The organism is Pseudomonadota bacterium, from assembly GCA_016719885.1.
Taxonomy (GTDB): Bacteria; Pseudomonadota; Gammaproteobacteria.
This window is the reverse complement of record JADJYF010000026.1, coordinates 113,086-170,756: the sequence shown is the minus strand read 5'-3', so window position 1 is coordinate 170,756 and position 57,671 is coordinate 113,086. Positions and strand designations below refer to the sequence as shown.

Genomic DNA, 57,671 nt, shown 5'->3' with positions numbered 1-57,671 from the left:
GCACCAGGTCGCCGACCTTGCGCGCGAAATCGGCAATCACCGCCGGGTCGTAGATATCCTTGCGCTGGGCGGTCGCCGACATCAGCAGGTGGTTGCGTACCAGCCACGCCACCAGGTGGGTGTCGTAATTGCTGAAGCCATGATCGCGGCAGAATCGCACCGCGTCCTCGGCGCCGAGATCCGAGTGATCGCCGTGGCGACCCTTGGCGATGTCGTGGAACAGGCCGCCGATGTAGAGAATCTCGAGTTTGGGCACGCGCGCCACCGCCTCGGCGCAATGGGGTGGCAGGTTATCGTGGTCACTTGGGTGGGAAAAGCGCCGCAGGTTGCGCACCAGTCGCAGCGTGTGTTCATCGACCGTGTAGACGTGGAACAGGTCGAATTGCATGAGGCCGGTGACGCGCGCGAACACCGGCAGGTAGGCGGCCAGCACGCCGTAGCGATGCATGCGCTCCAGCTCGTGGCCGATGCGACGCGGCTGGCGGATGATCTCTAGAAACAGGCTGCGCGCGCGGATGTCGGCACGAAACTTGTCGTTGATGTGATGCAGGTGCTGACGGATGAGTCGAATGGTGCTGGCGCGCACGCCCTCGATGTGCGGATGCTGCTGCATGAGCAGGAACACTTCAAGCAAGGCGCGCGGATTGCGGCTGAACACGTGTTCGTCGCGCGCTTCGATGTAGCCGTTGCGGATCTGGAAGCGGCGGCCCAGCGGCTGCGCCGCCTGCTCGGACGCAGGGTCGAGGGTGGCATCGCGAAACAGCGCCAGCAGCATGTCGTTCAGACTCGCCAGTTCGCGCACCGTGCGATAGAAGTGGCGCATGAACTGCTCGATGCCATGGTGGCCCTCAGCGCGGTAGCCGAGCATGTCGGCGACGCTGCGCTGATGATCGAACAGCAGGCGATCTTCGCGCCGGCGCGCCACGAAATGCAGCGCGCAACGCACCTGCCATAGAAAACGTCGCCCCTGCCGCAGGGTCGTGTATTCGTCCGCGCTCAGGAAGCCGTGGGTCACGAGCCCGGCCAGGCCGGCGGCGCGGAAGTGGCGGTTGGCCACCCACGAGATGTTCTGGATATCGCGCAAGCCGCCCGGGCCGTCCTTGACGTTGGGTTCGAGCTGGCCGAAAGCGTCGTCGTATTTGCGGTGGCGGGCGCGCTGCTCGGCGAGCTTGGCGCCGAAGAAGCGTTCGGCGGGCCATAGGCGATCGGGACCGGTGACGGCGCGCATCGCCGCGAATGGCGCGGCGGCGCCGGTCAGCAGGCGCGCCTCCATGAGGTTGGTGACGACGGTCACATCGCGTTCCGCTTCTTCGGCGCACTCGTCGACACTGCGCACGCTGGTGCCGATTTCGAGGCCGATGTCCCACAGGAAGGTCAGCCAGCGCTCGAGTCGCTCACGGTCGTCGTCGCGCAGTGGGCCGCCCAGGATCACGGCGATGTCGACGTCGGAGCAGGGGTGCAGTTCGCCGCGGCCGAAGCCGCCGACCGCCGCCAGCGCATGGGCGCTGTCGCCGAGCCCGAACAGGCGCCAGGTCAGGACCAGTTGGCGGGAAATCGCCCAGGACCGCAGCCGCACGCTGAGCTCGGCATCGCGGTCGGCACGAAACCGCGCCTCGAGGCGCGCGTTGAGGGTTGCGTTGAACGCGCGGCAGCAGTCCCGCGCGCGCTGATCGGGCGCCGCGCCGAGCAGGGCTTCCAGCGGGGCGAAGTCGGCATCGTCCATGACCCCGTCGAGGTCGAGCGCGGCCGGGGAGGCGGTCATGCCGCGATGCCAAAAGCCTCTTCGGCACGCGCGGTGAGAACTTCGTGACCGCTGTCGGTGACCAGTACGGTGTGCTCCCACTGGGCCGACAGGCCGCGGTCCTTGGTGACCACCGTCCAGTTGTCACCGAGCAGTTTCACGTGGCGCTTGCCGGCGTTGATCATCGGTTCGATGGTGAAGGTCATGCCGGGCTGCAGTTCGACGCCGGTGCCGGCATTGCCGTAATGCAGCACCTGCGGTTCTTCGTGGAAGGTGCGGCCGATGCCGTGACCGCAGTACTCGCGCACCACCGAGAAATTGCGCGATTCGGCCAGCGTCTGGATGGCGGCACCGATGTCGCCGAGGCGGGCGCCGGGCTTGACCAGTTCTATGCCCACCAGCAGGCACTCGTAGGCGGTCTCGACCAGCCGGCGCGCCTTCAACGAGGCCTCGCCGACCACGAACATCTGCGAGGTGTCGCCATGGAAGCCGTCCTTGATGACGGTGATGTCGACGTTGACGATGTCACCGTTCTTGAGGCGGCGATCGCCGGGAATGCCGTGACACACCACGTGGTTGACCGAGGTGCAGATGGACTTGGGGAAGCCGTGGTAGTTGAGCGGGGCCGGGATGGCCTGTTGGACGTCGACGATGTAGCGGTGACAGAGCTGGTCGAGTTCGTCGGTCGTGACCCCCGGACGCACGTGCGGCGCGATCATTTCGAGGACTTCGGCGGCGAGGCGGCCGGCGACTCGCATCTTGGCGATTTCGTCGGCCGTCTTGATCGAGATGGGCATAAAGGCCAGGGTTCCAAGTCATTGTTGATGCTGATGTTCTATGGTATAAAGCGCGCGCCTTATAGGCAATCTAACCCTTAAATCCACACACGGATCGACACAGGTGCCGAGGGTGTCCACCACGCGAGTGGCGGATCGGTACATGGGATCCGTGGAGGCAAAACCCAATCAGGAGTTTCGCATGAGTAGTGAAGTAAGCATGCGCCAGATGCTCGAAGCTGGCGTTCATTTCGGTCACCAGACCCGTTTCTGGCATCCCAAGATGGCACCGTACATCTTCGGCGAGCGCAACAAGATCCACATCATCAATCTCGAGAAGACCCAGCCTCTGTTCGTCGAGGCCACCAATTTCATCAGCCGCCTGACCGCCAAGCGCGGCAAGATCCTGTTCGTCGGCACCAAGCGCTCGGCGCAGGAAGCAGTGATGCGCGAAGCGCAGCGCTGCGGCATGCCCTTCGTCAGCCGTCGTTGGCTGGGCGGCATGCTGACCAACTTCAAGACCGTCAAGCAGTCCATCCGCCGCCTCAAGGAGCTCGAGCAGCTGCAGGAGTCGGGTGGCATGGACCGCATGTCCAAGAAGGAAGCCTTGGGCCTGCGCCGCGAGCTCGACAAGCTCAACCTGAGCCTCGGCGGCATCAAGGACATGGACGGCCTGCCCGATGCGCTGTTCATCATCGACGTCGGCCATGAGCGCATCGCTGTCGCCGAAGCCCAGAAGCTCGGCATTCCGATCGTGGCGGTGGTCGACACCAACAACACCCCCGACGGCGTGGACTACATCATTCCCGGCAACGACGACGCCATCCGCGCCGTCAACCTGTATGCCGAAGGCGTGGCCAACGCGGTGCTTGACGCCCGTTCGGCAGGCAGCGATGCGGCCGGCGGCCGTGACGATTTCGTCGAAATGGACGATGCCGGCGCCGCGGGCGCAGAAGCGCAGGCCTCCTGATCCGCGCCGTCGCGGGTCATCGGTGCTTAATCAAATTTGAGGAAAGAGATCATGGAAATCACGGCCGCGATGGTCAAAGAACTGCGCGAGCGGTCCGGCGCCGGCATGATGGAATGCAAGAAGGCGTTGGTTGAAGCCAATGGCGACATCGAGCTCGCCATCGAGAACATGCGCAAGTCGGGCGCCGCGAAAGCCGCCAAGAAGGCCGGTCGTATCGCCGCCGAAGGCGCCATCGTCACGGCCTCGAACGCCACCCACGCGGTGCTGGTCGAGGTCAACAGCGAGACCGACTTCGTTGCCAACGACGATAACTTCAAGCGTTTCGCCGCGACGGTGGCTGATACCGCGCTGACATCCGGCGCCGCCGACGTGGCCGCGCTGCGCGAAGCCGCCGGCGCCGAAGGCGAGAGCCTGGAGCAGATGCGTACCGCGCTGGTCGCCAAGATTGGCGAGAACATCGAGATCCGCCGTTTCACGGTGCTGGCCGCCGACGGCGGCGTGGTGCAGTCCTACCTGCACGGCAAGCGCATCGGCGTGCTGGTGGCCTTGAAGGGCGGCTCCGCCGAACTCGCGCGTGACGTCGCCATGCACATTGCCGCCAGCAACCCGGTGTGCGTGAGCGAAGCCGACATGCCGGCCGACGTCCTCGCCAAGGAGCGCGAAATTTACGCCGCGCAGGCCGCCGAGAGCGGCAAGCCGGCCGACATCGTCGAGAAGATGGTGGTGGGTCGAATCAAGAAGTTCATCGCCGAGACCACCCTGCTCGGTCAGAATTTCGTCAAGGATCCGGATCAGACCGTCGAGAAACTGCTCAAGAGCAATGGCGCCACGGTCAGCCGTTTCGTGCGCTACGAAGTCGGCGAAGGCATCGACAAGAAGGAAGACAACTTTGTCGAAGAGGTGATGGCCCAGGCCCGTAGCGCGACCCAGCGCTGAGTGTCGACCACGGACGTCGGCATGGCTTCGAGCACGAACAGCGGGGCGCATGCCCCGCATTTCAAACGGGTTCTCATCAAGCTGAGCGGCGAAGCCCTGATGGGCGAGGGCGATTACGGCATAGACCCGAACGTCCTGGCCCGCATCGGCGACGAGATTCATGATCTTCGCCAGGCCGGCGTCGAGGTGGCTATCGTCATCGGCGGAGGCAACATTTTCCGCGGCGCGGGCCTGGCGGCGTCCGGCGTCGACCGTGTGACCGCCGACCAGATGGGCATGCTGGCGACCGTCATCAATGCCCTCGCCATCCAGGATGCGCTGGAGCGCAAGGGCATGTACGCGCGCGTCATGTCGGCGATCAAGATCAACCAGGTCTGCGAAGACTACATTCGACGCCGTGCCGTCCGTCACCTCGAGAAGGGGCGCGTGGTGGTGCTGGCGGCGGGCACCGGCAACCCGTTTTTCACCACCGATTCGGCGGCCAGCCTGCGTGCCATCGAAATCAACGCTGAACTCCTCATCAAGGCGACCAAGGTCGACGGTGTCTACACCGCCGACCCGAACAAGGATCCGACCGCCAAGCGCTATGACGTGCTCGATTACGACGATGTCCTCGAGCGCAAACTGGGTGTCATGGACGCCACCGCCATCGTCCTGTGCCGCGAGAACAGGATGCCACTGCGGGTCGTGGACATGACCGCGCCCGGCGCCTTCGTCAACGCGGCGCTGGGACACGAAGTTGGAACCCTGGTAACGGTAATCAGATGACATGATCAAGGACATCATCGAAGACGCGCGCAAGCGCATGGGCAAGAGCGTCGATTCATTCCGCTCCGATCTGGCGCGACTGCGCACCGGGCGCGCGCAGCCGAGCCTGATTGAACACATCATGGTCAACTACTACGGCACGCCCACGCCGCTGCCGCAGTGCGCCAGCGTGTCGGTGGAAGACGCGCGCACGCTGGTGGTGACGGCCTGGGATCGCGGCGCCATCGACGCGGTCGAGAAGGCCATCCGCGACTCGGGACTGGGCCTGAACCCCAACACCGCCGGGACCGTCATCCGTGTGCCGCTGCCGCCCTTGACCGAGGAGCGCCGCAAGGATCTCATCAAGATCCTGAACAAGGAGGCCGAGCAGGCCAAGGTCGCGGTGCGCAACATTCGGCGTGACGCCAATGCCCATATCAAGGAACTCTTGAAGGCCAAGGACATCACCTCCGACGACGAGCGCAAGGGCGAGGACCAGGCCCAGAAAATCACCGACGAGCACGTCAAGAAAATCGACGAAATCGTCGCCGCCAAAGAGCGCGAAATGATGGCGGTGTGAGCGTGGCGCAAGACTCTGCCATGCCCTGTCCCCTGCCGCGGCACGTTGCCATCATCATGGATGGCAACGGCCGTTGGGCCAAACGTCGCAGCCTGCCGCGCATCGCGGGCCACCGTGCCGGCGTCGAGAACGTGCGCGTCATCGTCAAGTACTGCGCAGAGTCCGGCATCGAGACCCTGACGCTGTTCGCGTTCAGCAGCGAGAACTGGCGGCGGCCGCCGACCGAGGTCAAGCTCCTGTTCGAACTGTTCGTGATGGTGCTCGACCAGGAAATCGAGAAATTGCACGAGGCCGGGGTGCGCCTGCGCGTGATCGGCGATCGCGAGCCGTTTCCGAAGAAGCTCCAGCAATGCATCGAGCGCGCCGAGGCCCATACCGCCGGCAATCAGCGCCTGAACCTGGTGATTGCCGCCAACTACGGTGGCCAGTGGGACATCACCCAGGCCACCCGCCAGCTCGCCGCCCAGGTCGAGCGCGGCGAACTCAAGGCTGCCGACATCACGCCCGCGCACATCGAAGCGCGGCTGGCTCTGGCCGACCTGCCCAATCCCGATCTCTTCATCCGCTCCGGTGGTGAACAGCGCATCAGCAACTACCTGCTGTGGCAGCTCGCCTACACCGAACTCCATTTCACCGAATGCCTGTGGCCGGATTTCGATACCGCGGAATTCGAGTGCGCACTCAAGAGCTATACCACGCGCCAGCGCCGCTTCGGCATGACCGGCGAACAGGTCAGTGGTGAGCTCGACGCCGTGGCTTCCGACGCCGAATGACGGCCGTCGCCACAGACGGGCGCCGCGCTGCCGTGGTTGCTCGCCGGTGTCGAACCTAGTCGCACGCATACTGACCGCCCTGGTGCTGGGCGGTGCGATGGTTTACGGCACGCTGTCCCTGCCGCTGGCGGTGATGGGGGGCGTGTTTGCCCTGGTCCTGTTTGGCGCGGCGCTGGAATGGGCGGCGCTGGCTGGCCTGGACGCGCGCACGGCGCGCGTGCTCTACGCGGCACTGACCGTGGCGCTCGCGCTTAGCGGCGCGTTTCTGGCGCACGGCCACCCGCTGGCCCAGCGCGCGGTGCTGGTGGCCGGCTGCCTGTGGTGGGGCGTCGCCGCCGCCTGGGTGATTCATTATCAATGGCGCGAAGGACCCAAGCTGCGCCAACCGACGGCGCTGGCCCTATGCGGCTGGCTGGCCCTGGCGCCGGCCGTGCTTGCCTTGCTGGTATTGCTCGAGCGCGGGCCGGCACAGCTGCTGGCGCTATTCGCGCTGGTGTGGGGCGCCGACGTGTTCGCCTATTTCGGCGGCAAGACCTTCGGCCGGCGGCGCCTCGCCAGCCATGTCAGCCCGGGCAAGACCTGGGAGGGATTGCTGGCCGCCGTTGTCGGCACGCAATTGCTGGCCTTGACCGGCGCCGGCCTGTTGGCGGGTGCGCCGTTGGCCGCGGTGCTGGCCTTGGCGGCACTGACCTTGCTGGCCTCGGTGGTCGGCGATCTCACCGAGAGCCTCCTCAAGCGGCTGCGCGGAGTCAAGGACAGCGGCGCGCTGCTGCCCGGCCACGGCGGTCTGCTCGATCGCATCGACAGCCTGCTGGCCGCCGCGCCAGTATTCACTCTCGGACTCATCTTATTGGAGCAACCATGACCACTGCCGTGACCATCCTGGGTTCGACCGGCACCATCGGCGTCAACACGCTCGACGTGATCGCCCGCCATCCTGAACGTTTTTCCGTTTTCGCACTCTCTGCCAATACCAATGTCGACGGCTTGTTCGCGCAGTGCCAGGCCTGGAATCCGCCCTACGCGGTGATGGTCGACGAGCCGTCGGCGAGCCGGCTGGCGGACCGCTGCCGGGCCGCCGGCCTCGCCACCGAGGTGCTGGCCGGCCACGCCGCCCTGGCGACCGTGTCGGCCCACGAGCAGGTCGATTATGTGATGGCGGGTATCGTCGGCGCGGCCGGCCTGCTGCCCAACCTCGCCGCCGCACGCGCGGGCAAACGCGTGATGCTGGCCAATAAAGAGTCGCTGGTGATGTCCGGTCAGCTGTTCATGGACGCGGTGCGCGAAAGTAAAGCCGAGTTGCTGCCGATTGATAGCGAACACAATGCGGTGTTCCAGTGCCTGCCGGCGCAGTTCGGCGACGGTCTGCCGGGCGTGGGCGTGGAGCGTATCCTGCTGACCGCCTCGGGCGGGCCGTTCCGGTCCTGGCCCATCGAGCAGTTGCGGGGCGTGACGCCGGCACAGGCCTGCGCCCATCCCAACTGGGTGATGGGACGCAAAATCTCGGTGGACTCGGCGACCATGATGAACAAGGGCCTGGAAGTGATTGAAGCCTGCTGGCTGTTCGGCACCACGCCGGCCCAAATCGAAGTGGTCATCCATCCGCAGAGCGTGATTCACTCGATGGTGCAATACGTGGATGGTTCTGTGCTGGCCCAACTCGGCAATCCCGACATGCGGACACCCATCGCCTATGCCTTGGCATGGCCGGAACGCTGCGCGGCCGGTGTCGAGCGACTCAACCTTTTCGACGTGCGCCATCTCGATTTCGAAGAACCCGACCACGACCGTTTTCCCTGCCTGCGCCTCGCGCGCGACGCCATGAGCGTGGGCGGCACCGCGCCGGCCATACTCAATGCCGCCAACGAAGTCGCCGTGGCGGCCTTCCTCGACGAGAAGCTCGCGTTCACCGACATCCCGCGCCTGGTCGGCCATGCGCTGGAGCGGGTCACGGCACGCGCGGCAGCCGATCTCGACACCATACTGGCCGATGACCGCAGCGCGCGCGAGTGCGTCGAGCGCGCCCTCGTCGAAGGAGTGCATTGATGGAGTTATTGAAGACCCTGCTGTCCTTCGCCGTGGCGCTGGGCATCCTGGTCACCGCCCACGAGTTCGGCCATTACTGGGTGGCCAAGCGCCTGGGCGTGAAGATCTTGAGGTTCTGCATCGGTTTCGGGCGGCCGTGGCTGTCCTGGCGCTCGGGCGAAACCGATTTCGCCCTGGCCCTGATCCCGCTCGGCGGCTACGTGAAGATGCTGGACGAGCGCGAAGGGGAGGTGGCCGAGCACGAACTGCACCGTGCCTTCAATCGCAAGCCGCTGTCCACCCGCATCGCGGTGGTGGCGGCCGGCCCGCTCGCCAATTTCCTGTTCGCCATCCTTGCCTACTGGGCCATGCTCATGATCGGCGTGACCGGCCCACGGCCGATCATCGGCACGGTCGACAACGATTCCATCGCGTCGCGCGCCGGCCTCGCCCGTGGCCAGGAAATCATCGAAGTGGACGGCGATGCCGCCCACACCTGGGACGGCGTGTTCCGCCGCGCCCTGGACGGCATCCTCGATCAGCGCGCGCTGCGCCTGGCGGTGCGCGACGCCAATGGCACGGTCCGGCACGTGATGCTCGACGTCAGCAAGCTGTCGGTCGACGACCTTGGCGCCGGCGACTTCTTCAAGACCTTGGGGCTGGCGCCCGACATGCCGGTGATCGCGCCCGTCATCGCCCGTGTCACGCTCGACGGCGCGGCGGCGGCGGCCGGTATCAAGGACGGCGATCGCGTGGTGTCGGTCGACGGCGCGCCGGTGTCGAGCTGGGGCAACTGGGTGGACATCATCCGCCAGCATCCCGAGCAGGCCCTGTCGGTGGTGGTGGAGCGCGGTGGACAGCAGCTCACCTTGACGGTCACCCCCGCCCGCATCAAGGAAGACGGCAAGGTCCTGGGCCGCATCGGCGCCGAGCCGCTGGTGCCCAAGCAGGTCGATGACATCCCCATGGGTGTCGAGCGCTATGGGCCGCTGGCGGCCTTCGACGGCGCGGTCGATCGCACCGTCGGCATGAGTCTCACCACGCTCAAGTTCCTCGGCAAGATGGTGGTCGGCGAAGCTTCGGTACGCAACCTGTCCGGCCCGATCAGCATCGCACAGTACGCCGGCGCGTCGGCCAAGCTCGGTATCGCGCGCTTCCTCGAATTCCTAGCCCTAGTGAGTGTCAGCCTCGGAGTACTCAACCTATTGCCCATTCCGATTCTGGATGGCGGACACTTGCTGTATTACCTGATAGAATTCGTGACGCGTCGACCGGTGTCTGAACATCTGCAGTCGTGGGGACAGCAGCTCGGTCTGGTGGTGTTGTTGAGTCTCATGGGGCTGGCCGTCTACAACGACATCCTGCGCATTTTGTGAACGCTGGTGACGGAACCACCCAATAATAAATAAACATATTTATGTCGAAAGCCTTTAAAGCAGGCTGGATGTGCGGTCTGACGATGTTGTGCGCGGTAGGTACAGCCACCGCGGAATCCTTCGTCGTCGACGACATCCGGGTCGAAGGTCTTGACCGGATATCCCCCGGCGCCATCTTCAACTACCTCCCCATCAGCGTCGGCGATTCAGTCGACGACAAGCGCTCGCGGGACGCGGTGCGCGCCCTGTTCAAGACCGGCCTGTTCAAGGACGTGCGCCTGGAGCGGGACGGCGACGTGCTGGTGGTCATCGTGCAAGAGCGCGAGACCATCTCCGACATCACCTTCGAAGGCAACAAGGCCATCAAGACCGAAGACCTCACCAAGGGTCTGAAGGAAGTCGGATTCGCCAAGGGCGAAGTGTTCAACGAGTCCAAGCTCGACAAGGTGCTGCAGGAGCTCAAGCGTCAGTACTTCGCCAACGGCAAGTATGGCGTGCGCATCGAGCACGAAGTCATCCCGGTCGATGACAAGACCGTCGAAGTGGCCTTCACCATCTCGGAAGGCGAAGCGGCGCGCATCAAGCAGATCAACATCATCGGCAACGAAGCGTTCACCGATGAACAGATCCGCGACAACTTCAAGCTCAACACCCCGACCTGGATAAGCTGGTTCACCAAGGACGACCAGTATTCCAAGCAGAAGCTGTCGGGCGACCTGGAAATCCTGCGTTCGCTCTACCAGGACAACGGCTACCTGAATTTCAGCGTCGATTCGACCCAGGTCTCGATCACGCCCGACAAGAAGGACGTCTACCTCACCATCAACGTCACCGAAGGCGACAAGTTCGTGGTCGGCGACGTCAAGCTGGCCGGCACCCTTATCGTCAAGCCCGACGACCTGTTCAAGTTCGTCATCACGCGCAAGGGCATGACCTTCTCGCGCAAGGATTTGACCGCCACCAGCAAACTCATCACCGACCGCTTGGGCGACGAGGGCTATGCGTTCGCCAACGTCAACGCCATTCCCGAAATCGACGCCAAGAGCCGCATTGCCGGCATCACCTACTTTGTCGATCCGGGCCAGCGCGTCTACGTACGTCGCGTGAATTTCTTTGGCAATGCCAAGACCCGTGACGAGGTGCTGCGCCGCGAAATGCGTCAGCTGGAGGGCGGCTGGATTTCAACCGCCAAGGTGGAGCGCTCCAAGACCCGCCTGCGGCGCCTCGGATTCTTCGAGGACGTGAACGTCGAAACGCCGGCGGTGGCCGGTTCGACCGACCAGGTCGACGTCAATTTCACCGTCAAGGAGCGCCCGTCCGGCAACCTCATGCTCGGTCTCGGCTTCTCGCAGTCGGCCGGTATCATTTTCAATACCAATGTCCAGCAGGACAACTTCCTGGGCAGCGGCAAGAGCGTCAGCTTCGCGTTCGCCAACAGCGAGATCAACCAGGTCTTCCGCGTCGGCTACATGAACCCGTACTGGACGGTCGATGGCGTGGCGCGCGGTTTCGACTTCACTTACCAGAAGACCGACGCCGGCAACACCAACATCATCCGCTACAACACCAAGACCTTGTCGGGCGGCATGAATTTCGGCGTGCCGATCACGGAATACCATTTCGTCAACGCCGGCTTGTCCTACGAATCGACCGAGATCAATACCAACCCGTTGTTCCTCGACCCGATCATTGCCAACTTCCTGGCGCGGGAAGGCAATTCGTACAACCTGATCCGCTTCTCGACCGGCTTCAGCTACGACACGCGCAACTCGGCGATCTTCCCGGATCGCGGCACCCTGCAGCGTATCCGCGGCGAAATCACGGTGCCCGGCGCGGACTTGACGTACTACAAGCTCAATCTCGAATCGCGCTGGTACATGCCCTTGGCGCGCAACTACATCCTCATGGTGCGCGGCGAGGTGGGCTACGGCGGCGCTTATGGTGGCACCGACGAACTGCCGTTCTTCGAGAACTTCTACGCCGGCGGTCCGCGCACGGTACGCGGCTACGAGGAAAACTCCCTGGGTCCGCAGGATATCTTCGAGCGCGCGCTCGGCGGTAACGTCGAAGTGGTGGGCGGCGCCGAAGTCATCATCCCGGTGCCGTTCCTCGCCGAGTTCAAATCGGTGCGCCTGTCGACCTTCTTCGACGCCGGTAACGTGTGGTCGGCCGACCAGCACGTACGGTTTGCCGACGTGCGCATGTCGGCCGGTATCTCCGGCATCTGGATGTCGCCTTTCGGCTTGTTGTCGATCAGCGTCGCGCAGCCGTTCCGCGATCAGCCCGAGGATCAGGTGCAGCGCTTCCAGTTCAACTTCGGCACCCAGTTCTGAAGCGGCGGTATCTGGAAACATTCGGGAGTGGGTTACATAATGACGGCATGGGCGCCCGCGGGGCGCAGGGGAGACGCCGATTTCATCACGACTCCGCGGCTGGCTACCGGTCAGCGCGGTCACCGGTTATCGCTCGCACCATGCCTTCCTTCCCCTGGGCATGCGGCGGGCGCCGCAACACGCTTGGTCCACGGCACCGAGCGGATCTGAATATCAATCCTAAACGCACTGGAGTACTGCTTTGAGAATTCTTGATCGCTTTTCCGTTGTCGTCCTGTTGTCCTCCGCTCTCGCGTTCTCCGCGGCGCAAGCGGCTGATTACAAGATTGGTGTGGTCAATGCTCCGCGCGTGCTCGAGGCGGCGCCTCAGGCCGAAGTGGCGCGCGTCAAGCTCGAGAAGGAGTTTGCTGCCCGCGACCAGAAGCTGGTTGCCGCGCAGAAGGAATTGAAGGGCCTGGAAGATCGCATGCAGAAAGACGGCGCGATCATGAGCGAGACCGAACGTGGTCGCGTGGAGCGTGATGTCATGGCCAAGCGCCGCGACCTCAAGCGCGACACCCAGGAGTTCCAGGAAGACGTCAATTTCCGCCGTAACGAGGAAATGGCCATCATCCAGCAGCAGATCGGCGAAGCCATCGTCGCGCTGTCCAAGGAGCAGGGTTTCGACATGGTGCTCGGCACCGGCGTGGTGTTCGCGAGCGAAAAGGTCGACATCACCGACCAGGTGATTGCACGTCTGAAGAAGGGCGCGGCCAAGTAAGCGCGCGGGCCCTGCTGACGGGGCCACAGTGCCGCGCATGGCGGCACGGTGCTTGAACTTGCCGGCGGGCGACGGCCGTGACGGTCCGCCGTCCGAGGCACGCATGACATGAGTCTTCGCCTGAGTGAACTGGCGGCGCGCCTCGGCGCGCCGCTTGAGAACGCACGCGACGATGTGCTGCTGACGAGCGTGGCGATGCCCGATGATGCCGGGCCGCAAGAACTGACGTTCATTTCCACCACTCACCTCCCACGCGCGCTGGCGGCGGGCGCCGCGCTCGTCTCGCAGCGGCTCGCGGTCGACAACGCGTTGATGGTGGATGACGTAATGCTTGCCTGCGCGCGGGCTTGTGCCTGGTTGCCGGCACGACGCCGCACCGCCGCGCGGCGCGCACGGCCCACCTCGCTGGCGGCTTCAGCGCGGATTGCGGCGACTGCCCATGTCGGCGCCGGAGTCGAAGTGGGCGAGGCGAGTGTCGTCGAAGCAGGCGTGGTTCTCGATGATGGCGTGACCATCGGCGCGCATTGTCACATCGAGGCCGGTGCGGTCATTCGCGGCGAGGCCAGCATCGGCAATCGTGTGCGCATTGGCGCCGGCACGTGTATAGGCAGCGTGGGATTCGCCTACCTGCGTGATGGAACGAGCTGGCAGGCCATGCCGAGCTTTGGCAGCGTGTGCATCGATGACGATGTCGACGTGCTGGCGCGCGCCGTGGTGCATGCCGGCGTGCTGGGCGACACGGTGATCGCGTCCGGCTGCATACTCGACAGCCAAGTGCTGATCGGACATGATTCGGTGATAGGTGCGCATAGCGCCATCGCCGGCCAAACGGCCGTGGCGGGCGCGTCGCGCATCGGTCGCGGCTGCCGCATCGGTGGCATGGTCGGCATCGGTGAAGGCGTGCAGATTGCCGACGGTGTGACGGTGACCGCCATGAGCATGGTCAGCCGCTCGATACACACCGTTGGCGCACGCTACTCGTCCGGTTGGCCAGCGGAAGCCAGCGCCACCTGGTGGCGGCGCGTAGCGAATTTCCGTCGCACGCGCGGATGACGCGCGGTTCGAATGGCAATGACAACTAGACAAGAATCCGGTCCTGGCGGACCGCGGGGTGGTGCGTAGTGGGAGGCGGTATGGAAGATCTGGGCATTGCAAAAATCTTGCAGACGATGCCGCATCGCTACCCCTTTCTCCTGATCGACCGGATCATCGAATACACGCCGTTCGAATCCATCAAGGCGCTCAAGAACGTCACCATCAACGAGCCGTTCTTCCTCGGACACTTCCCCGGCCACCCGATCATGCCGGGCGTACTGATCCTCGAGTCCATGGCGCAGGCGACCGGCATGCTGGCCTTCTATTCCAACCAGGCACGCAGCGAAGAAGGCAACGTCTATTACCTGGTCGGCGTCGACAAGGCGCGCTTCAAGCGGCCGGTGACCGCCGGCGATCAACTCATCCTGCGCGCGCAGCTCAAGCGCCAGTTGAAGGGCATCTATCGATTCGAGTCCACCGCCGAAGTGGATGGCGTGGTGGTGGCCAGTGCCGAATTCATGACCACCGAGCGGGCCGCCGACAGTTGATTGATCCGAGCGCCAAGGTCGACGCGTCCGCGATACTGGCCGCCGACGTTGAAGTCGGCCCCTGGACCTCGATCGGACCCGGGGTCGAGATAGGCGCGGGCACGCGCATCGGCAGCCATTGCATCATCAAGGGCCCGACGCGCATCGGCCGCAACAACCGCGTGTTCTCGTTCTGTTCCATCGGTGAAGACCCGCAGGACAAGAAGTTCACGGGTGTGGGCGAATCGCGCCTCGAGATCGGCGATGGCAACACCATGCGCGAGTACTGCAGTATCAACCGCGGTACGCCACAGGGCGGTGGCCTGACCAGGATAGGCGATGACAACTGGCTGATGGCCTATTGCCACGTCGCCCATGACTGCCGGGTCGGCAACCACACGGTGTTCGCCAACAACGCGACGCTGGCCGGGCATGTCGAGATCCACGATTACGTGATCCTCGGCGGCTTCACCGGCGTCCACCAGTTCTGTCGCATGGGTGAAAGCAGCTTTTCCGCGATAGCCGCGGCGGTGGTGCGCGATGTGCCGCCCTATGTGATCGTGGACGGCAACCAGGCCGCGCCGCGCAGCATCAATCGCGAAGGTCTGAAGCGACGCGGTTTCTCTGTCGAGGCCATTGCTGCCTTGAAGCGCGCCTACCGTACCCTGTATCGGCAGGGCAATTCGCTCGAAGACGCCCTCAAGTTGCTGGACGCCGAAAGCGCGGCCTTCCCCGAAGTCGCGCGCATGCTCGATTTCGTCCGCTCCTCGGTGCGCGGCATCGTGCGTTAAGCGCGCGGCGCCGCTGAAGCGGGTGGCGCGCGTGGCCTCTCCCCTGGTTGCCATCGTCGCCGGCGAAGCGTCGGGCGACGCGCTGGGCGGCGCCTTGATTCACGCCCTGCGCGCGCGGGCGCCCGAGGCGCGCTTCATCGGCATGGCCGGGCCGGCGATGCTCGAGGCCGGCTGCGAGGCGCTGGCGCATATCGATGAGCTGTCGGTGATGGGACTCGCGGAAGTGCTGCGCGCTTATCCGCGTCTGCGCCGCCTGCGCGATGCGCTGGGCCGTCGCCTGCTGGATGCGCGTCCCGATGTGTTCGTCGGCATCGATGTCCCGGATTTCAATCTCGGCCTCGCGCGACGCATGAAGCGCGCCGGTATCGCCACTGTGCACTACGTGTGCCCGCAGGCCTGGGCCTGGCGCCCCGGGCGCGCGCGCCATCTCGGCGCATCGGTCGATCGACTGCTGGCCTTGTTGCCTTTCGAGCCGGCCTTCTTCGCCGGCCACGGCGTGGACTGTCGTTTCGTCGGCCATCCGCTGGCCGATGCCTTGCCGCTCGCACCCGATCGCGACGCCGCGCGCGCGGCCTTGGGCATTGCCGCCGGCACGCCGCTGTTGGCGCTGCTGCCCGGCAGTCGTGGCCAGGAGATCCAGCGCCTGGCGCCGGTGTTCGCCGCGGGCGCGGCAGCGCTGCTCGAGCGTCGTGGCCCGTGTGCGGTGGTCGCCTGCGCGGCCCATGCCGGCCAGGTGCACGCCATGCGCGGCGCCATCGCCGCCGCCGCGCCGGGCCTCGCGGTCGAAATCCTGCACGGTCGTGCACGACAGCTGCTGAGCGCCGCCGACGTGGCACTGGTGGCGTCCGGCACCGCCACCCTCGAAGCCCTGCTGTGCCATGCGCCGATGGTGGTGGGATACCGTCTCGCACCGCTCTCCTACCATATAATCCGCCGCATGATTTCCATTCAGCGCATCGCTCTGCCCAACATCCTCGCCGACGAGGAACTGGTGCCGGAACTCATCCAGGATGACTTGACGCCCGCCGCGATTGCCATGGCGCTGGCGTGCTGGCTGGACGACGCGCCGCGCCGCGAACGCTATGCCGCGCGCGCGCGTCAACTGCACGAGACGCTGCGCGTCGGCGCCGCACAACGTGCCGCCGACGCGGTGCTGGAATTGTGCGCGCCACGATGACCGACACGGGCGCAGTCTCGCCGCGCCTGGTGGCCGGCGTCGATGAAGCCGGGCGCGGGCCCTTGGCCGGTCCGGTGGTGGCGGCGGCGGTGATTCTCGGGCCGCGGGCCATCCAGGGGCTCGGCGATTCCAAGCAGAAGACCGAGCGCCAGCGCGACCGGTTGTTCGATGTCATCAGCGCAGAAGCGCTGGCCATCGGGGTCGGGCGCGCCGAGGTCGACGAGATCGATACCTTGAATATCTTTCGCGCCAGCCTGCTGGCCATGCAGCGCGCCGTCGAGTCGCTGGCCATCGCGCCGCACGAGGCGATGATCGATGGCCTCCACTGTCCGCCCCTGGCCTGCCCCAGCACCGCGGTGGTAGGCGGCGATGCCACGGTCGCCGCCATCAGCGCTGCGTCGATCATCGCCAAGGTCACCCGCGATCGCATCATGCTGGCGCTGCATCTCGATTACCCCGAGTACGGTTTCGCGCAGCACAAGGGCTATCCGACCGCCGCGCATGTCGCCGCGCTCGAGCGTTGTGGCGCGACGCCGGTGCACCGCGCGAGCTTCGCGCCGGTGCGCCGCGTACTGGAAATGCCGCGATGAGCCAGCCGCGCTTCGTGCACCTGCATGTGCACAGCGAGTATTCGATCGTCGACGGCCTGGTGCGCGTCGACGACCTGGCTGAGCGCTGCAAGGAACTCGGCATGCCGGCAGTGGCGCTGACCGATCAGAGCAACGTCTTCGCGCTGCCGAAGTTCTACCGCGCGGCGCAGGAAGCCGGCGTCAAGCCGATCATCGGCGTGGAAGCGTGGGTCACGCCGGCGAGCGGCGTCGCCGATCGTTTTCGCATGGTGTTCCTGTGTCAGAACCGCGCCGGTTATCGCAACCTGAGCCAGCTGCTGACCATGGCCTACCGCTTCGGCCAGCACGGCGGCATCGCCGGCATCGAGGAGAGCTGGTTGCACGCCGATGCGCTGCGCGGCGTGATTGCGCTGTCCGGCGGCCCGGCGGGGGATCTCGGCAAGCTTGCCAACGAGGGCAAGCTCGATCAGATCAAGCATCGCATCGCCTACTGGCGCGGGCTGCTCGGTGATCGTTACTACATCGAGATCATGCGCACCGGCCGCGAGCGCGAAGAGCGCTATACCGACGCCGTGCTCGAATGCGCCGCCGCCACCGACACGCCGGTGGTGGCGAGCAACGACGTGCGCTTCCTGAACAGCGAGGAATTCGCCGCGCACGAGGCCCGGGTGTGCATCCACCAGGGCCGCGCGCTCGCCGATCCACGCCGCCCGCACGACTACTCGCCGCAGCAGTATCTCAAGAGCGAAGAGGAGATGTGCGAGCTGTTCGCCGATCTGCCCGACGCGCTCGCCAATTCGGTCAACATCGCGGTGCGCTGCAACCTCGAGCTCGAGTTCGGCACCTATCACCTGCCCGAATACCCGGTAGGCGAGGGCATGAGCGTCGATGACCTGATGCGCGAGAAAAGCGCGCTGGGCCTGGAGCGACGCTTCGCCACGGGCGCGATTCGCGGCTCGCGTGACGATGCGGCGCGGCTCGAGACCTACCAGAAGCGTCTCGACACCGAAATCGAAGTCATCATCAAGATGGGCTTTTCGGGCTACTTTCTGATCGTGGCCGACTTCATCGAGTGGGCCAAGCAGCACGAGATCCCGGTCGGGCCGGGGCGCGGCTCGGGCGCCGGCTCGCTGGCCGCCTTCGCGCTCGGCATCACCGAACTCGACCCGCTCGAATACGACCTGCTGTTCGAGCGCTTCCTCAACCCCGAGCGCGTGTCGATGCCCGACTTCGACATCGATTTCTGCATGGACAGGCGCGACGAGGTCATCGACTACGTCGCGGCGCGCTACGGGCGCGACCAGGTGGCGCAGATCATCACCCATGGCACCATGGCGGCGAAGGCCGTGGTGCGTGACGTCGGGCGCGTGCTGGGCTTTCCCTACGGCTTCGTCGACCAGCTCGCCAAGCTCATTCCCTTCGACCCGCAGATGACGCTGGAGCGCGCGCTGAACGAAGAGCCGGCCTTGAAGCGTCGCCAGGAAGAAGAGGAGGACGTGCGCGCCATCATGACCCTGGCGCTGCAGCTCGAGGGCCTGACGCGCAACGCCGGCAAACACGCCGGCGGCCTGGTCATCGCTCCGACCCAGCTCACCGACTTCATGCCGCTCTACTGTGAACAGGGCAGTGAACAGCTCGTCACGCAATTCGACATGACCGACGTCGAGGCCATCGGCCTCGTCAAGTTCGACTTCCTCGGCTTGCGCACCCTCACCATCATCGATTGGGCGGTGCGCGACATCAATCGCCGCCGTGCCGAACTCGGCGAGGCGCCGGTCGACATCGACAAGATTCCGCTCGACGACGCGGTGACCTTCAAGCTCGTGCAGAACGCGCGCACCACGGCGGTGTTCCAGCTCGAATCGCGCGGCATGAAGGAACTCATCAAGCGTCTCAAGCCCGACCTGTTCGAAGACATGATCGCGCTGGTCGCGCTGTTCCGGCCGGGGCCGCTGCAGTCGGGCATGGTCGACGACTTCATCGAGCGCAAGCACGGTCGCCAGGCGCTGAAGTACGCGGTGCCCGAGCTCGAACCGATCCTGAAGCCGACCTATGGCGTGATCCTGTACCAGGAGCAGGTCATGCAGATCGCGCGGGTGCTGGCCAGCTACACGCTGGGCGGCGCGGATCTCCTGCGTCGTGCGATGGGCAAGAAGAAGCCCGAGGAGATGGCCAAGCAGCGCGAATTGTTCACTTCCGGCGCGCTCGCCAACGGCATCAAGGAAGAAGATGCGACCTACATCTTCGACCTCATGGAGAAATTCGCCGGCTACGGCTTCAACAAGTCGCATTCGGCGGCCTATGCCCTGGTGGCCTACCAGACCGCGTGGTTGAAAGCCCATTACCCCTCGGCCTTCATGGCGGCGGTGATGTCGGCCGACATGAACTCCACCGACAAGGTCGTCGGCCTCATCGACGAATGCCGTTCGCTGGGCCTGACCGTCGTACCGCCGGATATCAACGCCTGTGGATTCCGCTTCGGCGTGGCCGATGCCAAGACCATTCGCTACGGCCTCGGCGCGGTGAAGGGGGTCGGTGAAGCGGTAATCGCGGCGCTGGTCGAAGAGCGTGACGCGCACGGGCCCTACCGCGACCTGGTCGATCTGTGCCGGCGCAATTCCGACAAGCGCATCAACCGTCGCGCGCTGGAAGCGATGATCAAGGCCGGCGCCTTCGACTGCTTCGGCCATTCGCGCGCGGTGTTGATGGCGGCGCTCGACCAGGTGCTGCAGATCACCGACCAGCATCAGAAGGCGGCGGTGTCGGGACAATCGGATTTCTTCGGCCTCGCCACCGAGGCGGTCGATGAGGTGGCGCCGCTCAATGTCGACTACGCCACCGGCGTGCGCGAGTGGACCAAGGACGAGCTTTTGGCCTGCGAAAAGGAAACCCTGGGTCTCTACCTCAGCGGCCATCCCATCGATCGCTATCGCGAGGAACTGGCGGCGTTCGCGAGTTCATCGCTGTCGGAGCTCAAACCCGGCAAGCGCCGCGTCGCCGGGCTCATCATGGCGGTGCGCATCATCAAGACCCGCCGCGGTCGCATGGCCGTGATCTCGTTGGACGACCAGACCGCGCGCGTCGAAGTGACCGTCTACCGCGACGCCTTCGAGCGCAATCTCGACAAGCTGGTGACCGATTCCATCGTCATCATCGAAGGCGAATGCTCGGTCGACGAGTTCTCGGGCGACCATGCCGTGCAGGCCAGTGAGATCATGACCATCGACGAGGCGCGCAACCGCCTGGCGCGCGCGCTGGTACTGAACATGTGCGAGTCCGAACTCGGCCGCGATTTCGTGCACGAGTTGGAAAGCATGATCGCCGGCCATGCCAACGGCCGTTGCCCGATAGCCATAGAATACGCGCGCGCCGACAGCCGCGCCCGCCTCAAGCTTGGCGAGCAGTGGCGGGTCAATGTTTCCGAGGGCCTGCTGGACGGGCTCAAGCGCCACTTTGGAGCACAACATGTTCATCTCGAATACTGAGGGCCGCGGTCATGACTGAACGTCCCGCCGACGGCGGCCAGGTCAATTTCAATTTCCTCGACTTTGAACAGCCGATCGCGGAGCTCGAGGCCAAGATCGAGGAGCTCAGGCGCGTCGGCGACGACTCGGCGATCAATATCTCCGAGGAGATAGACCGACTGCGCAAGCGCTCGGAGGAACTGACCCGCCAGATCTTCTCGTCGCTCAATGCCTGGCAGATCTCCAAGCTCGCGCGCCATCCCAAGCGGCCCTACACGCTCGATTACGTGGCACGCATGTTCGAGGACGTGCAGGAACTGCATGGCGATCGCGCGTTCGCCGACGACCCGGCCATCGTCAGCGGCATCGCGCGCCTGAACGGTCGCGGCGTGGCCTTCATCGGTCACCAGAAGGGCCGCAACACCAAGGACAACCTGTTGCGCAACTTCGGCATGCCGCGCCCGGAAGGCTATCGCAAGGCCTTGCGCATCATGGACATGGCCGAGCGCTTCCGGCTGCCCATCGTCACCTTCATCGACACGCCGGGCGCCTATCCGGGCATCGATGCCGAGGAGCGCGGCCAGAGCGAAGCGATCGCGCGCAACCTCATGGTGATGTCGGGACTGCGTACGCCGATCGTGGTGGCGGTGATCGGCGAAGGCGGTTCGGGCGGCGCCCTCGCCATCGGCGTCGGCGATCGCATCCTCATGATGCAATACGCGACCTACGCGGTGATCTCGCCCGAGGGTTGCGCGTCCATCCTGTGGAAGAGCGCCGAACGCGCGGCTGATGCCGCCGAGGCCATGGGCATCACTTCCGCCAGCCTGCAAAAGCTCGGCCTCATCAACACCGTCATCGAAGAGCCACTGGGCGGCGCGCATCGCGACCCGGATCTCGCGGCGGCGCGTCTGAAGAGCGCCGTCCTGACGGCGCTCGAAGAGCCTTCGCTGCTGCGTCCCGAGGAACTGGTCACGCGCCGACGTGCGCGGTTCGCGGCGATGGGTGAATACACCGATCGCTGAGCAGCCGCCGAATCCCACGCGCGCGGCGGCGTTCGCCGCGCGTTGTCATGCGCGCCTCGCCGCGCTGCTGGCGGGCAATGCTGTCGAGCGCCTGCTGGTGGCCTACAGTGGCGGCCTCGATTCCACGGTGCTGCTGCACCTGCTGTGCGCTTGGCGCCAAGGTCGCGCGCTGGAACTGCTCGCCCACCATGTCGACCATGGCTTGCAGGACGGCAGCGCCGCGTGGGCAAGCCATTGCGCGCGCGTGGCGGCGCAGTGGGGCGTGGCCTATTCCCACGAGCGACTGGCGTCGACGCCGCCGGCCGGTGCGAGCGTCGAGGACTGGGCACGGCAGCGGCGTTACGCGAGCCTCGTGGCGCGTTGCGGTGAGCGCACCGCGCTGCTCACCGCCCATCACCAGGATGACCAGGTCGAGACCGTCATGCTGCACGCCCTGCGCGCATCCGGTCCCCACGGACTGGCCGGCATACGCGCGCAAGGGCGGCGGGGCGACACGCGGGTGTGGCGGCCCTTGCTCGGCGAGTCGCGCGCCGAATTACTCAATCACGCGCGCGTGCATGGTCTCGAATGGCTGGAAGATCCCAGCAACGAGGCGCCATGTTTCGCGCGCAATCGCCTGCGCCACGCGGTGATGCCGGTGCTGACGCGGGAATTTCCGCACGCGGCCGCGGCACTGGCCGAAGTGGCGCGCTTGCAGGGCGAAGTGGCGGAGGTGCTGGAGAGCGTCGCGGATCAATTGCTCGGCACGTCGGCAACGCTGCCGCTCGCCGTGTTGCGCTCCGGCGCCGAAGCCTTGCGTCCTTACCTCGTCAAGCGCTGGTTGCAGCGCCTCGGCGCGCCGCCGCCGGGGCGCGCGCAATTGCGGCACATGCTCAATGACATGCTGAGCGCGCGTGGCGACGGCATGCCGTGCACCGCGTGGTGCGGCGTCGCGGTGCGCCGCTACGACGATCGCTACTTTCTGACGGCGGACGTGCTGCCTGACCCCACGCAGGAAGAACAACGCTGGCTTCATCCCTTCCCGGACCTGGCGCTTGCCCACGGCGAACTCAGCGCCGCATCGTGCGTGGGCGCGGGCGCATCCGTCGCCCTGCTCGCTGCCGCGCCGCTGACGCTACGTTACCGCGCGGGCGGCGAACGCCTGCGCCCGCATGCGCGCGGCGCGCGGCGCGAACTCAAGCACCTGTTCCAGGAATGGCGCGTGCCGCCCTGGCAACGCGCACGCTGGCCCTTGCTCTACGTCGGTGAATACCTGGCGGTGGTGCCGGGCCACGCGGTGGCCGCGGAGTTTCGCGCCGGCCCTGACGAGCCGGGCGTGGCATTCCGGTGGCGGCCCCTGTAGGTGCGAATTCATTCGCACATTTGAGGGGATGCGGGCCGGCGAATGTCAGACTGAAGGAAGCTCTGAATAAGCGTAGCGAGCATGCTCGCGCGCTAGGAGCCGCGCAGCGAGCGACGAGACATATCAGATAGATAGGCGAGGAGCGAGCGAGCACGCGACACCGCGCCCGAGCAGCGCAGTAGCTTAATCAGAGTTTCCTGGAGTCTGACCCACGGGGAAGCTTCGTCATACACCTCTTGTTGTGGGTCAGACTTCAGTCTGACATCGCCATGTGCGAATGAATTCGCACCCACCGGGGAGGCTTCAGGTCGGCGTGCGTGTACGCACCATCACGGTCGCTTCCTGCGCCGCATGGCTTTCGTCGTGCAACGTGAAGCGCAGGCGCACGTCGCCGATGTCGACCACGTCGTTCTCGCGCAGCTGGATGGACTCGATGCGGGTGTCGTTGACGAACACGCCGTTCAGAGACTCGAGATCGTGCAGAGTGAGCACGCCCTGATCGTTGCAGCGCACTTCGGCATGCAGGCGCGACACCGAGTGATCGTCCAGCACCACGTCGCAGTTGCGGCCGCGCCCGATACGCCACGGCGTGGCGGTGATTGCGTGGCGCGTGTACGGCAGCTCCGCCAGCTGCAGCCACGCCAGCGGTCGTGCGCTGCCGTCCGCGCTGGCCGCCGGCGGGCGGCGCACGCGCCAGTACAGCACCAGCACCGCCAGCAGGATCATGGTCGACAGCGCCAGCAGGATGCCGAACCACGGCCACACGCGGCCGGCATTCAGATCGATGGGGTGCGGATTGGCGGGTATGGGCGCGGCGGGCAAGGGCGCCGGCGCGGCGGGTGAGAGGGGCGGCGCGACATCGCTCACGGGAGCAGGCGCGGCGCCCGCCGCGGCCTTCGGCAGAGTGGCCGGCGCCAGCACCAGGAAACTCTGGTCGCGCGTTTGAAACGCCAGCGACAAATCCAGCGCGCCGGCCGCGCCCGCCGCCACCAGCGGCGCGAGATCGAAATCCAGCGTACCGCCGGCGTCGAGCAAGCCCAGCACATGGGGCAACGCTTCGACCGGCAGTTTGAAATCGGGATGGTTGGCCTGCAGGTAATGGCCGCCGGTGTCGTCGCTCAGGCGTCGCAGGGTTTGCAAGGCCACCGATTGCGGCACCGAACGCGGATAGCCGATGGTATCGATGACGATGTCGTTGGCGCGCGCCATGCTCACCACGTCGTCGTGGTGATAGGCGAAATCCTCGGCCAGGCCGTCCGACAGCACCAGCAGCGCCTTGCGCGTGGCCTTGGATTTTTCCAGCACACGCAGGGCATCGCGCACATTGCGATAAAGCTCGGTGGTACGACCGTTGGCGATGAGACCGGCCGCCGCCTTGCGAATGTCGGCGGCGTCGGCGCCCAGCGGCGCGAGCAGGCGCAGGTCGGTATCGAAGGCGGCCAGACCCAGGCGGAAATGGGCCGGTGCGGCGGCGAGCAGGGCGTCGATATGGCCTATGGCGGCACGCAGCGCCGGTGCGCGCGCCGGGTCACTGGTATCGACCAGCACCAGCAGCGCGGTGGTGTCGCCATCGGCAGGATAGGCGGCGCCGAGACGCGCACTGACGGTGTGGTCCTGCCACTCGGCCACCACCGCCTGCAGTTGTCCGCCTTCCAGCAGGCGATACTGGCACCGCAGCTGGGTCGGTGTGTCCTGCGCGCAGCCTATGCTCATGTGCTCGGTCAGCGTCGACGCGGTCGCCGCCAGCGCCGGCCATAGCAGCCCCAGGCACACGAGCGCCAGCATGGGCGGTCGAAATGACCGGCGACCTTCCATGGCGCGCGGCGTCGGCATTATTTTTCCGGATACATCGGGTCCGGCAGGTCGTAGAACTCGATGATGGCGCTGGCCTGGCTGCCGGACACCGCATGCGCAGCCTTGCCGGCGGTGTCGACCTTCTTCTGCTCGCCATTGGCCGAACTCGAGGCGCGCGCGTTGGCGGCGTCCTTCTCGTCCTTCACTTCGCCGATCTGCGGCATGTTCTTGCGGATCTTGTTGGCGGCGTCTTCCACCTGCTGGTGCAGGGCCTGGGTGAAGGGCACGCGGTAGGCGCGTGGCTCACCACCGCGCGGGCCTTCCGCCATGTCGGTTGCCCACAGCACGATCTCGCCGGTGCGGCCGCTGGCCTTGTCGGGCTCCTGCACGTACACGGCGATGAGATTGAAGCGCTTGGGCAGACTCTGATCGGTGGGCCAGCCCAGCAGCGGCGGAATGGAATAGTAGGTGACGAGGTACAGCGCCGAGACCACCACGATGGCGAGCGCCTTGACCGTCCACGACCAGCGGGCATTGAGATTCAGTACCAGCAGCAACAGCGCGACCACCACGTAGGCCGCGACCAGGCCCGATGTTCCGAGTAATACCAAGCCGGCTCCCCTCAATGCGTTGTAATCATGACCCGCGTGGCCGTCGGCGCACTCGCTGCACCAGGCGGCGGCCGCGGCCGCCGGCCATCATAAACGATTCCGCCGCGCCGGCTGCCTTTACATGCCGACCGCGAACTCGACGATTTCGGTGAGCGTGGCGTTCATGCGCCGCGCGAAATCGTTGACGCGCGGATCGGGGCTGTTCAGCGGCAGCTTGATCAGACTGACAATGGTCCGCCCCTTGTCTTCGTGCACCGTCACCCGGCATGGCATGTGCGCGACGAAGCCGGGATCGAGCAGCAACACCTCCCGCGCCAGTTCCAGGCTGCAGAAGTGGATGACCTCGACGTTGGGGAAGTCCGTGTAGCCGCGCTCGCGCAGCCCCGCGCCTATGCTGTTGCGCCCGGTGATGCGGAAATTGTGGTCGGTGATCGCGAAGTTGAGTTCGAACACCACGTCGTCGAAGGGTTTGTCGACGGTGTAGCGCACCACGAGATCTTGCTCGGGGCTGACCTCGACCGGCGCGGCGTGCAGCGGCAGGGCGCAGCACAGCATCCACAGCAGCAGCCATGCCGCGCTCCGTCTCACACGAGAATCACTCGGAGATCACCACGCGGGTGCCGACCTCGATGAACTCGCGCAGTTCGTGCAAATCGTGGTTGCGCAGCGCGATGCAGCCCTGGGTCCAGTCGAGCTTGTTCTGGATGTGGACCTTCTCCGGCGTCTCCTCGCCGAGACCATGAATGCCGATCGCGCCGCCCAGTCGAGTGTTCTGCGGCGGCACCTGGTTGTGGCGCAGGGCGGTGACGATGCGATCGAACTCGCGGCGCGAAATGAGGCGGCTCTTCAAGCCGTAGAAGGCGTCCTTGACGTTCGGATAATTGAGGCGCAGGAAGGTGTCGAAAGCGGTGCTGTCGTTGACGCCGACGATGCGGTAGGTGCCGACCGGGGTCTTGTTGTCGCCGAGCTTGTGCTTGTCGCCGGGGCCGCCGCGGCCGAGTGCGATGGGAAAGGTCGCGCGCACGTGCTCGCCGTCCTTGACCAGCAACACGCGCTGCTTCTTCTTGACCTCGATGTCGTAGCTGGCGGCGAACAGGGGCGCACTGGCGACCAGCAGCGCCAGCATCGTCACGAGTCGAGACCATCGCTTGCGGCGTCGCGCCGCCGCGCGGCCGTCACGACAGGCGCGTTCGTCATCAACGCACGCGCCCGGGAAATTTTTCTTGTTCAAACTCACGTCACCGTACCCCAGAAACGGTTGCACGGCGGCGCAGGCCGCCGGGCCGCGTTGATTCTAATCCATGCGTGCAGGCCCATGCTACGCTAGCGCCACCTTCATCCACGCATTCCATCTGGCGCTTCCCGCAATGACGGACGCAGGTTCGGCACAGAAATACACCCGCGTCGCCATGCTCCTGCACTGGACGACGGTGCTGCTGGTGGGCTGCCTGTTCATGCTCGGCTGGTTCATGGTCGAACTGCCCAAGGGCCCGGCGCGCGGTTACTATTTTGCATTGCACAAGTCACTGGGGCTGTGTGCGTTCGTGCTGCTGTGGCTGCGTGTGGCCTGGCGTCTCGGTCATCGTCCGCCGCCGTTGCCGGACAGCATTCCTCGTTGGCAGGCCCATCTCGCGCGTGGCGTGCATGCGACGTTCTACGTGCTGCTGGTGATGCAGCCGCTGAGCGGGTACCTGTCATCGAGCTTCAGTGGTTACGCCACCAACTGGTTCGGTGTGCCGTTGCCGAGCTGGGGCTGGCGAGATGCGCCCCTCAATGAATTGTTCACCGAGTTGCACGTGCTGTGCTCGATCGCGCTGCTGGTGTTGATCGGCGTGCACGTGGTCGGCTTCCTGTCCCACCTGTTGACCGGCCAGTGGGACTTGAGTCGCCGCATGTGGCCGTGGTGAGCGCTGGCCCGAGAAAAAAAGGGGCTGCGCGCCCCTCGAAGGGTGATTGTCGGTGAAGGATTTCTGATGCGCGATGGCGGTCGTCGTCGGGCAGCCGACATGGCAGCCATCCCGGGCAGCATGTCGCGGGCCGGGTTTGCAAACCGTTAGCGGCGTGGCGACGCGCAGCCGTTTGTCGCTGCCCGGGCCCGCCCTATAATCCGGCCATGCCCGAGGCTCGCCCGCAGTCTTTGCGCCGCGTCCTGCTCGTACACGAGCTAGCCTTCCTTACCCTGGTCATCATCACCGGCGCGCTGGCGGCGGTGTGGGGTTACCTGTGGCAGCAGTCTTCGCTGGAGACCATACGGCTGCACGGCATGAGCCATACCGCCGAGGAGATCCGCTCGCTGGTATTCAAGCAGATGCACGAGGTGACGGCCGCCGCGCTGGATGAAAATCCCGCCACGCGCGAACTCGATACGCGCTATCTCAAGACCATCCAGGAGCTGTTCAACGAGCTCAGGCGGGCGTCGGCTCATCGCGCCGAGGACTATGCCGTGCAGGGCATGCAGACCGCCTTCAGCCTGTTGCAATCGAACCTGCGTGAAACGCTCGCCGATCCCTATGCCTTGAATCGCCTGGTGCGGGCCAGGCTGCTCGACCCGCAATTCGAGCGGCGTTTCGTCGCCGATTTCGAAACCGCGTTCGAAGGTTTCACCGGGCTGCTCGCGCAACAGATCGGCCGCCAGGACGCCAAGGTCCGCCAGCGGCTGGCCGTCGCGCCGTGGCTGCTGAGCGTGCCCGTGCTGTTGGGTGTGGGCCTTCTGGTGCTGACGCGTCGGCGTCTGACGCTGGGCTTCGTGCGGCCCATGCAGGCCGTGCTCGGCGGACTGCGCGAGGTGAGCCAGGGTGGCGCGCGCGAAGCGTTGCGTGACGAGGGCGTGCGTGAAGTGCAGGAACTCGCGCGCGGCATCAACCGCATGGCCGCGGAACTCGAGCAGAGCCAGCGCGCGCTCATCGACCAGGAACGTCAGGCCGCGCAGGGTGGCTTGATTCCCGTCATCGCCCACAACATCCGCAATCCGCTGGCCGCCATACGCGCCAACGCGCAGCTTCTGGACGGCTCGGAAAATCCGGCCGAACTCGCCGAGATCCGCGCCGCCATCATCGACACCGTCGATCGCCTGGGACGCTGGGTGACGGCCCTGGTGTCCTACCTGCACCCCTTGAAGCCGCGTCCGCAGGTACTCAAGGCCACCGAATTGTTGGTCGCCGTCGAGCGCCTGCTGAGCGCACGCATCACCGAGCAGGGGCTCTATTGCGAGCATGACGCCTGGGATGAAGAGGCGCGCATCGAAGCCGATCGCGATCTGATGGAACAAGCGCTGTACGGCCTCATGAACAACGCGCTCGAAGCCTCGCCCGCCGGTACGACGCTGCACCTGTCGGTGACCACGCACGACGGTGAAGTGCGCATCGCCATGCGCGACGCGGGCGGCGGCATTCCGTTTCAGCCCGTGCCCAGCGAATTGACGCCCGGCCCCAGCACCAAGCGCTTCGGCACCGGTCTCGGCATTCCCATCGCCTTCAAGATCTGCCACACCCATGGCTTCCGCCTCGACTTCAACGTCGAGCCGGGGCAGGGCACGGAGGTGGTCATACGCGCACCGGCAAGCGGCTAGAATGCAGCCATGGCGCGGAACCATGACATCGAAACCCTGCACGCCGAAGTGCCGCTCGGCGTGACCTCGGTGCTGGTGGTTGACGACGAGGCCTTGTTCGCCAAGGCCGTGGTGCGCCACCTCGAGAAATCCGGCTACCGCTGTGCCCACGCCGGCAGCCTGGCGGCGGCGGACCGCCAGTTGGCGGCGCAGGGCGCCGATCTCGTGCTGCTCGACATGCGCCTGCCCGACGGTTCGGGGCTCGACTTCCTGCAGCGGCTGCGCGCGCGCAGCGCGGTGCCGGTGATCGTGATGACCGCCTACGGCGAAGTGGAAGACGCCGTGCAGGCGATGAAGTGCGCCGCGTCGGATTACCTCAAGAAGCCCGTCGACCTCGAGGAACTGCGCGTCAATATCGAGAAGGTGCTGGCCCAGGCGGCGCTCGGTCGCCAGCTCGAATATTCGCGCACGCGCGAAATTTCGCTGACGCCGGGCGCGCAATTGATAGGGGCATCGGCGGCCATCGACGAAGTTCGACAACAGGTGGCGCGCATCGCGAGCCTGGTCGGCGGTGGTGCCGCGCCGGCGCCCACCGTACTCATCACCGGCGAGACCGGCACCGGCAAGGACGTCACCGCGCGTCTCCTGCACCAAGGCTCGGCGCGCGCCGCGCTGCCCTTCGTGCACGTCGACTGCGCGGCGCTGCCCAAGGATCTCATCGAGTCGGAGCTGTTCGGTCACGTCAAGGGCGCCTTCACCCATGCGCTCGCCGAGCGTACCGGACTCATCGAGGCCGCCGAGGATGGCGTGGTATTCCTCGATGAAATCGGCGAATTGCCGCTGGAGCTGCAGGCCAAGCTGCTGGCCGTGCTGGAACGGCGCACCCTGCGTCGCATCGGCAGCAGCCACGAACTGCGCAGTCGCGCGTGGTTCATCGCCGCCACCAATCGGCCGGTCGCGGAGATGGTTGCAAGCGGCGCGTTGCGCGCCGATCTCTACTACCGCCTCAAGGTGCTGACCCTGGAATTGCCGCCGCTGCGCGCGCGCGGCGATGACATCCGCCTGTTGGCCGAGCATTTTCTTGGCGACAGTGCGCGACGCTACGGCGCGCGCGACGCGCGCCTCTCGGCGGCCGCGCTCGAGCGCCTGTGCGCCTATGGCTGGCCCGGCAACGTGCGCGAACTCAGCCATGTCATCGAACGCGCCGTGCTGTTGTCGGGCGGCGGTCTGATCGATGCAAGCGCGCTCGCGCTTGGCGATGGCGCCAGCCCGGTCGCGGCGCCGCCGCCGACCCCGATATTGGAAGACATGACGCTCGAGGAATTGGAGAAGACCATGTTGGCGCGCGCGCTGAAGGGCAGCGCCGGCAACATCTCGGAAGCGGCGCGTCGCCTCGGCATCACGCGCATGGCCATGCGTTATCGCATGGACAAGCATGGCCTGCGTGGTGACGAGGTCTGACGGCAAACGCGGCGCGCGCCCTTATAATCGAACGCGGCGCCCGGCGCGGAAGCGGGCGCAGCATGCAATCTCCCGAACCAGGTGAACCCCATGGAAGCACAGACCGAAATCGAAATCGAAGCGGCAGCCTTCCGGCGTTTGCGCGACTACCTGCGCGAACATACGGAAGTGCAGAACATCGACCTCATGAACCTTGCCGGCTTCTGCCGCAACTGCCTGGCCAAGTGGTATCGCGCCGAGGCCGAGACGCGCGGCGTCGCGATGGATTACGAGCAGGCGCGCGAACGGGTCTACGGCATGCCCTACAGCGAGTGGAAGGACAAGTACCAGCTCGAGGCCAGCAGCGAGCAGCAGGCCGCCTACGCCAAGCGCCAGGCCCAGCCCGACCACTGACGCCGCCTTGACGCGCAGCGAGCTGGCCGGGCATGGACTTACGCGTACGCCTGACGCTGCTGTTGTCATTGATTTTCGGCGCGACCTTGGCGGTCGGCGTTGCCTACCTGCTGGCCGATGTCCGCCAGGCGGTGCTCGACGAACTGAACGCGTCGAGCGATCTCGCGACCACCTTGCTGCAAGGCCTGGTCGCGGCGCCCGGCGCCACCGTCAGCGACGCCGAGCTCGGCGAACTCACCGCGCGCCTCACGCGCGACGCTGCCATTCGGCATCTGCGTTTCGAGGTCGTGCATGACGGTGAGGCGAAGCCGTCGCGCGCCACGCGCCGCGTCGCCCATTCCAGCACCGCGCCGGCCTGGTTCGCGGCGCTGGTGCGGCCCGCTCCCGCCGAACTCGAGCACGCCGTGCCCTATGCCCATGGCCGCATCGTGATCGCGGCCGAGCCCGACGATGAGATCAGCGAGGCGTGGCGCGAGACCCGCACCACCATGGTGGTGTTGTTCGTGATCTGCGTGGGCGCCATCGCGCTGGTTTTCGTGTTCCTGGGGCGCGCCCTGCAACCGCTGGCCAAGCTGGCCGAGGCCCTCGAAGGCATCGAACGCGGCCAGTACACCGCGCGCGTGCCGGTGGTGGGCCTGGCCGACATCGATGCCATCACCACCCGCTACAACCACATGGCGGCGGCGCTGGCCGCGAGTCATGCCGAGAACCTGCGCCTGGCGCAGCGCTCGCTGGACATCCAGGAACAGGAGCGTCGCCATCTCGCCCATGAACTGCATGACGAGATGGGACAATCAATCACCGCCATCAAGGCCCTCGCGGTGTCGATACGCGAGCGCCTGGAGGTGACACAGCCGGCGCTGGCCGAGCGCGCCGCCACCATCACCGACGTGTCCAGCGATATCTATGCGCGGGCGCGGCGCATGATGGCGCGCTTACATCCGGTGATGCTCGACGAACTCGGTCTGGTGGCGGCGATCGCTTCGATGATCGATGAGTGGAACGACCATCATGCCGAATGCTTTTGTCGTTTCGAGGCGTCGCGCAGCCTGCCCAAGCTCAACGCCGCCGCGCGCATCGGCCTGTATCGCATCGTGCAGGAAGCCCTGACCAATATCGCGCGGCACGCCGCCGCGAGCGAGGCCGCGGTCGAATTGCACGTCGGCGACGACCATCAGGATTGCGCGACGCTCGAGCTATGTATCGAGGACAACGGTCGTGGTTTCACGCCCGCACAGCAGCCGCGTGGTCTCGGGCTGGCGGGCATCAAGGAGCGTGCGCAAACCCTGGGTGGACACTTGGCGCTCGAATCGGCGGCCGGCGCCGGTTCACGCTTGCGCGTTCGCCTGCCGCTCGCCATGCTGCTCGAAACGGAGAACGAACTTGGCTAATCCGATGCGCATCCTGTTGGTCGACGATCATGCGGTCGTGCGGGCCGGCTTCAAGACCTTGCTGGAAAACCAGGGCGACCTGTGCGTGGTGGCCGAGGCCGAGAGTGGTGAAGCCGCGTGCCGGCAGTTCGTCGAGCATGCGCCCGACCTCGTCATCATGGATCTGAGCATGCCTGGTGTCGGCGGTATCGAGGCCATTCGCCGCATCGTGTCGCGCCAGAGCGATGCGCGCGTGCTGGTGTTCAGCATGCACGAGGACACCCTGTTCGTGGAGCAGGCGCTGCAGGCCGGCGCGCGCGGCTATATCGGCAAGAGCAGCGCGCCGGTGGTGCTGGTCGAGGCCGTGCGCCAGATTGCCAACGGCAATATCTATATCGACCCCGACATCGCACAACGCCTCGCCTTCCAGAAGACCAAGGGCAGCGATTCGCCGTTCCAAGCCTTGTCGACCCGCGAATTCGAAATCGTGTGCCTGCTGGCCGAGGGCTTGAGCGTCAATGCCATCGCCAATCGCCTCGCGCTGAGCTACAAGACCGTCGCCAACTACGCAACCCAGATCAAGAGCAAGCTGGAAGTAGAGACCAGCGCGGAACTGACGCGTCTCGCGATCCGTCACGGCTTGGTTCGCGCCTGAGGCGGGTGTTCATCGCGCGGGAGATTTTCCCGCGATACGCGGGGGAATTTCCCGCCGCCCGCGCCCGTTTCTGCCACTACAATGCCGGCCGATTCGATCACATGGACCGAGCCGAAAGTGAACAATTGCAGAGCGCGCGATGTGATCGCGCAAACCTGTTTGATGGCGATGTGGGTTGCCGCGGTACCGACCATCACCCTGGCCGCCGAAGGCGCGGGCTTCGATGACGAAGTGGTGGTGGTAGCGCCGGCGCCGGGTGGCGACGGCATCGCCGCCGAGCGCTTGCCGTTCACGGTGCAAGCCGCCGATGCCGATGCCTTCAAGCGCGCGCAAGCCAGCGATCTCACCGATTATCTCGGCGCGCATCTCGGCAGCGTCAGCATCAATTCGGCGCAGAACAACCCGCTGCAACCCGACGTGCAGTACCGCGGCTATACGGCCTCGCCGCTGCTGGGGCTCGCGCAGGGCATCGCGGTGTTCCAGAACGGCGCGCGCATCAACGAGCCACTCGGTGATGCGGTCAACTGGGATCTCATTCCCGAATCGGCCATTCACAGCATGACCATGCTGGGCGGCAGCAACCCGCTGTTCGGTCTCAATACCCTGGGCGGTGCGCTGTCGATTGAAATGAAGAACGGCTTCAATTTCAGTGGCCACGAAGTGGAGGCGTCAGGCGGTTCGTGGGGTAGGGCGGAAACCAGTGCTGAAAGCGGTGGCAACAATGGCACCTTGGGTTACTACGTCAACGTCGACTATTTCACCGAGGATGGCTGGCGCGATCTGTCGGACTCCGACGCGGTGAACGTTTACGGCGCGGCTAGCTTTCGCGGCGAGAATTCAAAGCTCGATCTCGGCTTTCAATATGGCGACACCGACCTCACGGGTAACGGCCCGGCGCCGGTGGGGCTCGCGGCGCTGGACCGCGAGGCTATCTTCACTGCGCCCGACATCACGAAGAACGAGGCCTACAGCTTCACGCTGAATGGTGATCATGAAGTCGGTGAGGGCATCAAGCTCGCCACCACTGGCTACTACCGGGATATCAAGACCTCGTCGTTCAACGGCGACGCCGCCGATCTTTTGGCCTGCCAGCTCGGTGGTGGCAATTTCCTGCTGGAAGGTCTCGAGGACGACGACCTCGCGCGCATCGGCATCGACGACGACGACCTGTGTGAGGCCAACGTGCTGGGCGCCGCGAACCCGGCAGCGCTCGAGGCCGCGATGAACGCGCTGCTGGCGCCGGGCGACGAAGCGTTCAACCTCGACGACCTGACACCGACGCTCACCGGCAGCGGCGTCATTGGTGATGCAGCCATCAACAACCTGAGTTCGCGCAGCCAACAGAGCTACGGCCTCGACCTGCAGGGCAGTGTGCAGCGCCCGTTGTTCGGTCACGACAACTACCTGGTGGCGGGCGCCGGCTATGCGCGCGGCGAAGCGCGCTTCAAGTCGACGGTGGAACTGGCGGACCTGGACCCTGTCACGCGCAGCACCGCGGGCCTCGGCCTCAGTTCGTTCCTGGGTCGCGAAGCAACCGAGGTCGATACCGTCAACGGCACCTGGAGCGTGTATGTGCTCGACGCCTTCGATGTCACGTCGCGCCTGACGGTCACTGCCGGCGGGCGCTACAACCGCACCGCCGTCAAGGTCAGCGACCTGTCGGCGGCGCGTCCCGAATTGAACGGCAGCCACGACTATTCGCGGTTCAATCCGACCGTTGGAGCGACATTCAAGCTTGCCGAGAACAACAGCGCCTACGCCAACTACAGCGAATCGTCGCGCGCACCGACGCCCATCGAACTGTCGTGCAACGAAGACACTTTCGAGCGCGCGCGCGCCGCGGCTGCCGCGCGCGGTGAGGATCCGGACGACGTCGACTTCGAATGCCGTCTGCCGAATGCCTTCCTCGCCGATCCGCCGTTGCGCCAGGTGGTGGCCAAGAGCGTCGAATTCGGCGTGCGCGGCAAGCTCGGCGTGGTCCAGCACCGGCTCGGCTATTTCCGCACCGCTAATCACAACGACATAATTTTCCAGACCACGGGGCGTGGCACGGGCCTGTTCGCCAACGTCGATGAGACGCTGCGTGAAGGCTTCGAATCGGCATTCGCCGTCAGCTTCGAGCGCTTCGACTACGCGATCGCCTACAGCTACGTGCGCGCGACCTTCGAAGACCAGTTCCAGGTACAGAGTCCCAACCATCCGTTCGCCGATAGCAATGGCGAGCTGACCGTGAACAAGGGCGATCGTCTGCCGGGCATCCCCGATCACCAGTTCAAATTCAGCGCCGACTGGCGCACGCCGTGGAGCCTGGTGCTGGGGCTCGACCTGCTCTACAACTCGGGCCAGTTCCTGCGCGGCGATGAATCGAATCAACTCGATGCACTGGACGGCTATGCGCTGGTCAACCTGCGCGCGTCCTATGCCGTGAACAAACACTTTGAAGTGTTCGCGCGTGGCACCAACCTGTTCGATACCGACTACGAGAGCTTTGGCCTGCTCGGCGAGGACCCGTCCGAGGTGATCCCGGGCCTCGCGGATCAGCGGCCAATATTCGTTGGCGCCGGCGCGCCGCGCGCGGGATGGGTCGGGGTGCGGATGACGTTCTGAGGCGGCTCGGGCGCGCAGACCCGCCATGGGTGTCAATATACTGCTGGTCGACGACCACGCCATCGTTCGCGTTGGTTTTCGAGCCCTGCTGGAGCAGCAGCGCTGGTGCGGCGACATCACGGAAGCGGCTAACGGCGAACTCGGCTATCTCATGTTCCGCGACGCCAAGCCCCATGTCGTCGTCATGGATCTCTCGATGCCGAAGATGTCGGGCGTCACCGCCATCCAGCGCATCAGGAGCCTCGACGCGGCCGCTCGCATCCTCGCGGTCAGCGTGCACGACGAAGGCGTATTCGTCATGCAGGCCATGAAAGCGGGCCGGTATGTGTCAAGCTTGGCGCCGGAGAACTCGTCGGCGCGGTGCGTGCGTGGCGGCGGGGAAGACTACATCAGCAACAGTATTGCCCGAATCGCCATCGCGTCCGCGGGGCGGAAAATCCTTCGAACAACTCTCGGCGCGTGAATTCGAAATCGTGTCGATGGCGACCAGTGGTGTCGATCCGCGTGAAATCGCACTGCGGCTCTCCATCCACTATAAGACCGTGGTCAATTATCTGACCCAGGCCAAGCGCAAGTTGAACGTGACCAATGCCACCGAGATGACCAAACTCGCCATCCGTCATGGCATCGCGGACGTGTTGCCCGGCGATGCGGCCGAAGAGCGGGCACGCTCTCAGGTGACCGCCCTGTCGTAACGCTACCGCGCTAGGGCGTTGAAGCCTGCGCGGCCTTCGTCTCTCGTGCTCGCAGACGGATGAAGTGCATCAACCCGCCGACATCATCGGCTGTCAATTCGGCGAAGCGCGGCATGCCGTTGGCAATCTTGGCGCCTTTCAGCACCACGGCTTCAAACGCGTCCCGATCGGCCGCGAGCGGCGATTCGCGCAGATCCGGCGCTTCGCCGCCCGCCACCATGCCGGCGCCGTGGCAGTACAGGCAGGAACGTGCGAAGAGATCGCGGCCGTGCTCAGCGAGCTTGGCATCGATTTTGAAATCCGGCGGGTCCAGTGGCTGCGCGAAGGCCGGCGGCGGCGAAGGTGGTACCGGCTGCTTGCCGTCGAGCGCGAAGGTATAGAGGCGGCGCGGATGGACCTTGTACTTCCACCCGTGTTGCGCGGCCAGCGAACCCAAGATCGTGCCGCCGCCGCCCCAGCCGACCAGCAAGGACACGTACTGTTTGCCGTCCACGGTGTAGGTGATGGGCGCCGAGGAAATACCGGAACCGAGCTGCACCGACCATAGCTTGTCGCCCTTGGCGGCATCGTAGGCGACGAACTCGCCGTCGGCGCGGCCCTGGAACACGAGGTTGCCCTTGGTGGTCATGGTGCCGGCGTTCCACACCGGCGGCAGATCGTGGGACCAGACTTTCTTCTGCTTGATCGGATCCCAGGCGAGGAGGCGCGCCTGGCCGATGTCTTTCGGCACGTCTTCACCGCCGAACGCGACGCCCGGGTCGACCTTGAAATGCGGCGACTGCCACTTGGCCGCATCGAAGCCCTTGTCGTTGTAGAGGCCAGGCATGTCCCAGGCCGGGATGTACACCAGGCCGGTGCCCGGGTTGTAGGACATCGCATGCCAGTTGTGCGCGCCCCACGGGCCCGGCCACACCAGTTCCTCGCCGTCCTCGTAGCGCGCGCCTTGCACTTCGACCGGGCGTCCGGTTTTGAGATCGATGCGTTCGGCCCACGTCACCTTGCCGAACTTCTCGGCCGACAGCAGTTCACCGTTGGCACGGTTGATGACGTAGAAGAAGCCGTTCTTGGGCGCCTGCAACAGCGCCTTGATCGGTTGGCCGCCGTACTGCACGTCGGCCAGCACGATGTCCATGTTGGCATTGAAGTCCCAGGTTTCGCCGGGATTGGTCTGGTAATGCCACTTGTATTCGCCGGTGTCGGCATCGACCGCGACGATCGAACACAGGAACAGGTTGTCCCCGCCGCCCGGGCTGCGCAGTTTCTGGTTCCAGGGTGAGCCGTTGCCGGTGCCGATCAAGAGCTGGTTGAACTCGGCGTCGTAGGTCATGCCGTTCCACACGTTGCCGCCGCCGCCGTGTTTCCACCATTCGCCGCTCCAGGTCTTGGCCGCCATTTCCATGGCCTTGTTCTCGAAGCCGTCGGCCGGATTGCCGGGCACGATGTAGAAGCGCCAGGCCTGCTTGCCGGTCTCGATGTCGTAGGCGGTCACGTAACCACGCGCCGCTTCGTGCTCGGTGCCGCCGTTGCCGATGATGACCTTGTCGCGGAATACCTTGGGCGCGCCGTTGACGTAGTAGGACTTGCGCGGGTCGACGGTCATCGTTTCCCACAACTGCTTGCCGGTCTTGGCGTCGAGTGCGACCAGGCGACCGTCGACGGTGGAGATGATGACCTTGCCCTTGTAATAGGCAGGTCCGCGGTTGATGTCCCACATGACGCGCAGGCGATCGCCGGCGTGCTCGATGGTCTTGGGATCGAATTGCCACAGGATCTTGCCGTTGCGCGCATCGACGGCATAGGTGCGGCTGTAGCTGCCGGTGAAATAGAGCACGCCGTCGACCGCCAGCGGCGTTGCTATCAGGGAGCGTTCGTTGGGCAGGTCTGTGACCCATTGGATGCCGAGCTTGCCGACATTGGCGGCGTTGATTTCGGCTAGCGGGCTGTAGCGCTGTTCGGTGGAGGTGCGGCCGTAGGCGGGCCAGTTCGAGCCGTCGCCAAGCTTGGCTAGGTATTCGTCATCGACCAGCGTGTCCGCCGCCTGCGCCGTGGCCGTCGCGAATGCCAGGCTGCCATTTTAAATGAAACTATCAGAAAGAAAAAGATAGGGCCTGGCGGTGGATCCGGCCGCGCGCCGCGTGCCGTCGCGCGGCTCGCCGTCTCCGGCTTCTTGGGCCGCCGTCGGGCTCCTCCCTATAGGTCGCCCCGGCGCCCTCCCGCCCGGCCCGGTGGGGGGGGGCCCCCCCCCCCCCCCCCCCCCCCCCCTCCTGGTGGCCCCGGGCGGCCACCCCCCGGAAACACCCCCCCCCCCCCCCCGGGGGGGCCCCCCCCCCCCCCCCCCCCCCCCCCCCCCCCCCCCCCCCCCCCCCCCCCCCCCCCCCCCCCCCCCCCCCCCCCCCCCCCCCCCCCCCCCGGGGCTTCCCCGGGGGGATCGAACAGCGCAACTGCGAGCGGTCGTCTGCGGGCTCTTCTTCGCCTCGCGGTGTGGGCGGCCCCCCCCGGCCCGCCCGGGGCCCCGGGGGGAGTTCCCCGTGGCGGTGGGAATTCCCTGTTTTGGCTGCCTGGGCGGGCGTGGCTTGAAGGTGTCAGGGAGCGGCGCAGGTGCGCGAGCGTGCGCGCGAAGCGCGCCGTCTTGACAGGCATGCGTCGCACGACACGCGGCCGCGAATAATTTTGAGACCAGCTCTAGCGAGTATTGCGCTTGCGCGCGAATCTCGGCGGGACCACGAGTGGTATCGGCTGCCGTGCGCCGCGGGAGCAGCGCGTCAGCCGACGGAAGCTGACGCACGGCTACATTTAGACGCGCTCAGTCGTCGATGACGATGCCCCACGGCGCTTCGCCGACCGGGATGCGGGTCGTGACGCTGTTGTTCTTGGTGTCGATTACCGAGACCTGGTTGTCGGCGCCGTCGGTGCTGTAGAGGCGGGCACCGTCGCGCGATTGGGCGAGGCCCCACACGCGTTTGCCGACCGGCACGCTGGTGATGACTTCCAGGGAGTTGGCGTCCAGCACGAATACACGGTTGGCGCGTCCGCCGGCCACGTACAGGCGCTTGCCGTCGCGGCTGACCAGGATGTCCTTGGGTTTGGCCTGGTCGTCGGAGAGCGCCATCTTGCCGAGGATGGTGCCGCTCGCGACGTCGACCTTCTTCACTTCGCCGCCAATTTCGGAAGTGGCGTAGGCGAGCTTGCCGTCGGCGCTGAACGTCGCCGCACGCGGCCGCGCGCCGACCAGGATGCTGTTGACCACCGTGTGCTCGGGGATGGCGATGATATGCAGCATGTTGGTCGATTCGCTGGTGACAATGGCGCGCGTGCCGTCGGGCGAAATGGCGACGCCTTCCGGCTCGATGCCGACTTCGATCTCGGTCACCAGCTTGCCGGTGTGCGGGTCGATGACCGAGGCCTTGGCATCGTTCTCGTTGGAGATGTAGATGTTGCCGTTCTTGTGCACGGCAAACGCTTCGGGATCGTCGCCGCTCGGGAAGTGGCCCTTGACCTCGAGCGTGTTCGGATCGATGACCGCTATCTGGTTGTCGACGCTGACCGCGACGTAGATGGCGCTGCCGTCCGGCGCAAGCCCGATGCCGCGCGGGCGCTTGCCGATGGCGACGGTCTTGACGACTTGATTGGTCTTGGCATCGATGACGCTGACGCTGTCGCCTTTCTCATTGGTGACGAAGACCCGGCCGCTGGCCGCGACGCAGTCGAGCGCAAGGGCGAGCAGCAGGGCGAAAACGGGAATGCGCATGATGTAACTCCGTTGGGGGATGTCTGGGATTGAGGCGTCGCGCGGCCGGCCTACCTGGCACAGCTCGTATTACCGAGGGAATCGAGATCGCCGTTGGCGGCGACGCCGCGCACCGGTGCTTCACCGACAATCTTGCCGTCTTCGACCAGCAGCAGCGGCTGTCGCAGTTGGCCGTTGTCGCGAAAACTCATGTCCACGCCTTTCTGGCCATCGAAGGCGAGATCCTTGCGCAGCGCGCCGAGCAGGGCGGTGGGCTCGGCGGAACGAAGTCGCGCGACGGTATCGGACAAGAGCTTGACCGCCGCCCACGCCGCCCAAGCATGGTCGTTCATGGCGCGGCCCGCGCCGTCGCTGTAGCGCTTGTTCAACTGGCTGCCGGCGTACATTTCCGCGCCGGCGTCCCAGGCGCGCGCCGCGGCGTGGCTGTCGGGCTGCTTCTTGCGCCATTGCGCGAGGGCGTCGACGCGCATGGCCTGGCTGGGGATGGTGTGGAAAAGATTGGCGATGCACTGCGTGCGCAGGGCGTCGTCCTCGGCGTGCACGTTCAAGACCGGTAGTCCGCGCACCGCCGTCGCCAGCGCCGGCAGGGCATCGGCTCCGGCATCCGCGACCACCGCGCTGGCCTGGGCGGCGAGGGCGGCATCGGCGTCGGCGCTGCTTACCAGTTCGTAATCGAGGCCGAGGAACTTGCCCTGGGCATTGGCTTCCTTGATGCCCTGCGCGGCGCCCGGCGTGGGCGTCGCCGTCGACGGGCCCGATGAAGGCGATGCGCACCGTCAACGGCGTTGCGGCCCACGACGGTGCGCTGCTGAGCAGGGCGAAAACCACGACCATGAGGGCGGCGGGTGGGCCGATACGTAGGCGATGGCGACTGGGATGACGGTTCATATTTACAGCGCGGCTCGGTCTGGTGTTTTCGATGGAATCTCGCTAGTCTGAGCCGGCCCCGTAGCCGCTCTTGAGCGCTCGGCATTCTATATCCGAGGATGCAGCAATACCTGCGCTGTTAGGCGCCTGGCAACGGGAAAAATTCACGAGGGGAGCGCACTCGGTGCGTGGCGTCGGAGAGCGAGGGCCGGCTCTGGGTCGGTGGCAACGACGGCGAGCGTGTCACGCTCCTCGATCATTCGGAATGCGGTCCGTCGCGGACGGGCGCAATCGAGGAGAACCCTGATGCTCAAGGCGCTGCAACTCGAACCTGAAAAGTGCACCGGCTGTCTGCAGTGCGAGATGGCGTGTTCGTTTGAGAACGAGGGGGTGTTCAATCCCTCCAAGTCGCGTATCAAGGTCTTCAATTTCCACGACGAGGGCCGCTTCGCCCCTTACACCTGCTCGCAGTGCGCGGAAGCCTGGTGCATGCACGCCTGCCCGGTGGAAGCGATCGTCATCAATCCCGCCACCGGCGCCAAGGACGTGCTCGAAAGCGTGTGCGTCGGCTGCAAGGTGTGCACCATCGCCTGCCCGTTCGGCACCGTGAATTACAACGCCGATACCGGCAAGGTGGCAAAGTGTGACCTGTGTGGCGGCGACCCGGCCTGCGCCAGCGCCTGCCCGACGGGCGCCATCACCTATGTCGACGCCGAACACACCGGCCTCGAGCGCATGCGCGCCCACGCCGCGCAATCGATTCCCAAGGCTTGATCCAGGCGGGAGACTCGCACCATGGCATGGCAAAGAAAATTACTGCGCGTTGACCTGACCGCCGGCACCTGTGTGTCCGAGCCGCTGAACATGGAGTGGGCGCTGAAGTACATCGGTCAGCGCGGTCTGGCGACCAAGTACCTGTGCGCCGAAATCGACCCCAAGGTCGATGCGCTGGCGCCCGGCAACAAGCTGATCATGGCCACCGGCCCCCTGACCGGCACCATGGCCGCCACCGCCGGCCGCTATTCGGTTATCACCAAGAGCCCGCTGACCGGCGCCATCGCCTGCTCCAATTCCGGTGGTTTCATCGGCGCGGAATTAAAGGCCGCCGGTTGGGACATGATCATCTTCGAGGGCAAGTCGCCGAAACCCGTCTACCTGCTGCTGGAGAATGACCAGGCCCAACTGCTGTCGGCCGAGGCGTTGTGGGGCAAGTCGGTGTGGGAGACCGACGACATCATCCACACCACTCACCAGGACCCGCTGCTGCGCGTGGCCTGCGTCGGGCGTGCCGCCGAGGAAGGCTGTTTGTACGCGGGCGTCGTCAACGACAAGCACCGCGCCGCCGGCCGCTCCGGCGTCGGCACGGTGATGGCATCGAAGAATCTCAAGGCGGTCGCCATCCGCGGCACGCTGGGTGTCGGTGGCGTGCGCGATTTCAAGTCGTTCATGAACGCCGCCGCGGTCGGCAAGAAGGTGCTGAAGGACAACGCGGTGACCGGCATCGGCCTGCCGACCATGGGCACGCAGGTCCTGATGAACGTCATCAACGAAGTGGGCGCCATGCCGACGCGCAACATGCGCGAAGTGCAGTTCGAGGGCGCATCGAAGATCTCGGCGGAGGCCATGCACGAGCCGCGCGAAAGCGACGGCAAGCCGAACCTCGTCACCAATGCCGCCTGCTTCGGCTGCACCATCGCCTGCGGGCGCATTTCGACCATCGATCCCCAGCACTACACGATCAGCAACAAGCCCGAATACAAGGGCGCCTCGGGCGGGCTCGAATACGAAGCGGCCTGGGCACTGGGCTGTGATACGGGCGTGGATGATCTTGACGCGCTGACCTATGCAAATTTCATCTGCAACGAAGACGGCTTCGACCCGATCTCGTTCGGCTCGACCGTGGCCGCTGCCATGGAGTTGTTCGACATCGGTGCCATCACCACCAAGGACACCGGCGGTATCGAGATGCGTTTCGGCTCGGCCGAGGCTTTGACCAAGGCCGCCGAACTGGTCGCGACCGGCACCGGCTTCGGCAAGGATCTCGGCCTCGGCTCCAAGCGCCTGACCGCCAAGTACGGCCATCCGGACCTCTCGATGACGGTCAAGGGCCAGGAATTCCCGGCCTACGATCCGCGCGGCATCCAGGGCATGGGCCTGACCTATGCCACCTCCAACCGCGGCGCCTGCCATCTGCGCAGCTACACCGTGTCGTCGGAAATCATGGGCGTACCGGTCAAGACCGATCCGCTCTCGACCGAGGGCAAGCCGGAGTTGGTGAAAGCCTTCCAGGACGCCACCGCCGCCGTCGACTCCACCGGCCTGTGCGTGTTCACGACCTTCGCCTGGACCTTGGCCGACATCGCGCCGCAGGTCGACGCCGCCTGCGAGGGCGGCTGGACGCCCGAGACCATGCTGGAGGCGGGCGAGCGGATCTGGAACCTCGAGCGCCAGTTCAATCTCGACGCTGGCCTGACGGCCGCCGACGATACGCTGCCCAAGCGCCTGTTGAAGGATGCGGCCAAGACCGGCCCGGCCAAGGGCCATGTCAACCGGCTCCACGAAATGCTGCCGCAGTATTACGAAATTCGTGGCTGGACCGCCGATGGGCGCCCGACCGCCGACACCTTGAAGCGGCTGGGCGTCTGAGCACGTCCGCGAGCCACCGGAGCATAGCAGCCATGCAACATGTCGTGATTGGAGCCGGGCCGTCGGGCGTCATCGCCGCCGAGACCCTGCGCAAACTGCAACCCAGCGCCAGCGTCACGCTGGTCGGCGATGAGCCGGAAGCGCCGTACTCGCGCATGGCGATCCCGTATTTCCTGATCAAGCAGATCGCCGAGCAGGGCACCCACCTGCGCAAGACCGCCGATCATTTCGCGCGGCGCAATATCAGCGTCATGCAAAAACGCGTGACGGGACTGGACCGCGCTGCCCGCCAGCTCACGCTCGCCGGCGGCGAGACTCTCGCCTACGACAGGCTGCTCATCGCCACCGGCTCGCGCCCGGTGTCGCCGCCCATTCCCGGCATCGATCTGCCCGGTGTGACCTCGTGCTGGACCTTGGCCGATGCGCGCCGCATCGCCGCCACCGCCAAGCCGGGCGCGCGCGTGGTGCTGATGGGCGCGGGCTTCATCGGCTGCATCATTCTCGAAGCGCTGGCCAAGAGCGGCGCGACCTTGACGGTGGTCGAGATGGAAGGCCGCATGGTGCCGCGCATGATGAACGACACCGCCGGCAACATGATCAAGGACTGGTGCCAGGAACATGGCGTCACCGTGCATACCTCGACCAAGGTCGACGCAATCGAGAAGCACGGCAATGCGCTGCGCGTGGTGCTGAACTCGGGCGCCACGGTCGACGTCGACCTGGTGGTGTCGGCGACCGGTGTGAAGCCGAACATCGAACTCGTGAAAGACAGCGGCATCGCGACCGACCAGGGCATCCTCGTCAATCGCCAGATGCAGACCAACGATGCGAACATCTTCGCCGCCGGCGACGTCGCCCAGGGGATTGATTTCTCCACCGGCGAGTACTCGGTGCAGGCCATTCAACCGACCGCCGCCGATCATGGTCAGCTGGCGGCGCGCAACATGGCGGGCCAGAAGGGCGCGGTGCATCGCGGCTGCGTCAACATGAACGTGCTCGATACGCTGGGCTTGATCTCGAGCTCCTTCGGCCTGTGGATGGGCAAGTCCGGCGGCGACTCGGCGGAACTGCTCAATCGCGAACGGTATCGCTATCTCAATCTGCAGTTCGAGGATGACGTGCTGGTGGGCGCGACCAGCCTCGGGCTGACCCAGCATGTCGGCGTGCTGCGTGGGCTCATCCAGACCAAAACCCGGCTCGGCGCCTGGAAAGAAAAGCTGGTCGCCGATCCGACGCGCATCATGGAAGCCTACCTGGCCAGCACCCAGGCGGTCGGTTTCAACGCCGGCGTCTTGAAGTAGCATCGCGCGGCGCGATGCGGTTAGCATGCCGGCACCGCGCGCCAGCGCGGCTGGCCGGTGTGGCGAGAGCAGCGCGTGAAGATCACATTCAAATTGTTCGCGTCGCTGGCGCAGTATCTGCCCAGTGACGCAGTCCGCAATATCGTCGAGATCGATGTCGACCCCGACACCACGGTGCACGAGGTCATCGACCGCTTCCATGTGCCGCGCCCGTCGGCCCACCTCATCCTGATCAATGGCCTGTACGTCGAGCCCGAAGATCGCGACCGTCCCATGCTGAAAGCCGGCGACGCACTTGCCATCTGGCCGCCGGTGGCGGGCGGCTGACGCGCCACCGCGAGACCCATGACCCTGCCCCCGCACGAGGCCGCGCTCGGCACGCAGCCCTTGTTCGACAACGCGCAGCGCCTGCACGCGGCGGGTGATCTGCGCCAGGCCGAGTACCTCTACCGCGAGATCCTGCGCCGCGATCCTTCCCATGCCGCCGCCGTCGGCGCGCTGGGCGTCATCGCCTGCCAGAGCGGCAACCTCACGGCCGGCATTCAACTGCTGCGCGAAGCCGTGAACCACACGCCCGGCGACGCCGATCTCAACAACAATCTCGGCATGGCCCTGATGTCGACCGGCGACGCGGCGGCGGCGCGACCGCTGTTCGAACGGGCGCTGGCGGCGCGCGCGCGTTTTCCCGAAGCGCATTTCAACTGTGGCAACGCCTGCCTCGCCGAGGGACAGAACGCGGTCGCCGAGAAGCATTACCGCGCGGCCCTGCGCCAGCGCGCCGACTACGTCGATGCCGCCAACAATCTTGGCAACCTGCTGTTCGAAGCGGGGCGCATGGATGAAGCGGCGCAGTTCCTGCACAAGGTCACGCAGCTCGCGCCGCGTTTCGCGCCCGGTCAGCTCGGCCTGGCGCGGGCCTTGGCCGGCGCCGGGCGCGTCGAACAAGCCATCGCCGCCTGCCGGCGCGCGCTGGCGCTGGACGATACACCGTGGTCGGCCTGGGAATTGCTGGCGCTGTGCCAGCGGCGCGCCGGCGACCTGGAGGGCGCGGCCGAGGCGCTGGCGCGTGCCGCCAGCCTTGCGCCCGACGGCGCGGGTCTGCGCGATCAGTTGGGCCTGGTGCAGTTCAGCCTCGGCCAGGTGGAGGAGGCGGCCGCGAGCTTCCAGGCGGCCGAGAACCTGGCGCCGGACAATCCCCAGCATGCCAACCACGTTGGCATGGCGCTGGGCGCGCGGGGCGAGGCGGACGCTGCGCGTCGGGCCTTCGGGCGCGCCCTGGCGCTCGCGCCCGGACACGCGGAAGCGCTGCGCAACCTGGCGGAAATGGTCGGCGACGATGACGAAGCCGAGGATCTCGAGCGACGCATCGACGCCGCGCTCGTGTCCCAGGCCGCGCCCGGCGCACGCAGCCAATTGCTGTTCGCGCAAGGCCGATTGCGCGACCGCCGCGGCGACTACGGCGCCGCGTTCGCCAGTTTCAGTGCGGCGAACGCTCTGCGTCGACAGGAAGTGCCTTTCGATCGCGCCGGCCAGCGCGATTTCATCAACGCCGTCATCGAGACCTTTTCCGAGGATTTCATGCGCCGGGCCGCGAACCTCGCCGATCCCAGCGAACGGCCGGTGTTCATCCTCGGCATGCCGCGCGCGGGCACGACCCTGGTCGAACAGATCGTCGCCAGCCACTCCGATGTCCATGGCGCCGGCGAACTGGTGTTCTTTCCCGCCCAGGTGCCGGCCTTGGTGCGTCGTGACGGGCACGGCAGCGGCTATCCGCGCGGCCTCGCGCGACGTCTTGCCGAGATGGGTCAGCTCGCGCCGCGCTACCTGGCCCTGCTCGCGGCGCGCGACCCGCGCGCGCTACGCGTGACCGACAAGATGCCGTACAACTTCCTGTATCTAGGCGTCATCGCGGCGCTGTTCCCGCACGCCCGGGTGATTCACTGCCGCCGCGAACCGCTCGCCACCTGCCACTCAATATTCACTCGCGACCTGGCCGGCAGCCATCCCTATTCCTATGACCTCGACAGCCTGGCCGAGGCCTATGTCGGCTACCGGCGGCTGATGGACCATTGGCGCGAGCGCCTGGCCGTCTCCATGCTGGACCTCGACTACGAGGCTTTGCTCGACGACCAGGAAGGGCAGAGCCGGCGCCTCATCGAGTTCCTCGGGCTGCCCTGGCAGGATGCCTGCCTGCGCTTCCACCAATCGCGGCGCGCCGTGACCACCGCCAGCCAATGGCAGGTGCGCAGGCCCTTGTACGGCGAGGCGCGCGAGCACTGGCGTCACTACGCCGAGGCGCTGGCGCCGCTGACCTTGGCGCTCACGACGGCCGGTGTCTTGGGCGGAGTCGATGAACGGGCCTGAATCGAGCGCGGTGCGCGTCGAGCGCCCCGCGATGGGCATGTCCCACGATGATTTTTTCAGGGTGCTGCCGAGGGTGCTCGAAGGCCTTGCCTGGCGGCGCGAAGGTCTCGCCATCCACGCCGAGTGGCCGCAGGGCGCGCGGCTGGTGGCCAGCGTGTCGCCGCAGCGTCAGCGGCGCATTGCTTCACTGTGCCTGCCGATGGTCGACATCGAACTCGTTTTCAGCAACCTCGATGCCGTCGAGCTTGCCGCCTTCCTGCAGCGCTTCGACATGGCCTTTCACAAGGGCGGCGGCTGATAGGTGCTGCCCCGTTGGCGCCGTACTGCTCCGAATTGTGGCGTCGCATCGTTGCAAACACGCTACACAACCGGCAATTGCCCGCAACTCGCGGAGTTTTTTGTTGCAAAAGTGTTGGCAGGGTGGATTTAATGAACTAGAATCGACCACGAATTGAAACTTCGCCGATTACCCAAAGCGGTTTCGTCCGAGACGAAACAGGCCTGGCAAGAACAACAAAACAGCCGTCAGGCACGCGAAGTAAAAACAAAGTGCTCGAGATTGGGTCCTGCAGATTGAGCCTTAGTCCTTAGAGTTAGGAGGAAGTGATGGCGATACAAAATTCCAAGACCAGGATTGCCGCGGCAGTCGGTGCCGCTGCGTTTGGCGCAGGTTTGACCGCGCCCGCCGGTGCAGTCGTGGTCGTCGGTGGCGACAACGGTTGGGAAGTGAGCTTCGACGGCAACGTCAACGCTTTCTACACGGTTGGCGACTATGACCAAGGCTACGTGAGCGAAGCCGCCGACAAGACCAGCAGCCGAGTGCATTCGGGCTTCCTGCCGGCTTTCTTCAGCTTCAACGTCAAGTCCCCGACCATCGACGGCATGACCGGCAGCGCGCGCATCAGCTTCGCGCCGACCATCCAGACCGGTGGCACCAAGACCCAGTTCTCGTCGCAGTCGGGCAATGTCGGCCCGGTGCCGGGTATCGGCGGCGCCACCATCGATACTCGCGAAGTCGTCGCCAACCTGAGCGGCGCTTTCGGTGAAGTCAGCTTCGGCCGCACGCTGTCGCTGTTCGGTCGTAATGCCATCCTGAACGACATGACGCTGTTCGGCGTCGGCTTCGCGCCGGGTGCCGATTCTTTCGGTTCCGTGACCTTCGGCCGCGTCGGCCATGGTTACACCTATCCGGATTTCGCGGCCCGCTTCCAGTACACCACCCCTGTGGTGAATGGTTTCCAGCTGGCTTTCGGCGTGTATGACCCCGCGACCTTCTCCGGCGTCACCACCTACGGCGTCGCGGGCAGCGGCACCGGCAGCCTGCTCGACGAAGCCGATACCCCGCGCTTCGAAGGCGAGATGAGCTATTCGACGGCGTTCACCGGCGGCAACTTCAAGGCGTGGGTCGATGGCCTGTGGCAGGACGTCAGCTCGAGCTGCCACGGCAAGATCTTCGCGGTCGGCGCGGCCAACGCGCGCTGCGGCGATATCAGCACCCATGCTTGGGGCGCTGGTACCAAGATCGGCTACATGGGCTTCGAGTTCGTCGGTTACTACCACGACAGCGAAGGCCTGGGTCTGACCGCGCAGTTCAACCAGAACGCAGTGTGGTTCGATGCAGCCGGCAACGTGCGCGAGCGCAAGGGCGACGGCTACTACCTGCAGGGCACCTACACCTTCAACGGCAAGACCAAGGTCGGCGTGTCGTATGGCGAAGGCAATCTGCAGTCCATCGACGACGACGTGCTCAGCGTTGCCGCCAATGGTGTGGGCGGCCACGTCGAGCGCCAGCTGTGGACCGTCGGTGTCTATCATGACGTGAGCAGCTGGTTGCGCCTGATTGCCGAGTACAACCACGGCTCGTTTGACAACAGCCTGCCGGGCCACAACCCGGAAGCGAATACCTTCAGCGTCGGCAGCTTCCTGTTCTGGTAAGCAACGCCACACTGCGCTAGTCGCGAAAAAGAGGCGCATCCATGGATGCGCCTTTTTTTTTGTGGCGCCGAAATCCGCGCGACGTCGAATGGTCAAAGCGAGCGGGCGCTGGCTATAATGCCGCCGCCCGCCTCAATTCCGTTCGGCGCTACCTATCCATGAAACGACAACCTGTGACTCTCGTGTGGCTGCGGGCCCTGGCCGTGGTGGCCGCGGCAGCGGTGTGGCCATTGTCTGCTACGGCGCTCGACTTGCTGCCCAACCTGTTCGATAAGCCCACCGTCACGGCCACCATCTGGGAACAGAACGAGCAGTACGTGCGGCTGGTCGCGATCGAAGACAAATCGCCGCTCAACGCGCATCCGGTGTCGCTCGACCCGGTCGAAGTCGAACAGGCGCTGGCGTCATTGCAGCTGTGGACCAAGGGTGGGGTGTTTCGCGACGAGCAGTCACTGCCGGTCTATTCCAAGGGCCAGGCCGGCACCATTGCGCGCTACCTGGTGGACGCATTGAACAAGGCGTCGCCCAACGAAGACGTGACGTTTAACATTCGCAGCTATGCCGATGTGCTGCTGTCGGTCGGACGCGAGCGTGAATGGACCACCGGGCGGGTGTTCTACAAGGACGGCAAGCTCAATCTCATCATCGGCGAATACCAGAAGCGCATCGACAAGGGCAAGAAGAACGTCGAGGGCTCGTTCGGCGTCACGGATGATTATCGCGATGTGAATTTCGATATCGCCGGGCGGCGCAGCAAGGGCCATATGCCCGGACGCATCGTCAACACGGCGGGCGTTGAGCACGGTGGCGCCGATAGGGCAGACTGGGTGGCCATCGAAGTGTTGAAGGCGGCCAAGGCCTACCGCGACGCGCAGATGCCGGTGGCCGCGCGCAAGGAAGAAGAGAAGGTGCGAAACGAAGCGGCCAAGCTCACGCTCGAGCGCCGCGAAATGCGCGAAGAGATGGCGCGCATGCGCAAGGAATTGAAGACGCTGCAGGAAAGCGGCGCCGGCAAGGCGTCCGCGCTATCCCTGGAGGAACGACTTGCGAAACTGCAGCAGCTGCTCGACAAGGGCCTGATTTCGGCGGACGACTTCAAGCGTCGCAAGGCCGCCATCCTGGAAGAAATCTGATCGTAGCGTGAGCCCGGAGGGCCGGCCGCGTCGGCGGCCCGGCGCTCGACGGCAACAGTGCGAGGGTTCGGGCTTGCGTCAACTATATCCACCGCTCGCTGCGCATACCACGCTGCAACTCGATGTTGGCGACGGACACCAACTCCACGTAGAACGGTGCGGTACGCCGGGTGCGATCCCGGTGGTGTTCCTGCATGGTGGGCCGGGCTCGGGTTGCAAGGCAGACCATCGCCAGTTTTTTGCGCCGGACGCCTACGACATCATCCTGTTCGATCAGCGCGGCGCCGGGCGCTCGATTCCCTACGCCGGTGTCGAACACAACCATACGCCAGCGCTGGTCGCCGACATGGAACGCATCCGTGAGCATTTCGGCCTTGACCAGTGGGTGGTTTTCGGCGGCTCGTGGGGCTCGACCTTGGCACTAGCCTACGCCGAGACCCATCCTCAGCGCGTGTTGGGCATGGTGTTGCGCGGCAGCTTTCTCGCCAGGCAGCGCGATTTCGCGTGGTTCGCCGGCGACGGGGCCAATCGCTTGCTGCCGATGCAATGGCAGCGCTTCGTCGACAATGTCGGCGTAGCCGTCGATGAGCAATTGATTGCGCATCTGCATGCCGCGGTATTTTCCGCCGACACGGTGGTGGTCGAACGCGCGGCGCGCGCCTGGGATGCGTGGTCGACCGCGGTCGTGATGTTCTCGCTCGACGGCGCCGGAGACGGCGGCGCCAGCGAGATCAACAGCGCCATCGCCAAGTGCCGCATTGAAATGCACTACGCGCTGCACCGGTATTTTCTCGAGGAGAATCAGCTGCTGCGCGACGCGGCGCGCCTGCCGCGCGTGCCGGTCACCATCATCCATGGCGCGCGGGACCTCACCTGCACGGCCGAAGCGGGCTGGCTGGTGCATCGTGCAATCGCCGGCTCGCGCCTCGAGATCCTGCGCACCGCCGGGCACTTGTCCAGCGAAGCGCCGATGGTCGATGCGCTGGTGCGCGCGGCCGATGAAATGGCGGTAGCGATTGGTGGCCGGCGCGGCGGCACTCCTGTGCGGAACTGAGCCGATGTTCGACCTCATACGCGGTGACCGGCGCCCGTTGTTGATGGGCATCCTCAACGTCACGCCCGACAGCTTTTCCGATGGCGGGCATTTTCTCGAACTCGACGCGGCCCGTGCTGCCGCCGAGCGCATGGTGGCCGATGGCGCCGACATCATCGATATCGGCGGAGAGTCGACGCGCCCCGGGGCGCCCGCCGTGGATGCCGCCACGCAACTTGCGCGCGTGCTGCCGGTCATCACCGCGCTCAAGCGCGCACTGCCCGACAACATCGTGCTCAGCGTCGACACCCGCAGCGTGGAAGTGGCAGACGCGGTATTGGCTGCCGGTGCACGCATCATTAACGACGTATCGGCCGGTGGCGCGACGGGCATGTTGGATACGGTGGCGGCCCATGGCGCCGGCATCGTGCTCATGCACATGCAGGGCACGCCCGAGACCATGCAGCAGTCTCCGCGTTACGACGACGTGGTCGGCGAAGTGCGGGATTACCTGCTCGCGCGCGCGGCGGCGGCACAAACGGCGGGGATCCCGCGCCAGGCTATCGCGCTCGATCCCGGCATTGGCTTCGGCAAGAGCCGCGCCCACAACCTCACGCTGCTTGGCGCGCTGGACCAACTCGCGGGCTGCGGATACGCGCTGCTGCTGGGCACCAGTCGCAAGCGTTTCATGGGGGCTATCTGCAGTGAGACCGAGCCGCGCGAGCTGTTGGGCGCCACCTGCGCGACCACCGCGCTGGCGGTGGCGGCCGGCGTGCGCATGCTGCGCGTGCACGACGTCAAGGCCAACCGTCAGGCGGCCGACGTGGCGTGGGCCATCCTCGAGCAGCGCCAGCATCGCGCTGACTGAGTCAGTTTTCGTGCTCGGTGCTGAGCGCGCGTGAGTTGCGCGAATTGCGAAAAACCAAGGGGCGGGCCTCGCTGCCGCTGCGGGTCGCAATGCGCTCGACTTCAGCCTGCAGTTGCCCATGGTGAGGTGATTTCGCGCACACTGGATCGGCGGCGTTCGCGTTGCCGGTCATCATGTAGGCCTGGCAGCGGCAGCCGCCGAAGTCCTTGGTCTTGTCGGGGCAACTGCGACACGGCTCCTGCATCCATTCAAAGCCGCGAAAGTGCTGGAATGCCTCCGAGTGCGACCAGATTTCTTCGATGGAATGATCGCGCACATTGGGGAAGCTGAGGCCGGGCAACTGCTGGGCGGCGTGGCAGGGCAGGGCGGTGCCGTCGGGCGCGATGGTCAGGAAAATAGAGCCCCAGCCGTTCATGCAGGCCTTGGGCCGATCTTCGTAGTAGTCCGGCACCACGTAGATGATCTTCATGCGGTCCTTCATCTGCTCCTGGTAGCGTCGCGCCACGGTCTCGGCGGCGCGCAGCTGTTCGCGGCTCGGCAGCAAGGCATCGAGATTGAGCTTTGACCAGCCGTAATACTGGGTGCTGGCGAGCTCGACGAAATCCGCCTTGAGATCAATAGTCATGCGAATGATGTCTTCGATCTGATCGATGTTCTGGCGGTGGATGACGATGTTCAACACCATCGGGTAACCATGCGCCTTGACCGCCCGCGCCATGTCGAGCTTGTGTTGAAAGCTCGCCGTGCCACCCAGGAAATTGTTCAACTCTTCGCTGCTGGCCTGGAAACTCACCTGGATGTGATCGAGTCCGGCCTGCTTGAAGCGCGCCACGCGCTCTTCGTCCATGCCAACCCCGGAGGTGATGAGATTGCTGTAATAGCCGAGCCGCCGCGCTTCGGCGATCAATGCCTCGAGATCATGGCGCAGCAGGGGTTCGCCGCCCGAAAAACCGAGCTGCATGGCGCCGAGCTGGCGTGCCTCGCCGAGCACCCGCATCCAGTCGGCCGTCGACAGTTCATCGCTGCGGCGCGCGAAGTCGACCGGGTTGGAACAATAGGGGCACTGCAGCGGGCAGCGATAGGTCAACTCCGCCAGCAGCCACAGCGGCCGACCCGAGATGTCAGAGGGTAATCCAGCCATTGCTGTGCGCCTGTGCGAGAAAATTGCGAACGTCGTCGTCGAGCGGCGCGCCGCCGAAAGCCACTTTCAATTCATCGATGATGGCGGCGATGCTGCGTTCGCCGTCGACCCTTTTCAGGATCTCGCCCGCACTGCCGCTGAGCTTTACCATGCCCTCGGGATAGAGCAGTACATGGGCGGCCTGGGCGGGTTCCCACTGGAAGCGGTACATGGCTTTCAGCGTCGGCACGCGTTGATCCTGGTCTTGACTCATCACGCGTCTCCGCAGCCGTGGTAGGGCGGCATGCCGGCGACGTAGGCCATCCACATGGCGTCGAGCATGGCCCACAGGATGTCGAGCTTGAGCTGCAGGATGTTGAGTGCGTAGTGCTGTTGCGTGCGGGTGCTGAAGTGTTCGAGGGTCACGGCCAGGCCGTGTTGCACGTCACGGCGCGCCTCGCCGAGGCGCTTGCGGAAATATTCATAGCCGCGCGCGTCTATCCATGGGTAGGCGGCCGGCCAGTTGTCGAGACGGCGCTGGTGGATCTCGGGCGCGAACATCTCGGTCAGCGACGAGCAGGCGGCCTCCTGCCAGGTGGCGGCACGCGCGAAGTTCACGTAGGCATCGACGGCGAAGCGCACGCCCGGCAGCACGTGGCGCTCGTCCTGCACTTCTTCACGCGTGAGGCCCACCGCCTCGCCCAGGCGCAGCCAGGCCTCGATGCCGCCTTCGTCGCCGCTGTGGCCGTCGTGATCGATGATGCGTTGCACCCAAAGGCGCCGCGCATCGCGGTCGCGGCAATTGGCGAGCACCGCGGCGTCCTTCACCGGAATGCTGGTCTGGTAATAGAAGCGGTTGGCCACCCAGCCCTGGATGGCGACCTTATCCAGCCCACCGCTGTTCATGCGCAGGTGGAACGGATGATTGATATGGTAGAACTTCTGCTTGGCGCGCAGCTGCTGTTCGAACTCGGCGCGCGACCATGGCGCAGCGTCGGACATCGGCGGCTGCTTGACGGCGAACTGGACCACGTTGAGGGTTTCCCGGGCTGTCTTGGAAAGGCGACGGAAGGGGCGGTGCGTCGCGGGCTGAGACCTGGGGTCGCGTGAGCGACCCCGGTCCCGGTACATTAACGGTTGTTGATGTACATCGTCACTTCGAAACCGAAGCGAACATCATTGTAGGAAGGTGTTTCCCACTGCATGGCCAAGACTCCCAGCTTGCAGATGAATGATTAGAAACTTAAGTTTCTCCCCAGCCACGCAGTTCGAGAACCACGGGGCCACCAGCGCAGAAGCAGCCAACGTGCCAGAAGAGCGTCATTACCGCGTCATTGATGAATTATTTTAGGTTTGCAAATGAAGCGCTTGAGAACGCCTACCGCGCATGCGCCGGTGGCCGCGGCGCGGCGGTGCGGCAATGTGGTCGTGACCGCATGATCGCAGCCAACAGTGTGGTTGTGAGCAGCCAGGCCGGCACAGCGATGGCGCTGTGGCCGCTATGATCTTCGAGGGCGTGATCACCACGGCGAATGCCGATGGTGCGGCGCACATCACGCCCATGGGCTTCCAGCGCGAGGGTGACGAAGTGAGCATCTCGCCGTTCGTGCCGTCCACCACCCTGGTCAACCTTAAGCGCGACGGACGCGCGGTGATGAACCTCAGCGATGATGTGCGCATCATCGCGGGCTGTCTCACCGGCCGTCGCGCATGGCCGGTGCAGCGCGCCACGGTCATCGATGGCTGGCGCATCAGCGACAGCCTTGCCCATCTCGAATTGACGGTGAGCGACTGCCAGGAGCACCCCGAGCGCCCGCGCTTCCGCTGCCGCGTGGTGCACGAGGCGAACCACGCGGCGTTCCGCGGATTCAACCGCGCGCAGGCCGCGGTGCTGGAGGCGGCCATCCTGTACTCACGCCTCGAATGGCTGGCGCCGGACAAGCTGGCGTCCGAAATGGCCTATCTCGCCATCGCGGTCGGCAAGACCGCCGGCGACCGCGAACGTATCGCCTGGCAGTGGCTGGTCGACGCCATGGCCGAACATCCGCGCCACCGTCTGCGCCTGGAGCAGCGCGCGTGAACGCGATGCTGGCGAGCGTGCGCAATCTCGAAGAGGCACGAATCGCGCTGGACGGTGGCTGCGACTGGCTCGATATCAAGGAGCCGGAGCAGGGCGCCCTGGGCCAGGTGACGCTCGGCGTGGTGGCCGACATCGTGGACTGCGTCGATGCACGGGTGCCGGTCAGCGCCACCATCGGCGATCGCTGGGATGCACCGGACAGCATTGCCGAGGCCGTGATCGCGATGAGCGCCACCGGCGTCGACTACGTCAAGGTCGGTTTGCGCGCGCGTTCGCCAAGCGCAGCGACCACGCAGGCACTGCGATTGGCCTGTGCCGAAGGTCGCAAGGTGATCGCGGTGTGCATGGCCGAAGACCCGCCCAACCGACACGATGTCGCCGCGCTCGCGGCCTGCGGTGTGCGTGGCGTGATGCTCGACACCATGGACAAGCAAGGGCCCGGTTTGCCCGGGCTCATGGTGGCGGACGATTTGCGCGAGTTCGTGCGCGAAGCGCAGCGGCTCGAGCTACTCGCCGGCCTGGCCGGCCGGCTCAAGGTGGCGGACATCGCCGGCCTTGTCGGCTGCGGCGCCGATTACCTCGGCTTTCGCAGCGCGTTGTGCGCGGCCGGCGAGCGTCGCGCGCCTCTCGATGAACGAGCTTTCGCGGCCGTGCGGGCCGCGTTAAGGGGCGCCACGGCGCGCACTGTGATCAACACGAGTGAGGTGTACTGATGGGTTGGCGTGAACGCAAGCAGGAAGAGGTCTATTCCGAGGCGGACGTGGAAGAACGTCTCAAGGAGCAACTGCCAAGCTGGACCCAGCAGGACGGCTGGCTGCGGCGTAAATACAAGACCTCGGGTTGGAAAGGCACGCTGATGGTGGTCAACACCATCGGCCACCTCGCGGAAGCCGCTTGGCATCATCCTGACCTCACAGTCTCCTATGCCTTCGTCAACGTGAAACTCATGAACCACGCGGCCAAGGGCATCACCGACAAGGATTTCGCGCTGGCGCGCAAGATTGAAGAGGTGGTGATGTGGCAGCCCGGCGCCGAGCCGGGATCGCCGCTGGAGGGCACGCCGGACGACCCGCGCTTCAAGTACATCAAGTACGAGTAGACCGCCATACGTCCCGATGCGTCATGGGTGCTCGGCGATGCCGGTCGGTCGCATTGGCGATTGACCGACTCGCCTCATACCTGTGCGCCGCTGCACTCCTGCCACAGCCGCCGCACCAGCTCGCCCGCGCCTGGGATGTCGTGAATGTGTTCGGCGCCGATACCGGCGTACATCGCCATGTCCTCTACCGCGCCGACCATGCCTGCCAGGGGTGGAAAAATTCCGTAGCGCGCAAAGCCCTGCGCGCCCAGGTGGCCGACCAGCTCGCCTTCACCGGGGCGCATGCCCGCCGGCTGGGCGCCGGCGGCCTCCCAGGCGTCAAGCGTCGGGTTGCGCAGCACGCGATGGAGCACATTCGACCAGCCGCCGTCGAAACACACCGTTAGCACGCTGTCTTTGCGCTGGGCCGCGAGCAGGCGCTGTTTGTAGGCCGGATGCGCGGGGTATTCGTGCGTGGCGACAAAGCGGGTGCCGAACACGCCTCCCGCGGCACCGAGGTTCAAAACTTCGCGCAGATCCTGGCCGTGGGCGAGCCCTCCCGCGACATTGACCGGTGTGGTGGCAGCCAGCTCACACACCTGTGCGAGCTCGTCCCGCCAACTGCCCTGCGCCTGCACATGCCCGCCGGCTTCCTGGCCTTGCAGGTTGAGGTAGTCGACGCCGAGATCGAGCGCGCGTCGCGCGGCCTCGACCGTGCTGATTTGAATGCCGAGCCGCGCGCCGGCGGCACGCACCGCCGCGACCTGCTCCGGGCTCGGCATGCCAAACGACATCTGCACCACCACCGCGCCGGCATCCAGCGCCACTTGCAGCGTCGCGGCGCCGAAACTCAAAACGTAGCCGACCGCGAATGGCGCGCGGGTCAGATCGCGGGTTCGCGCCACGCTCGCGCGCACTTCGTCCGGCGAAGACCATGACAGGCCCAAGGCGCCCAGGCCGCCCGCGTTCGACACCGCCGCCGCGAGTTCCGGTGTGGCCGCGCCCATCGCGGCTTGCAGAACCGGCATGGTGATACCCAGGCGATCGAGCAGCGCCGAGCGTTCGAGCGCGCGTGTCGCGGGCGGAGGCGCCTCGGCCGCGTGGGCCTGTCCGCGGCCCAGCAAGCACGTCGAGGCAAGCAGGCCGGCGATGGAAAATGCACGTCGCGATTCATTCATCGAAGTTCCTCTCGGCTCCCTCAGCGGGCCATCGAGTGGTATTCGGGATTGGGGATCATGTCGGTGGCCGACACCACACGGTTGGTCATGTTGAAAAAGCCGATGACATTCGACATGTCGAAGATGTCGCGATCGCTGAAGCCTGCGGCGCTGAGCAGATCGCGGTCGCCTTGCTCAACGCGATGCGGACTCTCGGTCACCTTGGTGGCGAAATCGAGCATGGCGCGATGGCGCGCTGACAAT

The 57,671-nt window shown here is 65.6% G+C and carries 55 protein-coding genes and 1 pseudogene (2 of these 56 only partly in view); 40 read left to right on the top strand and 16 right to left on the bottom strand.

Annotated elements, in window-relative coordinates; genetic code table 11:
* Together glnD and map are read right to left on the bottom strand one after the other, a co-directional pair.
* Positions 1-1,762 carry the 5' portion of a [protein-PII] uridylyltransferase gene (glnD, locus tag IPM80_21470; protein ID MBK8960918.1) on the bottom strand. Its footprint begins 923 nt before the window's first position, so 1,762 of the gene's 2,685 nt are visible here — the first part of the coding sequence; its start codon is at positions 1,760-1,762; its stop codon lies off the left edge, out of view.
* Positions 1,759-2,538 carry a type I methionyl aminopeptidase gene (map, locus tag IPM80_21465; protein MBK8960917.1) on the bottom strand — a complete coding sequence of 260 codons (780 nt, stop codon included), beginning with the start codon at positions 2,536-2,538 and terminating at the stop codon, positions 1,759-1,761. The genes glnD and map overlap by 4 nt, the downstream gene beginning before the upstream one ends.
* A gap of 199 nt (positions 2,539-2,737) precedes the next feature.
* On the opposite strand from map, the gene rpsB reads away from it, so the two are divergent.
* The 18 genes from rpsB to tilS all read left to right on the top strand — a co-directional run bounded on the left by rpsB (position 2,738) and on the right by tilS (position 22,944).
* On the top strand, positions 2,738-3,487 hold the full coding sequence (gene rpsB / locus IPM80_21460; GenBank protein MBK8960916.1) for a 30S ribosomal protein S2: 750 nt from the start codon (positions 2,738-2,740) through the stop codon (positions 3,485-3,487).
* Positions 3,488-3,538: 51 nt separating this feature from the next.
* Positions 3,539-4,423 (top strand): elongation factor Ts, encoded by an 885-nt coding sequence (locus IPM80_21455; GenBank protein ID MBK8960915.1) that lies wholly within the window; start codon positions 3,539-3,541, stop codon positions 4,421-4,423.
* Positions 4,424-4,444: 21 nt separating this feature from the next.
* Entirely contained in the window at positions 4,445-5,191 is a 747-nt protein-coding gene (locus IPM80_21450) for a UMP kinase (GenBank protein MBK8960914.1), read from the top strand.
* 1 nt (position 5,192) lies between these two features.
* Complete coding sequence (frr, locus tag IPM80_21445) at positions 5,193-5,750, top strand: ribosome recycling factor (GenBank protein ID MBK8960913.1); 558 nt, start codon at positions 5,193-5,195, stop codon at positions 5,748-5,750.
* Between the two features lie 20 nt (positions 5,751-5,770).
* Positions 5,771-6,523, top strand: a complete 753-nt coding sequence (gene uppS / locus IPM80_21440) for a di-trans,poly-cis-decaprenylcistransferase (protein ID MBK8960912.1) — start codon at positions 5,771-5,773, stop codon at positions 6,521-6,523.
* A gap of 97 nt (positions 6,524-6,620) precedes the next feature.
* Positions 6,621-7,388 (top strand): phosphatidate cytidylyltransferase, encoded by a 768-nt coding sequence (locus IPM80_21435; protein MBK8960911.1) that lies wholly within the window; start codon positions 6,621-6,623, stop codon positions 7,386-7,388.
* Complete coding sequence (locus IPM80_21430) at positions 7,385-8,569, top strand: 1-deoxy-D-xylulose-5-phosphate reductoisomerase (GenBank protein ID MBK8960910.1); 1,185 nt, start codon at positions 7,385-7,387, stop codon at positions 8,567-8,569. Before IPM80_21435 ends, IPM80_21430 begins: the two co-directional genes overlap by 4 nt.
* On the top strand, positions 8,569-9,924 hold the full coding sequence (gene rseP, locus IPM80_21425) for an RIP metalloprotease RseP (protein ID MBK8960909.1): 1,356 nt from the start codon (positions 8,569-8,571) through the stop codon (positions 9,922-9,924). Before IPM80_21430 ends, rseP begins: the two co-directional genes overlap by 1 nt.
* Positions 9,925-9,992: 68 nt before the next feature.
* A complete protein-coding gene (gene bamA / locus IPM80_21420) occupies positions 9,993-12,257 on the top strand; it encodes an outer membrane protein assembly factor BamA (protein MBK8960908.1) in 2,265 nt (754 codons plus the stop codon).
* Between the two features lie 241 nt (positions 12,258-12,498).
* Positions 12,499-13,017, top strand: coding sequence for an OmpH family outer membrane protein (locus tag IPM80_21415; protein ID MBK8960907.1), 519 nt, complete (start codon positions 12,499-12,501; stop codon positions 13,015-13,017).
* Between the two features lie 108 nt (positions 13,018-13,125).
* A complete protein-coding gene (locus IPM80_21410; GenBank protein ID MBK8960906.1) occupies positions 13,126-14,070 on the top strand; it encodes a UDP-3-O-(3-hydroxymyristoyl)glucosamine N-acyltransferase in 945 nt (314 codons plus the stop codon).
* An 80-nt stretch (positions 14,071-14,150) separates the two neighbouring features.
* On the top strand, positions 14,151-14,600 hold the full coding sequence (fabZ, locus tag IPM80_21405; GenBank protein MBK8960905.1) for a 3-hydroxyacyl-ACP dehydratase FabZ: 450 nt from the start codon (positions 14,151-14,153) through the stop codon (positions 14,598-14,600).
* Positions 14,597-15,370: an acyl-ACP--UDP-N-acetylglucosamine O-acyltransferase gene (lpxA, locus tag IPM80_21400; GenBank protein ID MBK8960904.1), complete on the top strand. Its 774-nt coding sequence runs from the start codon at positions 14,597-14,599 to the stop codon at positions 15,368-15,370. The genes fabZ and lpxA overlap by 4 nt, the downstream gene beginning before the upstream one ends.
* A gap of 31 nt (positions 15,371-15,401) precedes the next feature.
* On the top strand, positions 15,402-16,547 hold the full coding sequence (lpxB, locus tag IPM80_21395; protein MBK8960903.1) for a lipid-A-disaccharide synthase: 1,146 nt from the start codon (positions 15,402-15,404) through the stop codon (positions 16,545-16,547).
* Complete coding sequence (gene rnhB, locus IPM80_21390) at positions 16,544-17,137, top strand: ribonuclease HII (protein ID MBK8960902.1); 594 nt, start codon at positions 16,544-16,546, stop codon at positions 17,135-17,137. Before lpxB ends, rnhB begins: the two co-directional genes overlap by 4 nt.
* On the top strand, positions 17,134-20,601 hold the full coding sequence (gene dnaE, locus IPM80_21385) for a DNA polymerase III subunit alpha (protein MBK8960901.1): 3,468 nt from the start codon (positions 17,134-17,136) through the stop codon (positions 20,599-20,601). The genes rnhB and dnaE overlap by 4 nt, the downstream gene beginning before the upstream one ends.
* An 11-nt stretch (positions 20,602-20,612) precedes the next feature.
* Positions 20,613-21,602 (top strand): acetyl-CoA carboxylase carboxyltransferase subunit alpha, encoded by a 990-nt coding sequence (locus tag IPM80_21380; protein MBK8960900.1) that lies wholly within the window; start codon positions 20,613-20,615, stop codon positions 21,600-21,602.
* Positions 21,583-22,944, top strand: a complete 1,362-nt coding sequence (gene tilS / locus IPM80_21375; protein ID MBK8960899.1) for a tRNA lysidine(34) synthetase TilS — start codon at positions 21,583-21,585, stop codon at positions 22,942-22,944. Before IPM80_21380 ends, tilS begins: the two co-directional genes overlap by 20 nt.
* A 303-nt stretch (positions 22,945-23,247) precedes the next feature.
* Here the strand turns inward: tilS and IPM80_21370 are convergent, their stop codons facing one another.
* The 4 genes from IPM80_21370 to IPM80_21355 all read right to left on the bottom strand — a co-directional run bounded on the left by IPM80_21370 (position 23,248) and on the right by IPM80_21355 (position 26,481).
* Complete coding sequence (locus tag IPM80_21370) at positions 23,248-24,729, bottom strand: FHA domain-containing protein (protein MBK8960898.1); 1,482 nt, start codon at positions 24,727-24,729, stop codon at positions 23,248-23,250.
* A gap of 47 nt (positions 24,730-24,776) precedes the next feature.
* A complete protein-coding gene (locus tag IPM80_21365) occupies positions 24,777-25,349 on the bottom strand; it encodes a hypothetical protein (protein MBK8960897.1) in 573 nt (190 codons plus the stop codon).
* A 117-nt stretch (positions 25,350-25,466) separates the two neighbouring features.
* Positions 25,467-25,937, bottom strand: a complete 471-nt coding sequence (locus IPM80_21360) for a DUF302 domain-containing protein (protein ID MBK8960896.1) — start codon at positions 25,935-25,937, stop codon at positions 25,467-25,469.
* 7 nt (positions 25,938-25,944) lie between these two features.
* On the bottom strand, positions 25,945-26,481 hold the full coding sequence (locus IPM80_21355) for a L,D-transpeptidase (GenBank protein ID MBK8960895.1): 537 nt from the start codon (positions 26,479-26,481) through the stop codon (positions 25,945-25,947).
* A 235-nt stretch (positions 26,482-26,716) separates the two neighbouring features.
* Here IPM80_21355 and IPM80_21350 point away from each other — a divergent pair, with 235 nt between their 5' ends.
* From IPM80_21350 to IPM80_21310, 9 genes are all read left to right on the top strand, one after another.
* Positions 26,717-27,256, top strand: coding sequence for a cytochrome b (locus IPM80_21350; GenBank protein MBK8960894.1), 540 nt, complete (start codon positions 26,717-26,719; stop codon positions 27,254-27,256).
* Between the two features lie 206 nt (positions 27,257-27,462).
* The gene (locus IPM80_21345; protein MBK8960893.1) at positions 27,463-28,917 is read left to right on the top strand and encodes a hypothetical protein; all 1,455 of its coding nucleotides are present in this window, start codon (positions 27,463-27,465) and stop codon (positions 28,915-28,917) included.
* 9 nt (positions 28,918-28,926) lie between these two features.
* Positions 28,927-30,357 (top strand): sigma-54-dependent Fis family transcriptional regulator, encoded by a 1,431-nt coding sequence (locus tag IPM80_21340; GenBank protein ID MBK8960892.1) that lies wholly within the window; start codon positions 28,927-28,929, stop codon positions 30,355-30,357.
* Between the two features lie 90 nt (positions 30,358-30,447).
* Positions 30,448-30,750 carry a DUF1244 domain-containing protein gene (locus IPM80_21335; protein MBK8960891.1) on the top strand — a complete coding sequence of 101 codons (303 nt, stop codon included), beginning with the start codon at positions 30,448-30,450 and terminating at the stop codon, positions 30,748-30,750.
* Positions 30,751-30,782: 32 nt separating this feature from the next.
* On the top strand, positions 30,783-32,141 hold the full coding sequence (locus tag IPM80_21330) for a hypothetical protein (protein ID MBK8960890.1): 1,359 nt from the start codon (positions 30,783-30,785) through the stop codon (positions 32,139-32,141).
* Between the two features lie 4 nt (positions 32,142-32,145).
* On the top strand, positions 32,146-32,775 hold the full coding sequence (locus tag IPM80_21325; GenBank protein MBK8960889.1) for a response regulator transcription factor: 630 nt from the start codon (positions 32,146-32,148) through the stop codon (positions 32,773-32,775).
* Positions 32,776-32,892: 117 nt separating this feature from the next.
* Complete coding sequence (locus IPM80_21320; protein MBK8960888.1) at positions 32,893-35,382, top strand: TonB-dependent receptor; 2,490 nt, start codon at positions 32,893-32,895, stop codon at positions 35,380-35,382.
* Between the two features lie 25 nt (positions 35,383-35,407).
* Positions 35,408-35,845, top strand: a complete 438-nt coding sequence (locus IPM80_21315) for a response regulator transcription factor (protein MBK8960887.1) — start codon at positions 35,408-35,410, stop codon at positions 35,843-35,845.
* Positions 35,846-35,855: 10 nt separating this feature from the next.
* Entirely contained in the window at positions 35,856-36,077 is a 222-nt protein-coding gene (locus IPM80_21310; GenBank protein ID MBK8960886.1) for a hypothetical protein, read from the top strand.
* Between the two features lie 10 nt (positions 36,078-36,087).
* On the opposite strand, the gene IPM80_21305 is transcribed toward IPM80_21310, so the two are convergent.
* The 4 genes and pseudogenes from IPM80_21305 to IPM80_21290 all read right to left on the bottom strand — a co-directional run bounded on the left by IPM80_21305 (position 36,088) and on the right by IPM80_21290 (position 40,439).
* Positions 36,088-38,103, bottom strand: coding sequence for a PQQ-dependent dehydrogenase, methanol/ethanol family (locus tag IPM80_21305; GenBank protein ID MBK8960885.1), 2,016 nt, complete (start codon positions 38,101-38,103; stop codon positions 36,088-36,090).
* Between the two features lie 164 nt (positions 38,104-38,267).
* Positions 38,268-38,486 (bottom strand): annotated as a pseudogene (locus tag IPM80_21300) (hypothetical protein).
* 394 nt (positions 38,487-38,880) lie between these two features.
* A complete protein-coding gene (locus IPM80_21295) occupies positions 38,881-39,825 on the bottom strand; it encodes a PQQ-dependent catabolism-associated beta-propeller protein (protein ID MBK8960884.1) in 945 nt (314 codons plus the stop codon).
* Positions 39,826-39,875: 50 nt separating this feature from the next.
* Positions 39,876-40,439, bottom strand: coding sequence for a hypothetical protein (locus IPM80_21290; GenBank protein MBK8960883.1), 564 nt, complete (start codon positions 40,437-40,439; stop codon positions 39,876-39,878).
* Between the two features lie 559 nt (positions 40,440-40,998).
* Between IPM80_21290 and IPM80_21285 the strand changes: the two genes are divergently transcribed.
* The 10 genes from IPM80_21285 to folP all read left to right on the top strand — a co-directional run bounded on the left by IPM80_21285 (position 40,999) and on the right by folP (position 51,972).
* Positions 40,999-41,466: a 4Fe-4S dicluster domain-containing protein gene (locus IPM80_21285; GenBank protein MBK8960882.1), complete on the top strand. Its 468-nt coding sequence runs from the start codon at positions 40,999-41,001 to the stop codon at positions 41,464-41,466.
* A 21-nt stretch (positions 41,467-41,487) separates the two neighbouring features.
* Positions 41,488-43,338: an aldehyde ferredoxin oxidoreductase family protein gene (locus IPM80_21280; GenBank protein MBK8960881.1), complete on the top strand. Its 1,851-nt coding sequence runs from the start codon at positions 41,488-41,490 to the stop codon at positions 43,336-43,338.
* 32 nt (positions 43,339-43,370) lie between these two features.
* Positions 43,371-44,639: an NAD(P)/FAD-dependent oxidoreductase gene (locus IPM80_21275; protein MBK8960880.1), complete on the top strand. Its 1,269-nt coding sequence runs from the start codon at positions 43,371-43,373 to the stop codon at positions 44,637-44,639.
* A gap of 75 nt (positions 44,640-44,714) precedes the next feature.
* Complete coding sequence (locus IPM80_21270; protein ID MBK8960879.1) at positions 44,715-44,966, top strand: MoaD/ThiS family protein; 252 nt, start codon at positions 44,715-44,717, stop codon at positions 44,964-44,966.
* Positions 44,967-44,984: 18 nt separating this feature from the next.
* Positions 44,985-47,003, top strand: a complete 2,019-nt coding sequence (locus IPM80_21265) for a sulfotransferase (GenBank protein MBK8960878.1) — start codon at positions 44,985-44,987, stop codon at positions 47,001-47,003.
* Positions 46,990-47,301 (top strand): hypothetical protein, encoded by a 312-nt coding sequence (locus tag IPM80_21260; protein ID MBK8960877.1) that lies wholly within the window; start codon positions 46,990-46,992, stop codon positions 47,299-47,301. Before IPM80_21265 ends, IPM80_21260 begins: the two co-directional genes overlap by 14 nt.
* Before the next feature lie 308 nt (positions 47,302-47,609).
* The gene (locus IPM80_21255; protein ID MBK8960876.1) at positions 47,610-48,938 is read left to right on the top strand and encodes a porin; all 1,329 of its coding nucleotides are present in this window, start codon (positions 47,610-47,612) and stop codon (positions 48,936-48,938) included.
* Between the two features lie 158 nt (positions 48,939-49,096).
* Complete coding sequence (locus tag IPM80_21250) at positions 49,097-50,071, top strand: SHOCT domain-containing protein (GenBank protein ID MBK8960875.1); 975 nt, start codon at positions 49,097-49,099, stop codon at positions 50,069-50,071.
* 73 nt (positions 50,072-50,144) lie between these two features.
* Positions 50,145-51,125: a prolyl aminopeptidase gene (gene pip / locus IPM80_21245; GenBank protein ID MBK8960874.1), complete on the top strand. Its 981-nt coding sequence runs from the start codon at positions 50,145-50,147 to the stop codon at positions 51,123-51,125.
* Positions 51,126-51,129: 4 nt separating this feature from the next.
* Positions 51,130-51,972 carry a dihydropteroate synthase gene (gene folP, locus IPM80_21240; protein MBK8960873.1) on the top strand — a complete coding sequence of 281 codons (843 nt, stop codon included), beginning with the start codon at positions 51,130-51,132 and terminating at the stop codon, positions 51,970-51,972.
* 1 nt (position 51,973) lies between these two features.
* Here the strand turns inward: folP and pqqE are convergent, their stop codons facing one another.
* The 4 genes from pqqE to pqqA all read right to left on the bottom strand — a co-directional run bounded on the left by pqqE (position 51,974) and on the right by pqqA (position 54,297).
* A complete protein-coding gene (gene pqqE, locus IPM80_21235) occupies positions 51,974-53,113 on the bottom strand; it encodes a pyrroloquinoline quinone biosynthesis protein PqqE (protein ID MBK8960872.1) in 1,140 nt (379 codons plus the stop codon).
* A complete protein-coding gene (gene pqqD / locus IPM80_21230; GenBank protein MBK8960871.1) occupies positions 53,094-53,366 on the bottom strand; it encodes a pyrroloquinoline quinone biosynthesis peptide chaperone PqqD in 273 nt (90 codons plus the stop codon). The genes pqqE and pqqD overlap by 20 nt, the downstream gene beginning before the upstream one ends.
* Entirely contained in the window at positions 53,366-54,094 is a 729-nt protein-coding gene (gene pqqC, locus IPM80_21225) for a pyrroloquinoline-quinone synthase PqqC (protein ID MBK8960870.1), read from the bottom strand. The genes pqqD and pqqC overlap by 1 nt, the downstream gene beginning before the upstream one ends.
* Before the next feature lie 128 nt (positions 54,095-54,222).
* Entirely contained in the window at positions 54,223-54,297 is a 75-nt protein-coding gene (gene pqqA, locus IPM80_21220) for a pyrroloquinoline quinone precursor peptide PqqA (protein ID MBK8960869.1), read from the bottom strand.
* A gap of 296 nt (positions 54,298-54,593) precedes the next feature.
* On the opposite strand from pqqA, the gene IPM80_21215 reads away from it, so the two are divergent.
* Genes IPM80_21215 through IPM80_21205 form a run of 3 tightly spaced genes read left to right on the top strand, consistent with a single transcriptional unit; the run spans position 54,594 to position 56,271 of the window.
* On the top strand, positions 54,594-55,172 hold the full coding sequence (locus tag IPM80_21215; protein MBK8960868.1) for a DUF447 family protein: 579 nt from the start codon (positions 54,594-54,596) through the stop codon (positions 55,170-55,172).
* Entirely contained in the window at positions 55,169-55,885 is a 717-nt protein-coding gene (locus tag IPM80_21210) for a hypothetical protein (GenBank protein MBK8960867.1), read from the top strand. The genes IPM80_21215 and IPM80_21210 overlap by 4 nt, the downstream gene beginning before the upstream one ends.
* The gene (locus IPM80_21205) at positions 55,885-56,271 is read left to right on the top strand and encodes a 4a-hydroxytetrahydrobiopterin dehydratase (GenBank protein MBK8960866.1); all 387 of its coding nucleotides are present in this window, start codon (positions 55,885-55,887) and stop codon (positions 56,269-56,271) included. Before IPM80_21210 ends, IPM80_21205 begins: the two co-directional genes overlap by 1 nt.
* A gap of 74 nt (positions 56,272-56,345) precedes the next feature.
* On the opposite strand, the gene IPM80_21200 is transcribed toward IPM80_21205, so the two are convergent.
* Together IPM80_21200 and IPM80_21195 are read right to left on the bottom strand one after the other, a co-directional pair.
* Positions 56,346-57,428 (bottom strand): nitronate monooxygenase, encoded by a 1,083-nt coding sequence (locus tag IPM80_21200; GenBank protein ID MBK8960865.1) that lies wholly within the window; start codon positions 57,426-57,428, stop codon positions 56,346-56,348.
* Positions 57,429-57,448: 20 nt separating this feature from the next.
* Positions 57,449-57,671, bottom strand: the final stretch of a protein-coding gene (locus tag IPM80_21195; protein ID MBK8960864.1) for a peroxidase-related enzyme. The gene runs 350 nt beyond the window's last position; the window shows 223 of its 573 coding nt (coding positions 351-573); the start codon falls outside the window, past its right edge; its stop codon occupies positions 57,449-57,451.

Excerpts from the sequence above, each read along its gene's own strand:
- IPM80_21255 (MBK8960876.1), top strand. The coding sequence starts at position 47,610 with ATGGCGATACAAAATTCCAAGACCAGGATTGCCGCGGCAGTCGGTGCC.
- dnaE (MBK8960901.1), top strand. The coding sequence starts at position 17,134 with ATGAGCCAGCCGCGCTTCGTGCACCTGCATGTGCACAGCGAGTATTCG.
- IPM80_21410 (MBK8960906.1), top strand. The coding sequence starts at position 13,126 with ATGAGTCTTCGCCTGAGTGAACTGGCGGCGCGCCTCGGCGCGCCGCTT.
- IPM80_21315 (MBK8960887.1), top strand. The coding sequence starts at position 35,408 with ATGGGTGTCAATATACTGCTGGTCGACGACCACGCCATCGTTCGCGTT.
- IPM80_21250 (MBK8960875.1), top strand. The coding sequence starts at position 49,097 with ATGAAACGACAACCTGTGACTCTCGTGTGGCTGCGGGCCCTGGCCGTG.
- pqqC (MBK8960870.1), bottom strand. The coding sequence starts at position 54,094 with ATGTCCGACGCTGCGCCATGGTCGCGCGCCGAGTTCGAACAGCAGCTG.
- map (MBK8960917.1), bottom strand. The coding sequence starts at position 2,538 with ATGCCCATCTCGATCAAGACGGCCGACGAAATCGCCAAGATGCGAGTC.
- IPM80_21345 (MBK8960893.1), top strand. The coding sequence starts at position 27,463 with ATGCCCGAGGCTCGCCCGCAGTCTTTGCGCCGCGTCCTGCTCGTACAC.
- IPM80_21260 (MBK8960877.1), top strand. The coding sequence starts at position 46,990 with ATGAACGGGCCTGAATCGAGCGCGGTGCGCGTCGAGCGCCCCGCGATG.
- IPM80_21350 (MBK8960894.1), top strand. The coding sequence starts at position 26,717 with ATGACGGACGCAGGTTCGGCACAGAAATACACCCGCGTCGCCATGCTC.
- IPM80_21450 (MBK8960914.1), top strand. The coding sequence starts at position 4,445 with ATGGCTTCGAGCACGAACAGCGGGGCGCATGCCCCGCATTTCAAACGG.
- folP (MBK8960873.1), top strand. The coding sequence starts at position 51,130 with ATGTTCGACCTCATACGCGGTGACCGGCGCCCGTTGTTGATGGGCATC.
- rseP (MBK8960909.1), top strand. The coding sequence starts at position 8,569 with ATGGAGTTATTGAAGACCCTGCTGTCCTTCGCCGTGGCGCTGGGCATC.
- IPM80_21435 (MBK8960911.1), top strand. The coding sequence starts at position 6,621 with ATGGTTTACGGCACGCTGTCCCTGCCGCTGGCGGTGATGGGGGGCGTG.
- IPM80_21430 (MBK8960910.1), top strand. The coding sequence starts at position 7,385 with ATGACCACTGCCGTGACCATCCTGGGTTCGACCGGCACCATCGGCGTC.
- IPM80_21280 (MBK8960881.1), top strand. The coding sequence starts at position 41,488 with ATGGCATGGCAAAGAAAATTACTGCGCGTTGACCTGACCGCCGGCACC.
- IPM80_21325 (MBK8960889.1), top strand. The coding sequence starts at position 32,146 with ATGCGCATCCTGTTGGTCGACGATCATGCGGTCGTGCGGGCCGGCTTC.
- rpsB (MBK8960916.1), top strand. The coding sequence starts at position 2,738 with ATGCGCCAGATGCTCGAAGCTGGCGTTCATTTCGGTCACCAGACCCGT.
- uppS (MBK8960912.1), top strand. The coding sequence starts at position 5,771 with ATGCCCTGTCCCCTGCCGCGGCACGTTGCCATCATCATGGATGGCAAC.
- IPM80_21215 (MBK8960868.1), top strand. The coding sequence starts at position 54,594 with ATGATCTTCGAGGGCGTGATCACCACGGCGAATGCCGATGGTGCGGCG.
- IPM80_21455 (MBK8960915.1), top strand. The coding sequence starts at position 3,539 with ATGGAAATCACGGCCGCGATGGTCAAAGAACTGCGCGAGCGGTCCGGC.
- IPM80_21295 (MBK8960884.1), bottom strand. The coding sequence starts at position 39,825 with ATGCGCATTCCCGTTTTCGCCCTGCTGCTCGCCCTTGCGCTCGACTGC.
- fabZ (MBK8960905.1), top strand. The coding sequence starts at position 14,151 with ATGGAAGATCTGGGCATTGCAAAAATCTTGCAGACGATGCCGCATCGC.
- IPM80_21275 (MBK8960880.1), top strand. The coding sequence starts at position 43,371 with ATGCAACATGTCGTGATTGGAGCCGGGCCGTCGGGCGTCATCGCCGCC.
- IPM80_21285 (MBK8960882.1), top strand. The coding sequence starts at position 40,999 with ATGCTCAAGGCGCTGCAACTCGAACCTGAAAAGTGCACCGGCTGTCTG.
- IPM80_21380 (MBK8960900.1), top strand. The coding sequence starts at position 20,613 with ATGACTGAACGTCCCGCCGACGGCGGCCAGGTCAATTTCAATTTCCTC.
- rnhB (MBK8960902.1), top strand. The coding sequence starts at position 16,544 with ATGACCGACACGGGCGCAGTCTCGCCGCGCCTGGTGGCCGGCGTCGAT.
- IPM80_21335 (MBK8960891.1), top strand. The coding sequence starts at position 30,448 with ATGGAAGCACAGACCGAAATCGAAATCGAAGCGGCAGCCTTCCGGCGT.
- pqqE (MBK8960872.1), bottom strand. The coding sequence starts at position 53,113 with ATGGCTGGATTACCCTCTGACATCTCGGGTCGGCCGCTGTGGCTGCTG.
- IPM80_21205 (MBK8960866.1), top strand. The coding sequence starts at position 55,885 with ATGGGTTGGCGTGAACGCAAGCAGGAAGAGGTCTATTCCGAGGCGGAC.
- IPM80_21265 (MBK8960878.1), top strand. The coding sequence starts at position 44,985 with ATGACCCTGCCCCCGCACGAGGCCGCGCTCGGCACGCAGCCCTTGTTC.
- IPM80_21370 (MBK8960898.1), bottom strand. The coding sequence starts at position 24,729 with ATGCTGGCGCTCGTGTGCCTGGGGCTGCTATGGCCGGCGCTGGCGGCG.
- pqqD (MBK8960871.1), bottom strand. The coding sequence starts at position 53,366 with ATGAGTCAAGACCAGGATCAACGCGTGCCGACGCTGAAAGCCATGTAC.
- IPM80_21330 (MBK8960890.1), top strand. The coding sequence starts at position 30,783 with ATGGACTTACGCGTACGCCTGACGCTGCTGTTGTCATTGATTTTCGGC.
- IPM80_21340 (MBK8960892.1), top strand. The coding sequence starts at position 28,927 with ATGGCGCGGAACCATGACATCGAAACCCTGCACGCCGAAGTGCCGCTC.
- frr (MBK8960913.1), top strand. The coding sequence starts at position 5,193 with ATGATCAAGGACATCATCGAAGACGCGCGCAAGCGCATGGGCAAGAGC.
- bamA (MBK8960908.1), top strand. The coding sequence starts at position 9,993 with ATGTGCGGTCTGACGATGTTGTGCGCGGTAGGTACAGCCACCGCGGAA.
- IPM80_21200 (MBK8960865.1), bottom strand. The coding sequence starts at position 57,428 with ATGAATGAATCGCGACGTGCATTTTCCATCGCCGGCCTGCTTGCCTCG.